55 protein-coding genes (1 of these 55 cut by a window edge) are annotated in these 54,769 nt (G+C 67.9%); 19 read left to right on the plus strand and 36 right to left on the minus strand.

Translation table 11 applies throughout. The features are described from left to right. Nucleotides 1–43: 43 nt before the first annotated feature. The 4 genes from C461_RS15700 to C461_RS15275 all read left to right on the plus strand — a co-directional run bounded on the left by C461_RS15700 (nucleotide 44) and on the right by C461_RS15275 (nucleotide 2,971). Nucleotides 44–1,438, plus strand: a complete 1,395-nt coding sequence (locus C461_RS15700) for a PKD domain-containing protein (protein ID WP_007998642.1) — start codon at nucleotides 44–46, stop codon at nucleotides 1,436–1,438. 5 nt (nucleotides 1,439–1,443) lie between these two features. Beyond that, a complete protein-coding gene (locus C461_RS03270) occupies nucleotides 1,444–2,307 on the plus strand; it encodes a hypothetical protein (RefSeq protein ID WP_007998644.1) in 864 nt (287 codons plus the stop codon). A gap of 144 nt (nucleotides 2,308–2,451) precedes the next feature. Next, entirely contained in the window at nucleotides 2,452–2,685 is a 234-nt protein-coding gene (locus C461_RS03275) for a hypothetical protein (protein WP_007998646.1), read from the plus strand. A gap of 154 nt (nucleotides 2,686–2,839) precedes the next feature. Continuing rightward, entirely contained in the window at nucleotides 2,840–2,971 is a 132-nt protein-coding gene (locus C461_RS15275; RefSeq protein WP_152418305.1) for a rubrerythrin-like domain-containing protein, read from the plus strand. Nucleotides 2,972–3,088: 117 nt separating this feature from the next. On the opposite strand, the gene C461_RS03280 is transcribed toward C461_RS15275, so the two are convergent. The 3 genes from C461_RS03280 to proS all read right to left on the minus strand — a co-directional run bounded on the left by C461_RS03280 (nucleotide 3,089) and on the right by proS (nucleotide 7,281). Then, the gene (locus tag C461_RS03280) at nucleotides 3,089–4,321 is read right to left on the minus strand and encodes a DUF7345 domain-containing protein (protein ID WP_007998648.1); all 1,233 of its coding nucleotides are present in this window, start codon (nucleotides 4,319–4,321) and stop codon (nucleotides 3,089–3,091) included. A 154-nt stretch (nucleotides 4,322–4,475) separates the two neighbouring features. Beyond that, nucleotides 4,476–5,684, minus strand: a complete 1,209-nt coding sequence (locus tag C461_RS15935; RefSeq protein ID WP_007998649.1) for a hypothetical protein — start codon at nucleotides 5,682–5,684, stop codon at nucleotides 4,476–4,478. 121 nt (nucleotides 5,685–5,805) lie between these two features. After that, nucleotides 5,806–7,281: a proline--tRNA ligase gene (gene proS / locus C461_RS03290; RefSeq protein WP_007998651.1), complete on the minus strand. Its 1,476-nt coding sequence runs from the start codon at nucleotides 7,279–7,281 to the stop codon at nucleotides 5,806–5,808. Between the two features lie 167 nt (nucleotides 7,282–7,448). On the opposite strand from proS, the gene C461_RS03295 reads away from it, so the two are divergent. Together C461_RS03295 and C461_RS03300 are read left to right on the plus strand one after the other, a co-directional pair. Continuing rightward, nucleotides 7,449–8,048 carry an NUDIX hydrolase gene (locus tag C461_RS03295; protein WP_007998653.1) on the plus strand — a complete coding sequence of 200 codons (600 nt, stop codon included), beginning with the start codon at nucleotides 7,449–7,451 and terminating at the stop codon, nucleotides 8,046–8,048. 211 nt (nucleotides 8,049–8,259) lie between these two features. Further along, nucleotides 8,260–8,730, plus strand: a complete 471-nt coding sequence (locus tag C461_RS03300; RefSeq protein ID WP_007998655.1) for a universal stress protein — start codon at nucleotides 8,260–8,262, stop codon at nucleotides 8,728–8,730. Between the two features lie 68 nt (nucleotides 8,731–8,798). On the opposite strand, the gene C461_RS03305 is transcribed toward C461_RS03300, so the two are convergent. The 4 genes from C461_RS03305 to C461_RS03320 form a co-directional block, all read right to left on the minus strand. Further along, a complete protein-coding gene (locus tag C461_RS03305) occupies nucleotides 8,799–9,341 on the minus strand; it encodes a DUF371 domain-containing protein (protein ID WP_007998656.1) in 543 nt (180 codons plus the stop codon). Between the two features lie 40 nt (nucleotides 9,342–9,381). Continuing rightward, nucleotides 9,382–10,212, minus strand: a complete 831-nt coding sequence (locus C461_RS03310; protein WP_007998657.1) for an amidohydrolase family protein — start codon at nucleotides 10,210–10,212, stop codon at nucleotides 9,382–9,384. 101 nt (nucleotides 10,213–10,313) lie between these two features. Further along, nucleotides 10,314–11,501 (minus strand): redox-regulated ATPase YchF, encoded by a 1,188-nt coding sequence (locus C461_RS03315; RefSeq protein ID WP_007998658.1) that lies wholly within the window; start codon nucleotides 11,499–11,501, stop codon nucleotides 10,314–10,316. Nucleotides 11,502–11,823: 322 nt separating this feature from the next. Continuing rightward, a complete protein-coding gene (locus C461_RS03320; protein WP_007998659.1) occupies nucleotides 11,824–12,933 on the minus strand; it encodes an OBG GTPase family GTP-binding protein in 1,110 nt (369 codons plus the stop codon). Between the two features lie 139 nt (nucleotides 12,934–13,072). On the opposite strand from C461_RS03320, the gene C461_RS03325 reads away from it, so the two are divergent. Next, on the plus strand, nucleotides 13,073–13,273 hold the full coding sequence (locus tag C461_RS03325; protein ID WP_007998660.1) for a VNG_1110C family protein: 201 nt from the start codon (nucleotides 13,073–13,075) through the stop codon (nucleotides 13,271–13,273). Nucleotides 13,274–13,405: 132 nt separating this feature from the next. Here the strand turns inward: C461_RS03325 and C461_RS03330 are convergent, their stop codons facing one another. Beyond that, on the minus strand, nucleotides 13,406–13,858 hold the full coding sequence (locus tag C461_RS03330; RefSeq protein WP_007998661.1) for a hypothetical protein: 453 nt from the start codon (nucleotides 13,856–13,858) through the stop codon (nucleotides 13,406–13,408). Between the two features lie 228 nt (nucleotides 13,859–14,086). On the opposite strand from C461_RS03330, the gene coxB reads away from it, so the two are divergent. After that, nucleotides 14,087–14,848 carry a cytochrome c oxidase subunit II gene (gene coxB / locus C461_RS03335; RefSeq protein WP_007998662.1) on the plus strand — a complete coding sequence of 254 codons (762 nt, stop codon included), beginning with the start codon at nucleotides 14,087–14,089 and terminating at the stop codon, nucleotides 14,846–14,848. After that, entirely contained in the window at nucleotides 14,845–17,343 is a 2,499-nt protein-coding gene (locus C461_RS03340) for a cbb3-type cytochrome c oxidase subunit I (RefSeq protein ID WP_007998663.1), read from the plus strand. Before coxB ends, C461_RS03340 begins: the two co-directional genes overlap by 4 nt. Nucleotides 17,344–17,415: 72 nt before the next feature. Here C461_RS03340 and C461_RS03345 read toward each other — a convergent pair whose 3' ends face one another. Continuing rightward, nucleotides 17,416–17,877 (minus strand): zinc ribbon domain-containing protein, encoded by a 462-nt coding sequence (locus tag C461_RS03345; RefSeq protein ID WP_007998664.1) that lies wholly within the window; start codon nucleotides 17,875–17,877, stop codon nucleotides 17,416–17,418. Between the two features lie 79 nt (nucleotides 17,878–17,956). On the opposite strand from C461_RS03345, the gene C461_RS15770 reads away from it, so the two are divergent. Both C461_RS15770 and C461_RS03350 read left to right on the plus strand, forming a co-directional pair. After that, the gene (locus tag C461_RS15770) at nucleotides 17,957–18,097 is read left to right on the plus strand and encodes a hypothetical protein (RefSeq protein WP_169316531.1); all 141 of its coding nucleotides are present in this window, start codon (nucleotides 17,957–17,959) and stop codon (nucleotides 18,095–18,097) included. A gap of 73 nt (nucleotides 18,098–18,170) precedes the next feature. Beyond that, entirely contained in the window at nucleotides 18,171–19,163 is a 993-nt protein-coding gene (locus C461_RS03350; protein WP_007998666.1) for an NAD-dependent epimerase/dehydratase family protein, read from the plus strand. A 25-nt stretch (nucleotides 19,164–19,188) separates the two neighbouring features. On the opposite strand, the gene C461_RS03355 is transcribed toward C461_RS03350, so the two are convergent. Continuing rightward, complete coding sequence (locus C461_RS03355; protein WP_007998668.1) at nucleotides 19,189–19,938, minus strand: GNAT family N-acetyltransferase; 750 nt, start codon at nucleotides 19,936–19,938, stop codon at nucleotides 19,189–19,191. A 205-nt stretch (nucleotides 19,939–20,143) separates the two neighbouring features. Then, nucleotides 20,144–20,419 carry a cytochrome C oxidase subunit IV family protein gene (locus C461_RS03360; RefSeq protein WP_007998669.1) on the minus strand — a complete coding sequence of 92 codons (276 nt, stop codon included), beginning with the start codon at nucleotides 20,417–20,419 and terminating at the stop codon, nucleotides 20,144–20,146. Between the two features lie 202 nt (nucleotides 20,420–20,621). Here C461_RS03360 and C461_RS03365 point away from each other — a divergent pair, with 202 nt between their 5' ends. Further along, the gene (locus tag C461_RS03365; RefSeq protein ID WP_007998671.1) at nucleotides 20,622–21,140 is read left to right on the plus strand and encodes a hypothetical protein; all 519 of its coding nucleotides are present in this window, start codon (nucleotides 20,622–20,624) and stop codon (nucleotides 21,138–21,140) included. 38 nt (nucleotides 21,141–21,178) lie between these two features. On the opposite strand, the gene C461_RS03370 is transcribed toward C461_RS03365, so the two are convergent. Together C461_RS03370 and C461_RS03375 are read right to left on the minus strand one after the other, a co-directional pair. Then, nucleotides 21,179–22,132: a VOC family protein gene (locus tag C461_RS03370; protein WP_007998673.1), complete on the minus strand. Its 954-nt coding sequence runs from the start codon at nucleotides 22,130–22,132 to the stop codon at nucleotides 21,179–21,181. A gap of 67 nt (nucleotides 22,133–22,199) precedes the next feature. Next, a complete protein-coding gene (locus tag C461_RS03375; RefSeq protein WP_049906262.1) occupies nucleotides 22,200–22,727 on the minus strand; it encodes a halocyanin domain-containing protein in 528 nt (175 codons plus the stop codon). A 146-nt stretch (nucleotides 22,728–22,873) separates the two neighbouring features. Between C461_RS03375 and C461_RS03380 the strand changes: the two genes are divergently transcribed. After that, nucleotides 22,874–23,461: a hypothetical protein gene (locus C461_RS03380; RefSeq protein ID WP_007998677.1), complete on the plus strand. Its 588-nt coding sequence runs from the start codon at nucleotides 22,874–22,876 to the stop codon at nucleotides 23,459–23,461. Between the two features lie 781 nt (nucleotides 23,462–24,242). Here the strand turns inward: C461_RS03380 and C461_RS03385 are convergent. The 3 genes from C461_RS03385 to C461_RS03395 all read right to left on the minus strand — a co-directional run bounded on the left by C461_RS03385 (nucleotide 24,243) and on the right by C461_RS03395 (nucleotide 28,817). After that, entirely contained in the window at nucleotides 24,243–26,207 is a 1,965-nt protein-coding gene (locus C461_RS03385) for an archaea-specific SMC-related protein (protein WP_049906263.1), read from the minus strand. A 76-nt stretch (nucleotides 26,208–26,283) separates the two neighbouring features. Next, nucleotides 26,284–26,895, minus strand: coding sequence for a rod-determining factor RdfA (rdfA, locus tag C461_RS03390; protein WP_007998680.1), 612 nt, complete (start codon nucleotides 26,893–26,895; stop codon nucleotides 26,284–26,286). 773 nt (nucleotides 26,896–27,668) lie between these two features. Beyond that, nucleotides 27,669–28,817 carry an acyl-CoA dehydrogenase family protein gene (locus tag C461_RS03395; protein WP_007998683.1) on the minus strand — a complete coding sequence of 383 codons (1,149 nt, stop codon included), beginning with the start codon at nucleotides 28,815–28,817 and terminating at the stop codon, nucleotides 27,669–27,671. 123 nt (nucleotides 28,818–28,940) lie between these two features. On the opposite strand from C461_RS03395, the gene C461_RS03400 reads away from it, so the two are divergent. Continuing rightward, nucleotides 28,941–29,738: an RIO1 family regulatory kinase/ATPase domain-containing protein gene (locus C461_RS03400; RefSeq protein WP_007998685.1), complete on the plus strand. Its 798-nt coding sequence runs from the start codon at nucleotides 28,941–28,943 to the stop codon at nucleotides 29,736–29,738. A gap of 70 nt (nucleotides 29,739–29,808) precedes the next feature. Here the strand turns inward: C461_RS03400 and C461_RS03405 are convergent, their stop codons facing one another. The 6 genes from C461_RS03405 to C461_RS03430 all read right to left on the minus strand — a co-directional run bounded on the left by C461_RS03405 (nucleotide 29,809) and on the right by C461_RS03430 (nucleotide 35,970). After that, complete coding sequence (locus C461_RS03405; RefSeq protein ID WP_007998686.1) at nucleotides 29,809–30,741, minus strand: DMT family transporter; 933 nt, start codon at nucleotides 30,739–30,741, stop codon at nucleotides 29,809–29,811. 67 nt (nucleotides 30,742–30,808) lie between these two features. Next, nucleotides 30,809–31,591: an ABC transporter ATP-binding protein gene (locus C461_RS03410; protein ID WP_007998689.1), complete on the minus strand. Its 783-nt coding sequence runs from the start codon at nucleotides 31,589–31,591 to the stop codon at nucleotides 30,809–30,811. Next, a complete protein-coding gene (locus C461_RS03415; protein ID WP_007998691.1) occupies nucleotides 31,588–32,445 on the minus strand; it encodes an ABC transporter ATP-binding protein in 858 nt (285 codons plus the stop codon). Before C461_RS03415 ends, C461_RS03410 begins: the two co-directional genes overlap by 4 nt. Beyond that, nucleotides 32,438–33,694, minus strand: a complete 1,257-nt coding sequence (locus C461_RS03420; protein ID WP_007998693.1) for a branched-chain amino acid ABC transporter permease — start codon at nucleotides 33,692–33,694, stop codon at nucleotides 32,438–32,440. Before C461_RS03420 ends, C461_RS03415 begins: the two co-directional genes overlap by 8 nt. After that, nucleotides 33,691–34,638, minus strand: coding sequence for a branched-chain amino acid ABC transporter permease (locus tag C461_RS03425; protein ID WP_007998695.1), 948 nt, complete (start codon nucleotides 34,636–34,638; stop codon nucleotides 33,691–33,693). The genes C461_RS03420 and C461_RS03425 overlap by 4 nt, the downstream gene beginning before the upstream one ends. Before the next feature lie 9 nt (nucleotides 34,639–34,647). Next, a complete protein-coding gene (locus tag C461_RS03430) occupies nucleotides 34,648–35,970 on the minus strand; it encodes an ABC transporter substrate-binding protein (RefSeq protein ID WP_049906265.1) in 1,323 nt (440 codons plus the stop codon). A 181-nt stretch (nucleotides 35,971–36,151) separates the two neighbouring features. Here C461_RS03430 and C461_RS03435 point away from each other — a divergent pair, with 181 nt between their 5' ends. Then, the gene (locus C461_RS03435; RefSeq protein WP_007998699.1) at nucleotides 36,152–37,024 is read left to right on the plus strand and encodes a proline dehydrogenase family protein; all 873 of its coding nucleotides are present in this window, start codon (nucleotides 36,152–36,154) and stop codon (nucleotides 37,022–37,024) included. Nucleotides 37,025–37,053: 29 nt separating this feature from the next. On the opposite strand, the gene C461_RS03440 is transcribed toward C461_RS03435, so the two are convergent. Then, nucleotides 37,054–37,791 carry a helix-turn-helix domain-containing protein gene (locus tag C461_RS03440; RefSeq protein ID WP_007998701.1) on the minus strand — a complete coding sequence of 246 codons (738 nt, stop codon included), beginning with the start codon at nucleotides 37,789–37,791 and terminating at the stop codon, nucleotides 37,054–37,056. Between the two features lie 89 nt (nucleotides 37,792–37,880). Here C461_RS03440 and C461_RS03445 point away from each other — a divergent pair, with 89 nt between their 5' ends. Then, on the plus strand, nucleotides 37,881–39,401 hold the full coding sequence (locus tag C461_RS03445) for an aldehyde dehydrogenase family protein (protein WP_007998703.1): 1,521 nt from the start codon (nucleotides 37,881–37,883) through the stop codon (nucleotides 39,399–39,401). Between the two features lie 6 nt (nucleotides 39,402–39,407). On the opposite strand, the gene C461_RS03450 is transcribed toward C461_RS03445, so the two are convergent. The 11 genes from C461_RS03450 to C461_RS03500 all read right to left on the minus strand — a co-directional run bounded on the left by C461_RS03450 (nucleotide 39,408) and on the right by C461_RS03500 (nucleotide 49,807). Then, on the minus strand, nucleotides 39,408–40,394 hold the full coding sequence (locus tag C461_RS03450; protein ID WP_049906267.1) for a transcriptional regulator TbsP domain-containing protein: 987 nt from the start codon (nucleotides 40,392–40,394) through the stop codon (nucleotides 39,408–39,410). 122 nt (nucleotides 40,395–40,516) lie between these two features. Beyond that, nucleotides 40,517–40,846, minus strand: a complete 330-nt coding sequence (locus tag C461_RS03455; RefSeq protein ID WP_007998705.1) for a CGCGG family putative rSAM-modified RiPP protein — start codon at nucleotides 40,844–40,846, stop codon at nucleotides 40,517–40,519. A 77-nt stretch (nucleotides 40,847–40,923) separates the two neighbouring features. Next, complete coding sequence (locus tag C461_RS03460; RefSeq protein WP_007998706.1) at nucleotides 40,924–41,673, minus strand: helix-turn-helix domain-containing protein; 750 nt, start codon at nucleotides 41,671–41,673, stop codon at nucleotides 40,924–40,926. 106 nt (nucleotides 41,674–41,779) lie between these two features. Continuing rightward, nucleotides 41,780–42,313 (minus strand): halocyanin domain-containing protein, encoded by a 534-nt coding sequence (locus tag C461_RS03465; protein WP_007998707.1) that lies wholly within the window; start codon nucleotides 42,311–42,313, stop codon nucleotides 41,780–41,782. A 217-nt stretch (nucleotides 42,314–42,530) separates the two neighbouring features. Then, complete coding sequence (locus C461_RS03470; protein ID WP_007998708.1) at nucleotides 42,531–43,502, minus strand: ABC transporter permease; 972 nt, start codon at nucleotides 43,500–43,502, stop codon at nucleotides 42,531–42,533. Continuing rightward, nucleotides 43,499–44,317, minus strand: a complete 819-nt coding sequence (locus tag C461_RS03475; RefSeq protein WP_007998709.1) for an ABC transporter ATP-binding protein — start codon at nucleotides 44,315–44,317, stop codon at nucleotides 43,499–43,501. Before C461_RS03475 ends, C461_RS03470 begins: the two co-directional genes overlap by 4 nt. Further along, on the minus strand, nucleotides 44,314–45,858 hold the full coding sequence (gene nosD / locus C461_RS03480) for a nitrous oxide reductase family maturation protein NosD (protein ID WP_049906269.1): 1,545 nt from the start codon (nucleotides 45,856–45,858) through the stop codon (nucleotides 44,314–44,316). The genes C461_RS03475 and nosD overlap by 4 nt, the downstream gene beginning before the upstream one ends. Then, the gene (locus tag C461_RS03485; protein WP_007998712.1) at nucleotides 45,848–46,636 is read right to left on the minus strand and encodes a hypothetical protein; all 789 of its coding nucleotides are present in this window, start codon (nucleotides 46,634–46,636) and stop codon (nucleotides 45,848–45,850) included. The genes nosD and C461_RS03485 overlap by 11 nt, the downstream gene beginning before the upstream one ends. 4 nt (nucleotides 46,637–46,640) lie before the next feature. Beyond that, on the minus strand, nucleotides 46,641–48,554 hold the full coding sequence (nosZ, locus tag C461_RS03490) for a TAT-dependent nitrous-oxide reductase (protein WP_007998714.1): 1,914 nt from the start codon (nucleotides 48,552–48,554) through the stop codon (nucleotides 46,641–46,643). Continuing rightward, nucleotides 48,551–48,913: a BlaI/MecI/CopY family transcriptional regulator gene (locus tag C461_RS03495; protein ID WP_007998716.1), complete on the minus strand. Its 363-nt coding sequence runs from the start codon at nucleotides 48,911–48,913 to the stop codon at nucleotides 48,551–48,553. The genes nosZ and C461_RS03495 overlap by 4 nt, the downstream gene beginning before the upstream one ends. A gap of 90 nt (nucleotides 48,914–49,003) precedes the next feature. Then, entirely contained in the window at nucleotides 49,004–49,807 is an 804-nt protein-coding gene (locus tag C461_RS03500; protein WP_007998717.1) for a helix-turn-helix domain-containing protein, read from the minus strand. Nucleotides 49,808–49,994: 187 nt separating this feature from the next. Between C461_RS03500 and C461_RS03505 the strand changes: the two genes are divergently transcribed. Further along, nucleotides 49,995–50,810: an aldo/keto reductase gene (locus tag C461_RS03505; protein ID WP_007998719.1), complete on the plus strand. Its 816-nt coding sequence runs from the start codon at nucleotides 49,995–49,997 to the stop codon at nucleotides 50,808–50,810. Nucleotides 50,811–50,859: 49 nt separating this feature from the next. Here C461_RS03505 and C461_RS03510 read toward each other — a convergent pair whose 3' ends face one another. Then, nucleotides 50,860–51,945, minus strand: coding sequence for a phosphotransferase family protein (locus C461_RS03510; protein ID WP_007998721.1), 1,086 nt, complete (start codon nucleotides 51,943–51,945; stop codon nucleotides 50,860–50,862). A gap of 167 nt (nucleotides 51,946–52,112) precedes the next feature. Between C461_RS03510 and C461_RS03515 the strand changes: the two genes are divergently transcribed. Both C461_RS03515 and C461_RS15775 read left to right on the plus strand, forming a co-directional pair. Next, nucleotides 52,113–54,227, plus strand: a complete 2,115-nt coding sequence (locus C461_RS03515; RefSeq protein ID WP_049906334.1) for a hypothetical protein — start codon at nucleotides 52,113–52,115, stop codon at nucleotides 54,225–54,227. A 68-nt stretch (nucleotides 54,228–54,295) separates the two neighbouring features. Beyond that, on the plus strand, nucleotides 54,296–54,445 hold the full coding sequence (locus tag C461_RS15775; protein WP_007998724.1) for a DUF7557 family protein: 150 nt from the start codon (nucleotides 54,296–54,298) through the stop codon (nucleotides 54,443–54,445). Nucleotides 54,446–54,511: 66 nt separating this feature from the next. On the opposite strand, the gene C461_RS03520 is transcribed toward C461_RS15775, so the two are convergent. Then, nucleotides 54,512–54,769 carry the 3' portion of a DUF5799 family protein gene (locus C461_RS03520; protein WP_007998726.1) on the minus strand. The gene runs 210 nt beyond the window's last position, so 258 of the gene's 468 nt are visible here — the last part of the coding sequence; its start codon lies off the right edge, out of view; its stop codon occupies nucleotides 54,512–54,514.

Genomic DNA, 54,769 nt, shown 5'->3' on the forward strand with positions numbered 1-54,769 from the left:
GCGCCATCAGAGATGTGTATAAGAGACAGCACCCACACAAACGATGAACGACACAGCACACGGATATCTCAGACAGACGATCACGGCGCTCATCGCGCTCTCGCTCGTCCTCTCGGTCTTCGGACCGGTGGGGACGGTGGCGGCGGATCCGAGCGTCTCGGTCGAACAGACACCCGACAGCACGACGGTCGCACCGGGCGAGACGGTGACGCTGACGACGGAGTTCGACGTGGCGGAACTGAACGCGCCACAGCTGACCGTCGGGCTTCCAGACGGCTGGGAGATCACGGAACAAACAGCCGAGGGACCGGCGGCGTACAACGATGAAGACACGTGGCAGTGGCTCGCGGGCGATGACGACGGCGTCACCGTGAGCTACACGGTCGAGTACACCGTCAGCGTCCCCGAGGACGCCTCGCCGGGAGAGTACTCGATCTCCGCGGACGGATCGGCGCTGAGTCCGACCGACTCCGCATCGACGGCGGACTCCGACTCGACGTCCGTCACCGTCGAGGAGCCGGACCAGAATGAGGGCCCATCGGCGTCCTTCACCGCGAGTCCGTCCTCGCCCGACGCCGGTGAGTCGGTCTCCTTCGACGCCTCGGCGTCGACCGACGCGGACGGCTCGATCGCGAGCTACGAGTGGGACTTCGGTGACGGCGAGACTGCCTCCGGCGAGTCGGTCACCCACGCGTACGACTCGGCCGGCGACTACGACGTGACGCTGACTGTCACCGACGACGACGGCGCGACCGACACGGCCACGCAGACGGTCTCCGTCGGCGAACCCGCGGATCCCGACCCCGATCCCGACCTGTCGACCGCCGTCTCGCTGTCGCCCAGCGAGGACCTCGTTGCCGTGAACGGTACGTCGACGTTCGACGTGGTGGTCGAGGACGCCGACGGCGGCGTCGGTGCCTACAGCCTCGCCCTCTCCGTCGAGGACGGCGAGACCGCCACCATCGAGGACGTCTCGGTCGACGACGGCGCGCTCTCGGACGTCCAGATCTCCGCCGACGGGAGCTCCGCGACGGCAGACGTCGCGCTCCTCGACACCGAGCAGAACGGTTCCGTCACCGTCGCGACCGTCACGGTCGCGGGTTCGGCGGACGGCGAGACGGCTGTCGACCTCGACGTGTCGAGCCTCGGTACCGAGTCCGGCGACGCGTACAACGTCACCGCCGCGAACGGCGCGACGCTCACCGTCTCCGAACTCGTGGTCGGCGGCGCCGACCAGCCCGCGCAGGACCTCGACGGCGACGGCGTCTACGAGGACGTCAACGGCGACGGCGAGGTCGACGAGCTCGACGTCCAGCTGCTGTTCGCCGAGCGCAACAGCGCGGTCGTCCAGGACTCGCCGGACGCGTTCGACTTCAACGGCGACGGCGAGTTCGACATCCTGGACATACAGGCGCTCTTCTACGAGGAGGTCGCCTGAGCGAGATGACCGTTCTCGGTACTCGGTCCGGCGCCCGCGCTGCGGTGTGCACGCTCGCGTTCGCAACCCTGTTCGCTTCGACCATCGGGGTCGCGGCCGCCGCCGGCACCACGGACATCGGGGTGGCGACGGAGCGCGACGCCCTCGCGCCGGGGGACACGACGACCGTCGAGGTCGTCGTCGAGGACGCCGACGGCGGCGTCGGCGCGCTCAACGCCACGGTCACGCTCTCGAACCCGGACACCGCCTCGGTCGAGAACGTGACGATCCACGGCGACCCCGGTCTCGAACGCGTCACCGAGCGCGCCGACGGCGTCGAACTGAGTGCCGCGCTCGCCGATACCGACGACGCCGGGAGCGTCACCGTCGCCACGGTGGTGCTCCGCGCGGAACGGGCCGGGCAGACTTCCGTCGACGTGGACGTGAGAGCGCTCGGCGATGAAGACGGCGCGGCGTACTCCGTCGGCCACGTCGACCGGCCGACGATCGCGGTGGACGAGGTCTCCGGATCCTCGTCGGACGCCCCGACCTCGTCGACGTCGACGAGCGACGAAACGGCGTCGGAACCGGCGGACGACGAAGCGGCGTCGGGATCGGCAGACGACGAAGCGGCGTCGGGATCGGCAGACGACGAAGCGGCGACGGAGTCGCCGAACGACGCGTCGGCCGACAGCAGCGAGACCCAAGACGCCGGTGATAACGACGAGCAGACGAGCGGAGACGACCGGGATGGGTCCGACGGATCGGCTTCGGCCGCGCCGCTCGTGGAGACCTCCGGGAGCCCGATGACGGCGCTTCTCACCCCGACGGGTGCAATCGGCTCCGTCGTCGTCCTCCTCGGTGCGTTCGTCCTGCGCCGGCTGCGGTAGCGATCGCCGCTGTAACCGCCGTCCCGTCCGCGCCCCCCGAGGGGGTGGGCGGGGGGAGGTTACGGAACGGCTCGGCGGTCCGTCACGGCTGTCAGCTCGTACGGACTGGCTAACTAACCGGGATACGATTTTTGTCCGCTACTAATGGCACAACTCACGAGGCTCATCGCGTTCGGGGTCTTTTGCACCGCGCTGACGTCGCTGCTGTTGTTCTGGGTCCTGTTCGCCGAGATGTGGATCCACGGCCGGACGACGACGCAGATCGCGACGAACCGATACGGTGAGTTCTGGCTCGAGTTCGCCGTGTGGTCGCTCGCCGTGATCTTCGCGCCCGTGCTCGTGTACGAAGTCGACGCCGTACTGTTTGGGGACTCGTGACATGCGACGTTCTGACCGGTTGAGCGGCCGTCACGCGCTGGTCGGCGGCTCGGACCGCCGCTGATCGTCCGTCAAGTCACGTCGTGGACTGGAATTATATTCTGTTATCAATATTAGGGGGCCACCTATGTCGTTTGGCACCATATGCCTCAATATGCGACCAGACTGCGATTACGATGGGATAGAACTGTACGAATGTTTCAAATGCGGTGCGTTAGTCACGGCCGCCGGGACCTGTGAGTGCGGGGGAGCGCTCCGACACGTCGGTCGATCGCGGGACCTCTGACCGGGCGGTCGGCCCGTTGTCCGGGCGCCCCTCAGGCCGCGGTACCGTTATTCGTCGTTATTCGTCGTTATTCGTCGTTATTCGTCGTTATTCGTCGTTATTCGTCGTTATTCGTCGTCATTCGTCGTCATCCGTCGTCTCGTCCGCCTTCGCGTCGTATCCGGGGAGCGAGAGCACGTTTTCGCGGCCCAGCCTGAACCCGTCGAGCTCGTCGTCATCGCGGAGTCCCGTGACGACCTGACTCGTCTTGGCGGCCGTCCAGTCGAGTTCGTCGGCGACTCGCTTCTGTTTCATCCGTCCGCCGTTCGCCTCGATGAGCCGGAGCACCTGCTCTTCGTTGCTCAACAGCTCGTCGTCGACCGGCGCGGTAGGGGATTCGTCGGCCGCGTCGCTCTCGCCCGCGCCGTCGGTCGGCGCCGCCGAAGAATCCGACCCGTCTGCGGCGTCGGGGTCTCCCGCGGTATCGGATTTCGACTCGGCGTCGGCGTCCCCCCCTGCGGCGCTCGAATCGTCCGCTGCCCCGGTGGCCGTACCCGCCGCTGTCGCGCCGGTCGCGCCCGCTTCCGTCGCGCCGGCCGTCTCCTCGCCCGTTGCGCCGGACGCCGTCCCCGCCCGCCGGCGACGTCGGTAGACGATCGCGGCGCCGGCGACGACGAGGAGCCCGACGGCGCCGAGCAGGACCGACCCGACGCCGACCCCTTCGGGCCCGACCGTCACCCGCGGCTGCCCGTCCGTGAACTCCACCGGGCCGTCCCAGACGACGGCCCGTTCGCGCGTCTCCGTCGGCGACGGCGAGACGTCGGCGAGTTCGTACCCGTCGGGCCACGACAGAATGAGCGACGACGCCTCGTCGAGGAACAGCCCGTCGATGGCGTCGCCGACGACGAGCCGATCGTCGTCGACGGCCGCGAATCCCGCCCATCGGAACCGGTAGGTGAGAACGCCGTACGACTGCGGTAGCTCGCGCCGCTCGGCGGTGATCGTGGTGTTCGAAATCTCCATCTCACGTCCGGTCGCGTTCTCGGCGACGTCGGCCGTGGAGACCATTCGCTGGCGGAACCGGTCCGTGTACGCCTCCGGATCGTTTTCGACGTCCGTCCGAAGCTCCGTGAACGCCTGCTCTTCGTCCTCGGTCGCGAGACGGACGCGGTACTGCATCTCCCAGACGGCGTCTCCGTCCGGCTCGACGGACACCTCTATCAGGACGTCGTCGGGGTCGACGTCCATCTGTTCGAAGCCGCCGTCCGGGACGCCGGCGGGACCGGAGGCGCTCGCGCCTGTCGCGGCCGCTCCGACGCCGGCGGCGATGAGGGCTACGGTGACGACGAAAACGAAGACCGTTCGCTGCACGGACGGAGACTCATGACGGCCGGATAAATCCCTTCCCATCTCAGCAGGGGATCGACCGGCTCGATCGGTTCGCGGTGTCGGTTTGCGTTCGATTGCGCGGACCGTCGAGCACGGCGATGGCCGACGACGCGTCCCGCGTGTCCATCGTCACTGGTCACCAGTCGGCGGATCCGGACAGCGCTTGTCGGATCCGTGCCGACGTGTCACCGACTGCGTCCGTCACCGCCGACCAACCGGTCGTCGCTTCCTCGGAGGTAAGACGACGGAGCGCGTCAGTCGCTCGGTCGGCACCGCCGCGGTTGCTGTCGGTGGCTCCGCGGTTATCGCTCGCTGACGGGCCACCGGTTTCGGAGGCGGTATCGGCGCCCGTCGAATTGTCGGCGCCCGTCGAGTTGCCGGCGGCCGTCGTACCGTTGCCAGGCGCGGACTCGGTGGCGGCCGTCGACTTGTCGGAACCGCCGTTGTCGGCACCCCCGGCGGAGCCGCTCGCACCGCGATCGGTTCCGTTCCGAGCGTCAGCCGCGCCCCGGTCGTCCGGATCGGACCGATTTGCCGGCTCCGAACCGTTGGGTCCGTCGCCGACCGCGTTCCCGGCTCCGATCGTCGCGTTGTCGGGATCGACCGCGGCGGTCCCGGTCCGGTTCTCGTCGCTGCTCGCGTTCGTCGACGGGCCGCCGGCGCTCCCGCGATCGCGTCCGTTACCCGGGGTGGCGTTCGGTGGTCCCCGGCGGTCGGACGCGAGCGGTCCCCCGACGTCGTCGCCGGTGACGCCGCGGGCAATGGCGGCGACCTCGGGGCCGCTCGCCTCGCTCGCCCGCTCTCGCACCGCATTGAGGCGGTCGTCGTCGAGACCGCGTTCGGCCCTGGCCTGCTCGGGGAGCTCGCGGACGACCTCGGCGCTCCGATTCGACTCGCGTTCGACGCTCTCGGCTCGGGCGCTCGTCTCCGCCATCCGGGCGGCGAAGGCTCCCTGGCTCAGCTCGCCGGCGTCGCGCCGCTCGCGAAGCTCCCGTTGGCGCCGTTCGATCTCGGCGAGGCGCTGTTCGCTTCGATTGAGCCGTTCGGCGACGAACGCGGCCCGCTCCTCGTCGGTCATCGTTCGGTTGAGTCCGACCTCGAACGCCCGCGAGTCGACCTCGCCCGCGATCTCGGCGTTCTGGACCCCGACCACGCCGGATAACCGCTCGCCCGGACTGATGTCCGTCGTCTCGTTCCCCTCCCGCGTCTCGTTGCGCTCGTCAGCGTCGGCCGCCGCCCCGGTGTCGTCTTGGGCGACGGCCGTCCCGACGGGGCCGGCCGCAGCGATTCCGGCCACCCCCACGAGCACGACGACGGTGACGAGCAGCGCGATCCCCTTGTTCATCACGACGACGATACGCGACGGATCCGTATATACCCGGATCTCCGTTAAGCCGGATCAACGCGGATTAAAACGGGAGACGGCGCCGCGTTCCGGACGGCGACCGCAGTCAGTCGTTCAGCGGTCAGTACGACTTGGCGAAGTACGCCGTTCGCTCGGCGTCCTCCCCGCAGATCGCGCAGGTCTCGTCGTGGTCGCCGTCGACGAGGGGGTCGTCGTCCTCGAAGGGGACCATCACGATCTCGGCGGCCATCGGCTCTTTGATCGGCTCCTCGCACGCCTCGTCACCGCACCACGGGGTCTTCACGTAGCCGCCGTGCTGGCCGAGGGTACCGAGGATACCGGCGCGGTCGTCGGCCTCCCGCACCGCGCCGTCGCGAGTCTCCTCGGCGGCCGCGTACAGCTTCGCGTAGATCTCATCGAAGTGGTCGCGGACCGTGTCGTCGACGCCCTCGCGGTCCTCGACGACGCTCTCGCCGTCGGGGCGGTGGACGAGGGTGAGCTCGTCGTCCTCGACCTCGTGGGGGCCGATCTCGATCCGGAGCGGGACGCCGTTGAGCTCGTGTTCGTTGAACTTGAAGCCGGGATTGCGCTCGTCGCGGTCGTCGAGTTCGACGCGGACGCCGGCCTCGTCGAGGTCGTCGGCGACCCCCTCGGCGTAGGCCAGCACGTCCTCTTTGGTGTCCTCCTGCCAGATCGGGACGATGACGACCTGCTCGGGGGCGACGCCGGGCGGGAGCACGAGCCCCTGCTCGTCGGAGTGGGTCATGATCAGCGCGCCGAGCGCGCGCCAGGAGAGCCCCCACGAGGTCGTGTGGGCGACGCGGTCCTCCTCGTCTTCGTCCGAGTACGTGATGTCGAACGCTTCCGCGAACGACTGCCCGAGGTGGTGAGAGGTCCCGGCCTGCACCGACTTCCCGTCGGGCATCAGCGCCTCGACGGTCGTCGTGGTGTCCGCGCCGGGGAACTTGTCGTGATCGGGTTTCTGTCCCTTCAGCACGGGGATCGCCAGCAGATCCTCGTAGACGGATTCGTACTGGTCGAGGCGGGTGAGCGTCTCGTTCCACGCGCCCTCGTGGGTGGCGTGGGCCGTGTGGCCCTCCTGCCAGAGGAACTCCTTCGTGCGGAAGAACGGCTTCGTCTCCGTCGCCTCCCAGCGCACGACGGAGCACCACTGGTTCACGCGCAGCGGGAGGTCGCGGTGGCTCCGGACCCACTGGCTGATGTACGGCGTGATGATCGACTCGGAAGTGGGGCGGACGGCGAGCCGCTCTTCGAGCTCCTTCGTGCCGGCCTCGGTCACCCACGCGACTTCGGGGTCGAACCCCTCGACGATGTCCTTCTCGCGTTCGAGGTACGATTCGGGGATGAAGAGGGGGAAGTAGGCGTTCTGGACGCCCGTGTTCTTGAACTTCGCGTCGAGGAACCCCTGAAGGCGCTCCCAGACGGCGTACGCGCGCGGCCGGGTGACGATGAACCCGCTCATGCCCTCGGGGCCGTAGTCGGCCAGCCCCGCCTTCTGTACGACCTCGGCGTACCACTCGCCGGTGTTGTGCGACTTCGACTCGGTGATGCCGAGCTCTTGGTCGTCGTCGGTCATTGTCTGTGAGAGCGTGGGTCGCGGGCTTAAAACGTCCGAAGCCGCGCGAGTCGACCGGTCGCGGTCACCGACGCCGTCTCGCATCTTGGCCGATCGGCGAGGGCGGTCGTTTCAGGTCGCCGTAATTCGGAGAAACGTTAACCCCGTCCGGACGCCTACCACCGGGCATGGACCTGTCGGGGCTGCGTCGGTACACGCCCAAGGAGGTGACGCGAGCGCGGCGCGAGGCGGCGGTGCTAGCGCCCGTCATCGCCCGCGGCGGCGAGCCCCACCTGCTGTTCACGAAGCGGGCCGCTCACCTCGGCGAGCATCCCGGACAGATGAGCTTTCCCGGTGGGGGCCGCGAGCCGATCGATCGGACCCTGACCGACACGGCGCTCCGCGAGGCCGACGAGGAGGTCGGCATGCGACCGAACGAGGTCGACGTCCTCGGCCGGCTCGACGACACGCGGACGACGAGCGAGTATCGGATCCGACCGTTCGTCGGGGTCGCGCCCGACCGCGAGTACGTGCCCGACGAGTCGGAGGTCGCGGAGGTCGCGATCCTCCCGGTGAGCGGGTTGACCGACCCCGCGAACTACGAGTCCGAGCGCCGCGATCACCCGACGTACGGCCGCCACCGAATCCACTATTTCCACGTCGACGGCTACACCGTCTGGGGCGCGACCGGTCGGATGGTCGTCCAGCTGTTGGAACGGACGACCGACTGGCGCGCGCCCGAGGAGGTCGATCGGGTCGTCGGGGCGGACGCGGAGCTGCCTATTTAATAACTCGCTGGCGCGGCGGCCGCTTTCGAAGCTTCAGGGGATGGCTTATAACCAGTTGCTGAGCGATCACGGGTCCTGTTGAGATTCGGGTGTCTCGACAATACCTACGTGTTGAATACGACGCACGTATCTTGCACCCATCACTCTCAGAATAAGTGTCAAGTTTAAGAAATCACACAATAGTTACCATCACTGGTTGTGAACTAGTGGTATGGCACTCGAAACCATACTCCTAGCAGTCGGCAGGAGCGACGAGGACAGGCTCGACCGACTCGCGGAGACAGCGGCCGACATCGCTGGTTCCGCAGGTGCGATCGTCGCACTGGGCCACGTCTTCACAGAAGGCGAGTATGCACAGGCCACCGAGAGCCTCGATTTCGACCCTGACAGCGAGGTCACGCCGGACGTCATCGCCCGGCGGTACCTCACGATTCGCGAACTAAGCGACGCGATGGAGGAAGCCGGCGTCGAGTACACCGAATACGGCCGTCTGGCCGACGGGGACGACGTCGGCGAGGCAATCGTCGATCTGGCCGGGGACGTCGGCGCAGATCTCATCGTCATCGGCGGCCGGCGGCGCTCGCCGGCCGGAAAGGCCATCTTCGGGTCGACAGTCCAGGAAGTCCTGCTGAACGCCCCCTGCCCGGTGACGTTCGTCCGCGAGGAATCCGATCAGAACTGACGCAGAGTATCTTCGCGTTGGGCCGCCGCCGCGCGCTCCGTTCCCGTTAGTTTATAAGTGACACCGCTTCACTCGGCGGGGTCAACTTCCAGCCGCAGCGCCGTCGGCGCTCCCTCGGCGAGCGCGGCGACGAGGTCGCGGTCGAGGTCGGCGGCCGCGCCGTCGCCCTCGACGAAGATCGTCCGCTCGTCGTCGGTGTAGTCGCTGGTCCGTCCGACCATGGAACGGTCGTCGACGAGCGCGAGGCCGGGATCGCCGCGGCCGACGATCGCGTCGACGTGGGCGGGATCGTCGAGGGAGACGTCGGCCGCGCCCGGCTCTCCGACGGCGATCGTCGCCGTGATCGTCGCGTTCGCGTCTCGACACGCTTCCCGAAATTCCGGGGAGAAGTCGCGGGGCGTCCGGTCGGCTTCGACGCCGACGATACAGTCGCCCGCGGGCGTGAGCCAGTCGTCGGTCGTGAACTCGACGGTGCTCGCGTGCTCGGCGGTGACGTGCTCGTGACCGGTCGCGCGGACGACCTCGACGAGGGCGTCGTCGGCTCCGGGACGGGTGGCGGCGTCGCCGTCGCTGTCGTCGCTGTCGTCGCCGTCGATCTCGGCGTCGCTCATGGTCGTCCGGTCGGCGACGGCGAGCCAAGTGCGCGTCGGTTCAGACGTCCGCGCCCTCGGCGAGTGCGGGGATCAGCCGCGCGGGGTTCTTCGCGAACACCCGGCGCATCAGGTCCTCGGAGACGTCGAGGGTAAGCACCTCCATCACGCCGACGTTCGGGTGGACGTCCGGCGCGCCGGAGCCGAAGAGGACGCGATCGGGGTGTTCCAAGACGCCGCGTTCGAGAATCTCCCGGTAGCGAACCGCGCTCGTGTCGACGTACAGCCGGTCGTACTCGCCGAGCAGGTCGAGCGTTCGCCGCATCAGTTCGGCGTCGAGGGGGTACCCGCCGAAGCTGGCGAGCACGATGGGGAGGTCGTAGTCGAGCAGTTCGCGCTCGACCGCCTCGGGCGGGAACTCCCTGCCGGCGTGGACGATGAGCGGCAGATCGGCGTCCTCCAGTCTGACGAGCACGTCCTCGTTCGGAAGCCCGTCGGCGTGCGGAACGAGCGTGAAGCCGTGGAAGCGGTCGTCGTAGGAGTACTGCTCGACGTCGTCGGGGCGCGCGTGGTGGTCCTCGCGCTCGGCACGGAGGTTTCGAACGACGGAGAGCGGGCCGGTGCCCGGATCGCGGGGGCCGTTGAGCCGGGCGAACGCGACGAACGGCCGGTCGATGGAGAGGCGCGCGACCGCGTTGTTCGCCCGGAGGTAGCTCTGTCCGGGCGCGCGCGGGCCGGGACTCGCGACGGCGCGGACGACGCCCGCCTGGAGCATCTCGCGTTCCAGTCGCTCGGGGGAGATGTCCCGGCCGTGGGTGGCGACGGAGGACTCGTCGGGGTCGAGGGTCGCGCGGGTGTCGACGATCCGAAAGTCGTGTTCGAGCCCCAGCATCTACCGGCCGGTCTCGGGCGATCCGCATGTGCCTGTCGGTCCCACGCGCGGGTGCGGGCAGGTGCTCGTTGCGGGGTCGTCGTCCGGGTCGAACTCGACGCTCACGGCCCCGCGGTCGAGACGATCTTGATCACGTCGCCCTCGCTCAGCTCGTGGCTCTCGCCGATCCGTCGCGACGAGCGCGCGTCGACCGCGTGGAGGTACCCCTCGCCGATGTCGGTGTGGACCGCGTACGCCAGATCGGGCGGCGTCGACCCGGAGGGAAGGAGGAACGCGTCCGGCAGGACGTTCCCGGTCCCGTCGGTCCACTTCGAGGCGTCCTGGACCGGGAACACCGTGATCCGATCGAGCAGGTCGTAGACGGCCGCGTTCAGCGCGGTCTGGACGCCCGTGCCGCCGTACTCGTCCATCACGCCGCGGATCGCGTCGAGCCCGGCGCGTTGGCCGTCCGAGACCTCGCCGACGATCTCGAAGTCGTCGTCGCCGGGATCGTAGTCGAGGACGCCCGCCTCCGCCGCGCGGCGCAGGGCCAGTTCCCCGTCGGCCGTCGCCGGGATCACGGGTTTGTCGGTCCCCTCGCGGAGTCGGTCGACGGCGCCATCGGGGGCGGCGTCGACCTTGTTCGCGACGACGACGATCGGCTTGGTGCGTCGGCGGATCGCCCGCGCGAGCGCCTCGCGGTCGTCGGCGGTCCACGCCTTCGGGTCGTCGGGGTACTCCAGTTCGCGGAGGACGGTCGCCACGTCGTGTTCGGTCGCGCCGAACCCGGTCAACAGGTCCGTGATCGACTCGTCGAGATCGAAGTCGGGCGACCGCGACTTGCGCTCGACGCTCTCCCAGTTGCGGTCGACGATCCCCGCGAGCCACAGGTCCATCTCCTCCTCGATGAAGTCCACGTCGTCGAGGGGGTCGTGCGCGCCGACCGCGACGGGCTCACCCTCGGCGTTCGTCGCGCCCGAGGCGTCGACGACGTTGAGCACGACGTCGGCGTTCGTCAGCTCGTCGAGGAACTGATTCCCGAGCCCCTTCCCCTCGTGAGCGCCCGGAACCAACCCGGCCACGTCGAGGAGTTCGACCGGGACGTAGCGCTTCCCGTCGCGGCAGTTCTCGTTGCCGCAGCGCTCCTCGCGATCGAGGCACGGACACTCGGTCCGGACGTGCGTCACGCCTCGGTTGGCGTCGATGGTCGTGAACGGGTAGTTCGCCACGTCGACGTCGGCCATCGTCGCGGCAGTATAAAAGGTGGACTTCCCGGCGTTCGGCTTCCCCGCCAGCGCGACCGTGATCATGGTCGTGGGTCACGGCCGCGCGAAAAGCGCCTTTCGGTCGGTCCCGACGGCGCGGGTGGTATCACTGACACGAGAACGAGGGAGTCGTCGATCAAAAGGAGCTCACAGACAAAATCTCACCGACAAAAAAACTCACAGACAAAATCTGCGGTCGGCGCGCGCCTGCGAGCGCCCGCCGGGCGCGAGTCGCGCGTGCGAGGGAGTCGGTGGTCCGGAGCAACGCGGAGGACCACCGACGAGGCTGGGGAGGCGCGAGGTGCGGTGCGGTTGCGGCCGGGGTGAGGAGTAGACGTGTTCAGCACGCCAGCAGCGATTTATAAGCCTATTTCCGTGCGACGATCCGGAGCACGTCCTCGTCGGCGAGTTCGTGCCCCTTGCCGACCTGCTGGTCGTCGTGTTTCGCGCTCGGGCCGGAGACGCGGGCGAACTTGAACCGCTCCTCGAACTCGCCGCCGATCTTTTTGCAGGCGTCGCCGACGGTGTCGCCCTCGAAGAGGACCAGCGGCTCCTCGTAGTCGACGCCGCGACCGGGCTTGTCCATATAGATGCGGATGAGTCCGAGCTCCTCCCAAAGACGCTCTTTGAGCCCGTCTAACCCGAGCTCCTTCTCGGCGGAGATGAAGATGACGTCGTCCGGATCGAGGCCGCGTTCGCGCAGTTCTGCCTGCACAGTCGGGAGGTAGTCCTTGTCGATGAGGTCCGCCTTGTTGACGGTGACCATCGACGGGAGGTACTCGCGGTTGTCCATCACGGCGTCGACCAGCTCGTCGATCGTGAGGTCGTGGGGGATCGTCACCTTCGCGTTGACGTAGCCGTACTCGCGGAGCACCTGCTTGACGGTGTCCTCGGCGAGGCTCACGTCGTCGCTCATCGTCACCCCGATGCCGTCTTTGTGCGTCTTCCGGATGTTGATGTTCGGCGGCTCGGTGTCCAGCCGGATGTTCGTGTTGTACAGCTCCTCGCTCAGCCGGTCGTACTGCTCGATCTCGAACACCGACAGGACATACACGACGAGGTCGGCCGTTCGGACGACCGAAAGCACCTCCTTCCCGCCCCCGCGCCCGCCGGCGGCGCCCTCGATCAGCCCCGGAACGTCGAGGATCTGGATGTTCGCGCCACGGTACATCAGCATCCCCGGGTTGACGTCGAGCGTCGTGAACTCGTACGACCCGACCTCGCTGTCGGCGTTGGTGAGGGCGTTGATAAGCGTCGATTTTCCGACGCTCGGGAACCCGACGAGCGCGACGGTGGCGTCGCCGTGCTTCTCGACGGCGTATCCGTGTCCGCCGCCCGCGGAGGACTGGTTCTCCAGTTTCTCTTTCTTCTCGGCGAGCTTCGCCTTCAGCCGCCCGATGTGGGCCTCGGTGGCCTTGTTGTAGGGCGTGTTAGCGATCTCCTCGCGGAGGTCGTCTATCTCTTCCTCCAGTCCCATTGGCGTACAATCGGCCGCTCGGCTCGTTAAAGGTGTTCTTTCCGACCGACTTCGGCTCTCACGCCGTCGTCACGCCCACCCGTTCTGTTGACACTTCGACACGGTTATATTCGAGACGCGTGATCGATTCGAATGTTGAATGCCCGACCCGTCGAGCCTCCGTGACAGCACGCAGATCGTCCTCCCGCGTCACGCCCTTGACGGACTCAGGGACTGTCTCGACGATCGATTCACCATCACCGTCGTCGAGACGGACGGGTACTACCGGATCATCGGTAGTCCGGTCGAGATCAAGGCCGCGAGTAACTACTTAGCCCGGAACGGCGTCGCCGTCGCGTAGCCTGTTTCCCGGCACGCAGAGCGCCGTCTCGCAGCACGAGCGAGCGAGTGGATGTTGCTCTCGATGTAACTCTCAAGCGGTCCGAACGGCGACCAGCTGGTTCGAAAAAGCGATCGGCCGCCGAGTACGCGACTACCCGATGACGCCGACGAGCAACTGCACCGCGATGAGCAGCAAGAACAACAGCCCGGTCGCGAACGACCCGGCCATGACGCCGTGAGCGTTCCCGAGCCCGCGTCCGCGAGCGGCGAAGTACGCGCCGAGGAAGACGAACCCGGCGATGAGCAGCGCGACTGCGGCGTACGAAAGCGTGAGCAACGTCCCCGAAAGGCCCTCCGAAAGCCCGAAGCTGCCGACAGCGAGCACGGCCGTGCCGACGACGCCGAGCGTGATTCCGATGAACGCGACGGCCCAGACGACCGGCTGCTGGGAGATTTCGCGCAGGCTGTCGGTGACGACCGTGTACGTGTCGGCCGACTCCTGCCCGGGTGCGGTGCGTTGCGCGCCGATCTGTGCGACGGCGACGAAGGTGGCCACGACGAGCAGCCCCATGAGTGCCGTGCTCAAAAGCGTGAGTGAGACCATGATGGGTTCGTTGTTAGGGCGTCCGTTCGCGTATACAAATAGCCTTCGTATACGCCTGCGTTCGCCCCACCGTTCCCGTGGAGTAGGGGCGTCTGGGAGCGTCGTCGTCGAGGCTCAGCGGGCGCCGGCGGCGTCGGTCGTCAACCGGTGTGTGGGTCGCTTCTCGACTCGCTGCACAAGAGCTAAGTGCGCCTTCGCTAAGGAGCATACAAGAGCAGAGTGACGAACATGATAGATTCACTTATCCTGCAACAGGGGAGCGACTGGCGCGCGCAGGCGGAGGTCTTCGACGAGATTTTCTTCGTCTTTCTCGCGCTGGGAACGCTCGTCGGAACCATCGTCGTGTCGTACACGCTATGGAACGTGTACAAGTACCGCGATGACGGTAGCGAGCCGAAAGACAGTTTCGACGCACCGGTCGTCGGCGAGCTCCCCACGGGACAGGGCGGTCCGAAAGCAAAGAAGCTCTTCCTCTCGTTCGGGTTGAGCGCGATCGTCGTCATCAGTCTCGTCGTGTACGCGTACGGGCTCCTCCTCTACGTCGAAGAAGGACCGGAAACCGACGAAGAGGGCGACATCGAGATCCTCGTCGAGGGATACCAGTTCGGCTGGGAGTACGAGTACCCGAACGGCCACACCGAGACGGGCGAGATGATCGTCCCGGCCGACCAGCGCATCGATATTCAAGTAACCTCACGGGACGTGTGGCATAACTTCGGCTCATCAGAGTTACGGATAAAGTCGGACGCCATCCCCGGAGACACTAACTCCAACTGGTTCTCCGTGAGTTCCGAAGAGGTCGAAGCACAGGGCGGTGAAGCGACGTTCCTCGTGGAGTGTTTCGAACTCTGCGGCTCCGGTCACTCGGCGATGAAGGGTCAAATCACGGTTATCCCTGAAGACGAGTGGGAAGAGTGGTACGAGGACACCGAAGGGGAGTCCAACTCCTCTCGCATTGATGCACCTGCTCCCGGAGGTGTCTCCGCATGAGTGAGCTCCCGCCGACGACCTCGGTGAAGCGGTGGCTCGTCACGACGAACCACAAGGACATCGGGATCCTGTACACGATCACCGCGCTGTTCTTCCTGCTTTTCGGCGGTGTACTCGCACTGCTTATCCGCGTGCAGCTGTGGGACCCGGCGAGTCAGGTGCTCTCCGGGCTAGCGTACAACGAGGCCGTCACCGCTCACGGGCTCATTATGGTGTTCTGGTTCCTCTCGCCGTTCGGATTCGGCTTCGCGAACTACTTCGTCCCGCTGCAGATCGGTGCAGACGACCTCGCGTTCCCCCGCTTGAACGCGCTCTCGTACTGGATGTACCTGTTCTCCGGCGTCCTGCTGGGGATCAGCTTCTTCCAAGGCGGCACCCTGAGCGCCGGGTGGACGATGTACGCGCCGCTCAACGTCCCGATGTACACGCCGAGTATCGGGTCGACCGGCGCGGTGCTCGCGCTGTTCATGTTCGTCGTCGGCGTCACGGCGTCGACGGTGAACTTCCTCACGTCGATCCACCACTCGCGTGCGGAGGGCATGGGTATCATGGACATGCCGATGTTCACGTGGTCCATGCTCGCGACCGTGTGGATGATGCTGTTCGCGTTCGCGGCGCTGCTCGCGGTCGGGCTCATCCTCGCCGCTGACCGTGTGCTCGGGAGCGTGTACTTCTCGGCGACCGAAGGCGGCTCGCTGCTGTGGGGCCACCTGTTCTGGTTCTTCGGTCACCCCGAGGTGTACATCGTGTTCTTCCCGGCGCTCGGTGTGATGTTGGAGCTGTTCCAGACGTTCTCCGGCCGCCGGCTCGTCGGCCGGAAGTGGGTCATCATCTCCATCTGTCTGATCTCCGTTCAGTCGTTCCTCGTGTGGATGCACCACATGTTCCTGACGACGATCAACCTGGAGATCAAGACGCTGATGATGGCCACCACCATCGGGATCTCGCTGCCGTTCGACCTGCTGGTGTTCTCGCTGATCTACACGCTGATCAAGGGACGCATCCAGTTCACGACGCCGTTCCTCTTCGCGTTCGGTGCGCTACTGCTGTTCATCGTCGGCGGTATCACCGGCGTATTCCTCGGTGCCATCGTCCTCGACTACGAGTTCCGCGGCACCTACTGGGTGGTGGCGCACTTCCATTACGTGATGTTCGGGGGCGCAACCGCGCTGTTCGGCGGCGCGTACTACTGGTTCCCGAAGATGACCGGAAAGATGTACGACGAATTCCTGGGGAAGGTGCACTTCGTGCTGTTCTTCCTCGGGTTCAACGCGGTGTACTTCTCGATGTTCCTCGCGTGGGAGACCCCGCGCCGCGTCTTCGAGTACAACCCCGCGTTCCAGAGCATGCACCAGGTGGGGACAGTGGGGGCGTTCGTCCTCGGGTTCTCGTTCTTCATCATGTTCTACAACTTCGCGAAGTCGTACGTCTCCGGTCCCGAAGCCGGGGACAACCCGTGGGACTACTCGCGGACTGCGGAGTGGGCGGTCTCGTCGCCGCCGCCGCTGGAGAACTGGCCGAACCGCCCGTCGTACGCCTCCGGGAAGCTCGAGTTCGTGAAAGACTACGTCCCGGACGGTGGCCCGGCGGTCAAGGCCGACGAGAACGGGAACGCCGCCACCGACGGCGGTGACAGTCACGCCGACCACATCCGCTCGTACCCGTACTGGGACAAACACCCGAGCCACGCGAGCATCTGGCCGTTCGCGCTCTCGCTGGCGACCGGGATCATGCTGCTCGGACTGTCCGGATTCAACGACGCGATCGAGTTTACGATCGGCGAGACCCTCGCGACGACGAGCGTCACGGTCGCCAACCCGGTGTACCTGGTTCTCACCGTGCTCGGACTGCTCGCGCTCATCTGGACCGGCGTGAAGTGGGGGCTCGAAGACTTCTACGCGCCGCCCAGCGAGTTCGGCGAGCGGTGGCCCTTCGAGGGCGTCGAGAAGGTGAAACTGGGGATGTGGTTCTTCCTCGCGTCCGACGTGATCGTCTTCGGGGCGTTCATCTCGGCGGCGGTGTTCATCCGGTACAACGCCGGGTGGATGACGTGGGAGCCGCTGACGGAGTCGCTACCCGGCCTCATCAACACCTTCGTGCTGCTCACGTCCTCGTTCACCGTGATCCTCGCGCTCGTGGCGGCCCACCGGAACAGCCGACAGGGTCTGCTCGCGTCGCTGGGGACGACGATCCTCCTCGGATTCACGTTCCTCGGGATCAAGATGTGGGAGTGGCACCACGAGGTGTTCGACAGGGGAGTCACGCTGTCGCAGAACGCACACGGCGAGCCGATTCAGGCGTCGGTCTACTACGTGACCACCGGCCTCCACGGGGTCCACGTGGTCGGCGGGCTCCTGATCGCCATGTTCCTGTTCTACCGGGCGTACCAGGGACACTACCTGGACGACGAGCGGCCGATCGAGTACTTCGGCCTCTACTGGCACTTCGTCGACATCGTCTGGGTGTTCATCTTCCCGCTGTTCTACCTCTTCTGAGGGAGGACGGCGGCCCGAACCGTTTCTGAATCGACGTACACCGGTTTCACGGCGTTCGCCGTCGCTATCCGATCAGTCGTTCGACCGCTCGTCGTCGAGCGGCGCTGCACACCACTGACAGAAGTCGAGTCCGGGGTCGACGTCGCGGCCGCAGTCGGGACACGTGGGTGTGCTCTCCTCGATACCGCTCGTGGCGGCCCGATCCGGGCCGCCGTTCGGCGGCGGCGACGTTCGCCCCGCTCCCGCCGCCTGTCGGTCGTACTCGCGATTGGTCCGGACGGCGATGGCGTAGGCGTCGACGACACTCGCCGCGACGATGAACAGCACCGGGGCGATGTCGGAGAGCGGCGGTCGCTCGCCGGCGAAGAGCTGGTCGACCGCCGCGTCCGGGACGATGAAGACGACGGTTGCGGTGATCACCACGTACCACCCGAACGCGCGCGCCCACCGTCTGAGATACGCGTGGCCGAGTCCGGACACCACGAGCGCCAACAACGCGGCGAGCCACGGTCGGCGTCGGCTGCGATTGCTCATGTCGCGGGCTACGGACTCCGGCACCGAGTAACTGCCCCTCGCTCGCAGCGCTTATGTCTCCGAAACGCCGAGCACGGGTATGCTCCCTGTCCCGACGACGGAACTCCTCACCGGTCTCCGGATCGCGCTTCTCGCCGTCGCGTACTGGGGCGGTGGGTTCCTCGTCGCGTACCTCCTGTACAAGCGCTGGCGCGGCGACGGTCCTCGAAGCGACGAGTGACCGGCTGTCGCTCGGCGGCGGTCCGTCGTTGCGATTCGATCACGCTTTTGCTCGCGCTGTGCCCAGATCAGGTATGACCGACACGGCGCTCGTCATCGGCGGCACGCGGTTCATCGGCCGACACACCGTCTCTGAGTTGCTCGCAAACGACTACGAGGTCGCGATGGTAAATCGGGGGAACCACGAGAACCCCTTCGCTGCTAACGACCGCGTCACTCACGTCGCGGGCGACAGGACGGACCGGCAGACCCTCCGCGCCGCGAAGCGATCGGTCGATCCGGACGTCGTGATCGACTGCGTGGCGTATCACCCGGCGGACGTCGAAGCGGCGACGGACGTGTTCGCGGACGTCGACGGTTACGTGTACATCTCGTCGGGGTCGAGCTACGGCGCCGAGGAGATTCCGAAACGCGAAGACGAGACGCCCCTGTGTGGGTGTACGCCCGAGCAGGCGACCGACGACAGCCAAGACACCTACGGGAACCGGAAGGCCGAGGGCGACCGCGCGGTGTTCGCGGCGGCCGAGGCGGGCGTCAACGCGGTGGCGGTTCGCCCGTGTATCGTGTACGGTCCGCACGATTACACGGAGCGGCTCGATTACTGGATCGACCGTGTGCTCTCGTACGACCGCGTCGTCGTCCCCGGAGACGGACAGAACGTCTGGCAGCGCGCGTACGTCGAAGACGTCGCGAGCGCGCTCCGGATAGCTGCCGAGCGCGGCGAGCCCGGCGCAGCCTACAACGTCGGCGATCGACGGGCGCTCACGCTGGCGGAGACCGTGGAGACCATCGCCGACGCGGCCGACACCGACTGCGAGGTCGTCCCCGCGAGTGCCGACGCGCTCGCGGCCGGCGATCTGACGCCCGACGAGTTCGTCCTCTACCGGGAGTATCCGCACCTCCTCGACACCTGCGCGCTCGCCGACCTCGGATGGGAGTCGACGCCCGTCGACGAGGCGATGGAGCGAACGGTGGCGGACCATCGCAACTCGGACCGTGACGGGAGCGAGTGGGATCCGGGGCGCGAGGCGGAAGAACGCGTCCTAGGCGTGAAAGAAACACTGTAGGCGGGCACGAGAGTGCGTGCGAGGGTCAGTAGGCGGCGTCCCAGCGCGACGGTCGTCGCCGATTCCCGCAGTCGCCACACACCATTCGATCCATCGTATCGATAGCGATCTCTGTCCCCTCACAGTTCCCGCAGAAGTAGCCGTAGCGCTGCTCGCGGTCCTGGTCGCTGTACGCGACGTAAAACGGCGCCTCAGATCCCCGCTCGGCCTCGTCGAAGGCGACGTAGACCGTGTCACCGGCGTCGGTCTCGACGATCCCCTCGGAGATGCCGGTGAGGCGACTGATCTGCTTCCGGTACGCCAGTTCGTCGAACGTCTCCTCGCCGATCTCGACGGGGCGCTCTCCGACCAACTCGTATCCCTCGGCCTCGTAGAAGGCGGTACCGGCCTCGTTGGCGACCAAGACGCGCGCCTCGATCCGATCGACGTCGGCCGCGCGAAGCTCCGCTTCGACGTGCGCCAAGAGCGCGGAGCCGATCCCCGACCCGCGGTGGTCCGGGTGGACGTGGAGCCAGTCGATCTCGCCGATCCGCTCGCGTCGCCCGACGACGTAGCTCTCGGCGAATCCGATCACGGTCCCGTCGACGACGGCGACGGGACACACCGTGTCCTCGTCCTCAATGTCCGCCTCGAGGTCGTCGGGGTCGTACCACTCGTCGGCCGCCCCGTCGAGCAGCGTCTCGTCGACGGCGTGTCCGTATGAGGCGATCAGCGACTCGCGCGCGACCGACCGGATCGCGTCGATGTCGTCGACAGTTGCAGCGCGGAGTTTCATGGTCGGATGTTCGCCCGCGATTATAAAAAACACGACCGAACGTGTCAAATATTCGGTTGTTTCACCGCAACACAGCGTCGGAAGCGGTCGCGGATGGCGCTACGCGCAGCGCGAGCGGGGCGAAACGCGAGCCCACGGAGCGAGAGGAGAGATCACAGGACGGAAGTCAACCGTCTCGATAGGAACCGGAACGGAGACGGGTCGATTACGAGATGGAGTAGGTCGCCGCGGCCATCAGCAGCATGGTCAACGCGAGCGCGAGCGCCATCACGTAGGTTAGCGAGCGGTTCTCCCACCGGAGGTGCTGGAAGTACGCGACGATGAGTCCGGTCTTGACCACGGAGATGACCATCGTCCCGGCGAACGCCTGGCGGTACGTGAAGCCGAACAGTTCGACCTCGAAGAGAACGAAGTTCAGCGCCGCCGCCAGCAGGAGCCCGATGTAGATCGCCGAGTATAGTTTCACGGAGTCGGACGACATTGCTGAGTGAACGTTCGCGTGCGTGCTTAAAGAACTAACCATCCGGGAAACCGGATCGCGCCTCGCGACGACGTCGGTGTGACGTCGCCGGTCAGTGAGACGTCGTCGCGGAGCCGCCTCGAGATCGACGCTCGCACCCCGAAACGCCTATCAGCGTCAGCGACCGACTTCGCGACGGTCGCATCTCTGACCGGACCCAACCGTGGACCCGCTTGAACCGACGGACGATCTGCTCGAATCGCTGTACGTCGTCAACAAGGCCGCCAAACGGCTCGCCGACGAGGCGACGGCCGCCTACGAGCGCGGCGACGTCACCGAGAGCAACGTCAACTCGGCGCGAAAAGACGCCTTGTACCGGACGAAAACGGCGGTTCTGAGCCGGATCGTCGCGGCCGATCCGTCGCGCGTCACCGGCGAGTATCACACCGTCCACGGCGATACGTGGCTTCTCGTCACCGTCGACGGCTGGGAGTTCCACCAACCGCCGTACGCCTTCGGGAGCGACCTCACCGACGCGATCGAGATCTCCAACACCGTCGATACCCCCCGAGACATCCCGTACGTCCGAGAGGCGACCGCCGAGCGATCCGATCGGTCGCTGGAGGCGGCGCTCGCTCACCTCGCGGAACGCGGCGTCGACGCGAATGACCACCTCGACCGTCCGACGATAAGCGGCGAGCGAGACCAAGTCGTCGACGTGCGGTGGGCCGCTCTGCGGTGACGAGACGAGAGATCGGTTCCGATCGGTGCCCCGCTCGGCTACTCCGCGGTCGGCGTCACCGTGTCGAGGGAGGGAAGCCCGGCTTCGATCTCCGCCCGTCGGCCTTCCAGCCACTTCGGTAGCACCAGTGTCTCGCCCAGCGAGGACCGCGGCTCGTCGACGTCGTACCCGGGCTCCGCCGTGGCGAACTCGAAGAGGACGCCACCGGGGGTCCGGGCGTACACCGACCGGAACCACTTGCGGTCGATCACCTGACTCGGGCGAAGCCCGCGCGCCTGGAGGAGCTCGCGCCAGGCCTCCTGTTCGGCGTCGGTAACGCGGTACGCGACGTGGTGTACCGTTCCGGCACCGGGGGTTCCCTGCGGCGTCTCGGGATCGGACACCACGTCCACGACGTAGCCGACGTCTCCGTCCGTTTCGAAGCGACGGCGGTGCGCCGCCTCGTCGCGGTCCGTCTCCTCGTACCCCATCGCCGCCAGCAGGTCGACCGTCGCGTCGGCGTCTGGAAGCGCGAGTTCGACCGCGAAGAACCCCCGGACGGCGTGCGTTTCGGGCACCGGACCGGCGGGCGGCTCGCCGGCGGACGCGTCCTCGCGCGCGACGAGTTCGAGCGGGAGGCCGTCCGGGTCAGCGAAGGCGACGACCTCGTCGCCGAACCGTTCGATCCGCTCGACGTCGACGCCCCGATCGGTCAGCCGATCGGTCCAGTAGTCGACCGAATCCACGGGGATGGCGAACGACACGGTCGAGGCCTGTCCGGCGCCGACGCGGCCGGGTCGCGCCCCGACGTACGGAAAGAACGTCACGCTGGTCCCCGGGGTGCCGGCGTCGTCGGCGTAAAACAAATGGTAGACGCCGACGTCGTCCTGGTTCACGCTGCGTTTCACGAGGCGGAGTCCGAGCGTCTCGGTGTAGAAGGCGTGGTTCGCGGTCGGGTCGCTCGCGATGGCGGTCACGTGGTGGATACCGGGCGTGTCGAGGTCGGCCGTCATGCCACGTGCTACGCCTCGCGGCTACTTGTACTCGCGCGAACACCGGTGAAACCGGCTGACAGCGGTGTTACTCGAGGACTTCGATACCGCCGAGCATCCCGTTCGCCTCGTGGGGCGAACAGAGGTACAGCTCGATCCCGGCCGCGTCGAACGTCTGCTCGAACGTCTCCGAGTCGCTGTCGACGGGGTCGCCGCTGGAGAACTCCGACGCGGAGCCCTCCGCGGACTCGACGTTGTGCGCGCCGCCCTCGCCGGTCCACTCCCAGACGACGGTCGTTCCGGCGTCGATACGGATCGCGGCCGGATCGAACGCGAATCCGACGTCGCCCGCGCCGACGGCGACGGTGACCTCGTCCTCGCCCGTGTAATCCGCGATCGTGCCGTCGTACCCGCTGGCGTCGGCGAGGTACTCGTCGATCTCGTCCGGCACGTCGTCGGCGGGCTGGCCGGGTTCGCTGCCGCCGTCTCCGTCCGAGCCGCCGTCGTCGCTCGAGCCGTCACCGCCGTCGCCGCCGGCGCACCCGGCGAGCGTTCCGAGCGTCAACGCGGCTCCAGTTCCAGCGATATACCGCCGTCTGGATAGTCTGTGAGACATCACTCTTCAGTAGGGGCCCGAGCCTTACAAACCCCTTGACGAACGGCGCGTCGTGGGAATCGTCCGCCCGCAGTCCTGCCGCGTTCGTCCGGGCACCGCCCCGCGGTCCGGCGACTTTATTCGCTGTCGCAACCGTTCTCCGTCGTATGCGGGAAGACGAGTTGGCGACGCGAGTCGTCGACCACTACGCCGCCGCCCACGAGGACGCCGACGTCCGGCTGGAGGAGCCGTACGACGCGGAGGGTCGCCGCGGCGTCGTCGACGTGTACGTCCGGCTGCGAACGCCCTACCGAGTCGACCACGTCATCGAACTCAAAGGCGACGCGGCCGTTCGCGGCGCGACGGGAGCCAACGAGGTCCTCCGGCAGTATCGGCGGATGGAGCGCTACTTCCACGCCGACTCGACGCACGCGATCCGGCCGAAGCTTGGCCGGACAGAGCCGGGCGCACGCTTCCTGTTGTGTTTCGCCCCGACCCCGACCTGCGTGTACCACGTCGCGACCCACCGCTCGCTGTACGGCTCCGTGGACCCCGCGGGACGGGTCGACGACGTGCCGGCGATTCGGACGGTCGCGTTCCTCACGGGACTCGACGGCGACCCGGCCGACCTCGGTATGGTCTCGGTCAACGGCGACGCGCCGTTCGGGTCGACGGCCTTTTTAAATGCAGTTCCGGCGGAGTCGCGGCTGGCCGAGAGCCTCCGCCGCGTCGACGACGACCTCGTCGAGTTCTGATCGAACGACCCGTACGCCTCGCGCGGCTTCGCGTCGTGTTCGTGCCGTTTTCGCGCCGTTCCTGTGCCGTTCTCGCGCCAATCCCGTGCCGTTCCCGTGCCGTTCCCGCGTCATCGGGGCCGACGTGAGATGACTGCGGCGCTGTTTGAGGGGCTCTGTTCAACTGAGTAGCCCGAAGCAGAGTTCAGACAGCACGCCGCCATCCATCCGAAACCAGACAATATCAGATAGAAATTCATAGTATATATTTTATATATCGTTACGTGCGAGCGATCGGATGCGATCTTGTACGCATTAGCTGTAGTATAGTAGTTTGGTGCATGAGTATCTACTGTATGCGCATTTTTAGTCTGCTATCGAGATTTTTCCGCCTCAAATAGTTAGTCCGCTCAGTTATATCGAACGAGACGCTATCGGCGTGCTGTGCGACGCGGTGTTCGATCGATATCGACCGTCGCGACTGACAGTGGCGTTCAAAATCCGCCGCGAAAGCCAAATAACGCGGATATTCCGATATCGGGCAGGGAGTCGCCGTCAACTCGTGTCGCGAGCGGCCGAGTCAGCTGTGGCCGATACGCTCTCGTGTCCGGGACTGGAATAACTATAATATAATAAATAGTAGTCGAGAAGTTCTAGTTTTCGTACTACTTATTGCACCGCCGATCCGGCGGCCGGATCGGTGCCCGCTATCGATACCGCACGGGCGGTGTTCGGGAACGGATGCGACGCTGACTCCGTCCCCCGTGTCGGTCGGAACGCCCCTGCGCGCCCCGCGCTCGCCTCAGATGGACTCGACGGTGGCGTGGTCCTCGGCGAGTGCGGCCGCGTCCTCGGGCAGCAGCGCGACGACGAGGTATCCCGCGTACTCCTGGAGGTACTCGACCAACGCGGCGATGCGGTCGGAATCGATCGCTTCGAGCGAGTCCAGGAGAATGAACGGGAGCGTCTCGTGCACCTCGTGGACGAGGTAGCCGGCGAGCGCGAACACGAGGCCGGTCACCTCGCGTTCGCTCTCGGACAGGTGGTCGACCGTGTCGCGGTACGCGCTCCCGTCGTCGCCCGACCGGACGACGTGCAGATCGAAGCGCGTCTGCGAGACCTTTCGGCGCCCCTCGCGGACCTCCGTCTCGCGGCGCTCGATCCAGATCCGGTCGATGTTGTCGTACCCGAGCACGTCCAACACCGCCGCCATGTGTTCGTTGAACGCCTCCACCGCGTCCGCCTCGATCTGGTCCACGCGGGTCCGGAGGTCGGTCAGGTCGTCGGCGATCGTCTCGCGCCGCGCGCGGAGCGTTTCGCGCTCGTCGAGTTTCGACTCCGTCTCGGCGATTTCGTCCTCGACGTCCGCCAACTCCGACTCCAGTCGGTCCACCTTCAGCTCCAGTTCGTTCGCCTCGCGGTGGCGTTCGATCACGTCGTCGTACTCGCCGGCGCCGACGTCCTCCGTCGCGGCCTCGCGCTCGGCGACGCGGTCCTCCGCGGCGTCGAGGTCGGCTTCGAGCGTCTCGATCCGCGCTTCGACCGCTTCGATGTCCGACTCCACGCTGTCGAGGCGGCGCTCGGTGCGCTCGCGCTCTCGCCGCCGCTGTTGGATCGTCGACCGTCGGGCGGTGAGGTCGTCGATCTGGTCGCGAATCTCGTTTCGCTCTTCGAGCGTGTCCGCGCGGAGGTCCCGGAGCTTCGCGACGGTGTCGTCGATCCGACTCCGATCGACCTCCGAGCCGCAGGTCCAACAGACGGTCTGGTCGTCGCCGAGCAGTTTGTCGGTGACGGCGTCGGAGCCGGCGTCAGCGGAGGCCTCGGACCCGCCCGTCTCGTCTCCGAACGTCACGTCGAGTCCGTCGCCCGCCAGCATCTCCTCGTTGAAGCTGATAACGCTCCCGAGCTCGTTCAGCGTCTCGTCGATCGACCGCTTCCGCTGGCGGAGCTCTTCGATACGACCGGCGATCCGCTCCGGGTCCTCGTCGAGCGGTTCGAACTCGTCGACCGTCGCTGCCAACTCGTCGCGCTCCGTCCGGAGTTCGGCCAGCGTCGACTCCTCGGTCTCGAGCTCGAAGGTCAGATCCTCGACCTCGGCGCGCGCCTCTCTGACCGCTTGGAACGCCGCCTCCAGCTCCTCCTTGCGAGACCGGCTCTCCTCGAGGTCGGCATCGAGGTCGTCGATAGCCGCCTGCGCGTCCGCGAGGTCCTCGCGAGCGGCTTCGAGGTCCGATTCGATCTCCGTTCGCTCCGCCTCCAGCTCCGGGAGCGTCGACTCGAGGGTGTCGAGCGACGCGATGCGCTCGTCGACGTCGTCTTTCTCGGCTTCCAGCTCCCGGATGTCCGCCTCGATCTGGTCCGTGTCCACCGGCCGCATGATGATCTCTCGGAGGTCGTCTCCTCGCGCGACGGCGAGTCGCGCCTCGTTGTCCTCCAGCAGGAACGCGAACAGGTCGGCGATCTCCGGGTCCGCGAGGTACGGGTCACCGCCGAAGGCGACGCTCCCCCCGCGCCGCGTCAAGGTGCGCGTGTACGTCTCGCCGCCGAGTTCCAACTCCACGCGCCCCTCCTCGGCGTTGCCCTTCAGCGACGGGCGGGTGCTTCCGAGGCCGGCCATGATCGCCTGTAGAAACGACGTCCGGTTGGTCGCGTTACGGCCGCTGAGAACGGTTACGCCTGGGGGGATGTCGACTTCCGTCTCGTCGATCCCGCCGATATTGCTCGCGCGCACCGTGACTGTTGACGCCGAAAGGCCCGTCGTTTCCATAGTAAGTGGTTAACACGCGAGTAAACCAATAATTGTATCGCTTCTCGGGGTTCCCGGTGGACACCGACCGAGACCGCTACTCGTCGCCGCAGTCGCAGCCGCCCGTCCGGAGCAGATCTCCGACCGCGTAGTCTGCGCCGCAGTCGGCGCAGATCGCGCGCACGTCGACCAGTAGCTCGTAGTCGTGGTCGGTGAGTTCGCCCGCATCGACGAGCGTCTCGACGGTGGACTCCGTGACCGCGGCGGTGCGGCCTTGCAGGCGCTCGAGGGTCTCGACCTTCCGTTCGACGCGGTTCGCCGAGCGGTCCGGCAGCTCCGCCTCGCGGTAGCTCGTAAGGTACGTGTGGATCGCCTGATGGGTGACGAAGTCGTCGAGGACCGCGTCGATGTCGACGCCCGCCTGCTCCAGCTCGCGCCGCTTCCGGACCCGGTCCGCGCTCCCGGTCTCTTCGCCGGTCAGCGTCGCGTACGCGCTTTCCACGTCGCTCTCGACGGTCGACTGTCCGGCCGATTCGATCGCCGCCTCCAGCACGCGCCGATTGAACGCGTCGGCGAGGTCGCGGAGGCTCGTCCGCTCCCCGTCGACGCCGGTCCACTGGCGCTCCAGTCGGTCGCCCATACCCGTGAGATCGTACGCCTCGATCACTCGTGCGACCTTGCTGTTCGGCCGCGACGACGTGGTAGTCATAGTCGGAGCGATGCGTTCCACCGTTACAAAGTTAGCGGTGTAACGGGACTGTCTTCAGCCGACACATCGACGGGCCGCGTATCACAGCGTGACAGAAGCATAAAAATTCTGGTACTACAATAGTATCATATTTTTATTTATATATAGAAACGCTGAGAAGCCGACCCAGGTTGTCGGCGACGATCGACGGCGACTGATGGGGATCGACGGCGACCAACGGCGACCGACGGCGACCGACGGCGATCGTCGTCTACGGGCGATCGAGTTAGTGACAACCCCGGTAGTGGCGGCCGTATCGGTCTCGCTCGCTTATAAATAGCCGTTCTCCCGAGGGGTAGCGGCGACGGGCGACCACGGGGAGCGGTGATGATGGCGACGAAGAGAACGGCGAGGGCGGAGCGGGCGTTGCGAACCGCGTCCACCGCGTTCGCATCCCGATCCCTGCCGCCCTCGTCGTGGTCCTCTCCGCCGTCGTCGTTCTCGTCACCCTCGCTCTCGGTTGCGACCCACAGTCGCGGGCGCATCGTCACGATCACAGCCTCCCGATCGGCCCAATGTATCATATTTCAGTATAGTATACATTTCTGTATCGTATTCCGCCATCACCTCACCCCTCGCCGATCGATCCCACACAGTTGACAGATCGGTGAATAGTGTGTCGGCTTCGATCTATCGCCGCAAAAACCGTCGTCTCCCGAGCGCGTCACAGCGGTGACCGGTTCCCGAACGGCGACGGCGACACACCGCATCCGTTCGACACGTGACGAGCGCCTTTATAAGCCGAGTTCGCGGCCGAGCACGACGTGTTGGATCTCGCTCGTCCCTTCACCGATCTCCATCAGCTTCGCGTCGCGGTAGAATCGCTGGGGCGCGAAGTCGGTGGTGTAGCCGTAGCCGCCGAGCGTCTGGACGGCTTCTTCGGCGACCTTCCGGGCCGCCTCGCTGGCGTCGAGCTTCGCCAGCGCGGACGCCCGGGTGACCGGCTCACCGGCGTCGTAGGCCGTCGCGGCCTTGTGCGTGAGCAGGCGGGCGCGCTCCGTCTGTCGGTGCATGTGGACGATCTTGTCGCGGATCGCGTCGAACTTCGCGATCGGCTTTCCGAACTGCTCGCGCTCTCCGGCGTACTCTTTGGCGACCTCGTAGGCGCCCTGCGCGAGCCCGACCGAGAGCGCCGCGATGGAGATCCGTCCGCCGTCGAGCGTCTTCATCGTCTGTGTCCACCCGTCGCCCTCGTCTCCGAGCAGGCGATCCGCCGGAAGGCGTACGTCGTCGAGCTGGATCTCACAGGTCGGCGAGCTGTTGAGTCCCATCTTGTCCCAGACGGTGGTGATCTCGAACCCGTCGTCGTTCTCGGGGTCGACGATGAACGTCGAAATCCCGTCGTATCCCGCCTCGCGGTCCGTGACCGCCTTCACCAGCACCGAGTTGGCGACGTTCGCGTTCGTGATGAACTGCTTGGTACCGTTCAGCACGTACTCGCCGGCGTCGGCGTCGAACTCGGCGGTCGTGTCCATGTGGGAGGCGTCGGAGCCGCTCCCCGGTTCGGTGAGCGCCCACGCGCCGATCCCACCGCCCGAGGCGAGCGGGCGGAGCCACTCCTCTTTCTGCTCGGGGGTGCCGAACAGTTCGATCGGCTTCGCCCCGAGGGAGGTGTGGGCGGCGTACGAGAGGCCGATCCCGCCGGAGACGCGACCCAGCTCCTCGGTGACGAGGGCGTACATGAGCTGGTCGCCGCCGAGCCCGCCGTACTCCTCGCCGATCGGGACGCCCATCACGTCGAGGTCGTGCAGCTCGGCGAAAATCTCTTCGGGGAATCGGTGTTCGTCCTCGATCTCTTGGGCGATCGGCCGGATCTCCGCCTCGCAAAAGCCTCGGACGGTGTCGCGTATCATCCGGTGTTCGGCGGGTAGCTCGAAGTCCATGGGCAAGAATTGCGACCCCCGGGCATAAACGATGCGAACGACCGTGAGGGATATTCTGCCCCGGCGGTAGCCGCCCTCTCGCGAGGAGTCCACTTATCAGTCACCGCCGCGTTCGATTCCGGTATGGAACTGCGTCGGCTCGTTCGCGGTCGCGTCGATTGGCCCGACATCGAGCGGGTCGTCCGCGAGCTGGCGGACCGCTACGACCGGGAGACGATGCGGGTCCGCTTCCTCGACGCCGACAACTGGCTGTCAACGCCGATGGTGATCGACGACGACCTGTTCGTGAAGGTGATCACGCGTCAGAACACGCTCGTCCACACGCTGTTCACCACCGGTCGGAACCTCGGCGCCCTCTCGGCCGGCACGGAGGGCTTTTTCGAGCGCCACGAAACTCCCTTCGAGATGGCTCGCCACGAGCTGGAGGCGACCGAGCGGGTTCGCGAGCTCGGCGTCAACGCGCCCGAGCCCATCGAGGCGCTGGAGGTCGGCGACCTCGGCGTCCTCGTGCTGGAGTACCTCCCCGAGTTCCGGACGCTCGACGAGCTTCCCCGCGAAGACGTGGCGGCGTTCGCCCCGACGCTCTTCGCCACCCTCCGGACGGTCCACGACGCCGGGCTCGCACACGGCGACCTCCGCGCGGAGAACGTGCTCGTCTGCGACGGCGACCTGTACGTCATCGACGCGACGAACGTGAGCGAGGACGGCCGCGCGTCGGCGCGGTCGTACGACCTCGCGAGCGCGCTCGCGGCCCTCGAACCGCTCGTCGGTGCCGGCGTCACGATCGAGGCCGCGCTGGCGAGCTACTCGGCCGACGAGCTGGTCGCCGCGCGCCGCTTCCTCGACTTCGTCGCGATCCGCCCGGATCACGAGTTCGACGCCGCCGGGTTGAAGGGCGAATTGGAAAAACGGGCGACGTAGGCGACCGGCCGCGCGCCGTCGACCGCACCCGATCCAGCCCTCGCGGGCTCGGTGCGCGGGCTCGGAGCGATCACTCCACAGTCGGGTCAGACGACTCCTCCGGCCCCGCCCGCTCGCGGCTGACCATCCAGATCCCGACGGCCATCAGCGCGCCGCCGGCGACGAAGCCCGGGCCGAGCGCCTCGCCGAGCAGCGCGGCGCCGAGCGCCGCCCCGACCGCGGGCTGTGCGAAAAAGAAGACGGCGACGGTCCCCGCGGACACGTACTCCAGCCCCTTGTACCAGAGGTACCAGGCGGCCGCCGTCGACGCCAGGCCGAGGTACGCGACGGCGACCGTCGACTCGACGGTCACCGGGATGTCGGCCGGCGAGCGGCCGAGGTACCACAGCTCTCCGGCGGCGAGGACACCGAGCATCGGGACGCTCGCCAGCGAGGAGTAGGTCGCCGCGCGGAGCGCGCCGTAGCGCCTGACGGCGCGCAGCCCCCAGACGGTGTAGCCGGCCCACGCGACGCTGGCGACGAGCAGCAGCGCCACGCCGAGGAGGTTTCCGGCGGCGATCGACGACAGGTCGTACTGGCCCGCGAGGACGACCGCGGTCCCGACTCCGGCGACGGCCGTCCCGCCCGCCTTCGCGGCCGTGACGCGCTCGCCGAGCACCGCGGCGCCCAAACACACCGTGAAGACGGGCGTCATCACGGTCAGAAGCGATCCCTGGCTGGCGTTCGTCAGCTCCGTGCCGACGAACTGGGTCGCGACCGTCAGCGTCACCCAGCCGCCGAGCGCGGCGAACGCCGGCCACTCGGCGCGCGTCGGCGTCGGTCCGCCGCGCCCGGCGACGACGACCCAGAGCGCGCCCGCGCCGAGCGCGACGCGGAGGAAGCCGAGCGTCACCGGCGGGACCAGCGTAAATCCCCACTTGCTGACGACGTACATCCCGCCCCACAGCGCCGCGGCTGCGAGGGGTGCGATCGCGAACGCGTACCGTCCGATGGCGTCGGTCATGCGATGCCGGTTGGAGTGTAAAACCGAGAGCAGGAAGCGCGCCCGCGTCTCCGGGCGCGGGGGGACGTCACCCCCCGAGATACAGCTGTGAGACCTCCTCGTCGTTCAACAGCGCCTCGGGGGTCCCCTCGAACCTGACGGTGCCCTGATCGAGGACGTATCCGCGATCGGAGATGCCGAGCCCCTTCGTCACGTTCTGCTCGACCATCAGGATCGCCGTGTCCATGTCGTTGACCTCCTGGACGTCCGCGAACACGTCGTCCGCGGTGTTGGGCGCGAGCCCCGCGGACGGCTCGTCGATGAGGAGCACGTCGGGCTCCATCACGAGCGCTCGGGCGAACGCCAACACTTGACGCTGGCCGCCCGAGAGCGTCCGCGCCTTCGCGCCCCGCTTCTCGTCGATGATCGGGAAGCGGTCGTACAGCGTCTCGATAACCTCGTCGAGGCCGCCGTCGCGGGCGACCCCGCCCATCCGGAGGTTCTCCTCTATCGTCAGCGACCCGAACACGTTGTCGGTCTGGGGGACGTAGCCGATCCCCTCACGGACGATCTCTTCGGGCGCCATCCCGCCGATGTCGCGGCCGTGGTACTCGACGCTCCCGGTCCACGGCGTCAACATGCCGAACGCCGTCTTGAGGACGGTCGACTTGCCGGCGCCGTTCGGACCGACGAGACAGACGATCTCCCCCGGATCGAGGTGGAGCGTGAGGTCGTCGAGCACCTGCACCTCGCCGTACCCGCTGTCGACGCCCGACAGCGCAAGGACCGCGTCGTCGGCGTCGCCGGCGTCGGTCGGAGTGGTGTCGTCGTCCCGTACGGTGGCGGTCGGGGCGGTGGCGTCGTCGCTCATGCCCCACCTCCGAGATACGCGTCGATGACGCGGTCGTCGCTGCGGACCGCCTCGGGCGTTCCCTCGGTGAGGACGCTTCCCTGATCGAGGACGACGATCGGGTCCGCGAGATCCATCACGAACTCCATGTCGTGTTCGATCAGCACGAACGTCGTACCCCGTTCGTTGAGTCGACGGATCTGCGTCTTCAGCTTCTTCGCGAGCGTCGGGTTCACCCCCGCCACCGGCTCGTCGAGCAGCAGCACTTCCGGCTCGGCGAGCATCGCGCGCGCCAGCTCCACGAGCTTCATTTGCCCACCGGAGATGTCGGTGGCGGGCTGGGTCGCGAGGTGGTCGATCTCGAAGTCCGCCAGTATCCGCTCGGCGTCGGCGAGGTTCGCCGACTCGCTGTCTCCGACGGTCCCCGGGGACGTGAACAGATTCAAGAACGACTCGCCGGGCTGGTTTCGCGGCCCGACCAACATCGCCTCGCGGACGGTCATCCCCTCTAGCTTCCGCGGGGTCTGGAACGTCCGGACGAGCCCGTGTTCGGCGACCTCGTACGGCTCCATGCCGGTCACGTCGGTCCCGTTCACCGTGACGGTGCCGCCGTCGGGTTCGTAGAACCCGGAGATCAGGTTGAATATCGTCGACTTGCCGGCGCCGTTCGGCCCGATGAGCCCCGTGATCGTCCCCCGCTCGACCTCGAAGGTCGCGTGGTCCGTCGCGGTGAGCCCGCCGAACGATTTCTGGAGGTCGTCGACGCGGAGGACGGCGTCGTCTTTGCCCGCGACCGCACCGATCTGCGGGCCTCCCGTCGCGTCCGATTCGCCCGATTCCGTCCGTTCCGTCGTTGCGTTCGCTGAATCACTCATCGTCGTCGCCTCCGTTCGGTCCGTTCCCGTCGCGGTCGTCGCTGCGGTTCTCGGCGTTCTCGCTGCGGTTCTCCAGGTCGTCGCTGCGCTTCCGTTCGCGCACGCCGCTCGCCGGACGATCGGGAGTGCCCGAGCCGTCGACGGCGCTCGGCCAGATGAGCTCCCGCTGCGGCGGGAGGATCCCCTGCGGCCGGTACCGCATCACGACGACGATCAGGATACCGATCAACAGCAGGCGAAGCGGGGCCGGGTCGATCGGCACCGCGAAGTCGTTCAGGAACCGGGTGCCCTCGCGGATCGTGACGATGACGATCCCGCCGAACAGCGCCCCCCGGTTGGAGCCGCTCCCGCCGAGGATCACCGCGACCCACACGTAGAACGTCGTGATCGGGTCGAGGTCGCCGGGACCCACGTAGAGGTTGAGGTGCGTGTAGAACACGCCCGCCAGCGCCATGATCAGGCTCCCGAGGACGAACGACTGCATCTTGAACGAGTACGTGTTCTTCCCCAGCGCCCGCGCGAGGTCCTCGTCCGAGCGGATCGTTCGGAGCACCCGCCCCCACGGCGACCGGTGTGCGCGCCGCAGGACGAAGTACGTCGCCCCGGCGAACCCGAGCACCAAGAGGACGTTCAGGCTCGCGCGCCAGAACGGCGCTTCGAGGAAGATCGGCGACCCGGGAACCACTTCGAGCCGGAGCCCAGGCATCGCCTGCGGGAACGTCGAGAGCACCGGCCACCCCGCGAAGAAGCTGGGAATGCCCCGCAGTCCCGCGCTCCCGTTCGTCAGCCAGCGCTCGTTGAGGACGACCAGCCGGACGACCTCGGCGAGCCCCAGCGACGCGATCGCGAGGTAGTCCGCGCGCAGGCGCAGCGTGGGGATACCGATCAGAACCGCCAACACGAACGCGACGGAGAGTCCGACGATCAGCCCGACGAGCGGGTTGAAGCCGCCCGCGATCGGCGAGCTGTCGGCGGTCATCAGCGCCGCGCCGTACGCGCCGACGCCGAAGAAGGCGGCGACGCTGAAGTTGATCAGCCCGGTGAACCCCCACTGGGAGTTCAGCCCGAACGACAACAGCGCGTACATCCCCGCCAGTCCGACGAGGAACAGGAAGTACGTCGGGCCGAGCGCGCCGGCCAGCAGTGCGACGAAGAGGAGCAGCAGGAAGGCGACGCTGACGCCGAGCACCCAGGCTTCGGGACGGGTCAGGTCCCCTAGCGTGCCCCTCGGATCGGTGAGAAAGCTCATGTCGCTCCCTCCCCGGCGATCCCGTTCGGCCGGACCAACAGCACCGCGACCATGATCACGAACGCGATCGCGTTCGCGTACTCGATACCGATCGGGATTCCGAAGCCGTCGGGGACGAGCGGCAACACCTCACCCAGACGGGAGAGCAACGGTGTCAACTGGTTTATCATGCCGATGAGGAAGCCGCCCGCCATCGCACCGTAGACGGAGCCGATCCCGCCGAGGATCACCGCGGCGAAGATCACCAACAGGAGGTTGAACCCCATCCGCGGCGAGAGTTGGTTGAACAGCCCGAGAAACACGCCGCCCGCGCCGGCGAGTCCGGCGCCGATGACCCACGTCCAGAGCTTCACGCGCTTCGTCCGGATCCCGCTCACCCGCGCGAGATCCGGGTTGTCGGCCATCGCGCGCATCTTCCGCCCGAGGTCGGTGTACTGCAACAGCACGTGCAGCCCGACGACGAGAACCGCCGCCGACGCGACGATCGCGACGTCGTGACGCGTCACCCGGATACCGTACGGGATCAGCCACTCGATCGGGCGGAGCGGCTCCACGCCGAAGCGCGTGAAGTCGGCGCCAAAGCGGATCTGGATCACCGCGCGGTAGATGAACGCGATCCCGATCGACGTGATCAACAGACCGATCGAATCGATGTCGAGCGGCTCGTAGATGAGCTTCTCGGTGCCGACCGCGACCACGGCGGCGACCGCGATCCCGACGATCAGCGCGAGGAAGAACCCGTACGGCAGCCCCAACACCGCCCCGCCGAGCCCGCCGACGGCGCCGAACGTCACGAGCGCCGAGTACGCGCCGATGGTCATCGTATCGCCGTGCGCGAAGTTGGCGAAGTCCGCGATGCTGTACACGAGCGACAGGCCGATACTGCCGAGGACGATGATGCTGCTGAATACGAGCCCGTTAGCCAGATATCCGAGGACGGTCATCGATCGAGGTTAGCCTTCGATGAAGCCGACGCCCTCGTAGTCGTGGTCCTGTACCTCGAGGATCTGCAGGAATCCGACCGGATCGCCGTCCTCGTTGAAGTCGATGGGACCGCTGACTCCCTGATAGTCGACGTCGTCGGGACCGCCGCCGTCGGCGAGGATCTGACTGGCGGCCTCGAACGTGGTCGCCTCCTCGCCTTCGGGACCGGAGACCCGTCGGACGGTCTCTTGGAGCGCCGCTCCGGTGAACTCGTCGGCCGCCTGGATCGCGAGCGCGGCGTTCATGACGCAGTCGTACGCGTACGCCGACCACGACGTCGGCTGTTGGCCGTACTCGGCCTCGAAATCCGAGGCGAACGTCTGGTAGTTCTCCTCTTCGACCGGCGCCGAGGGGACGACGATCTTCATTCCGTCCATGCTCCCCTCGGGGGTGTTCTCCAACACGTTGTCGCCGGAGACGGAGTCGGCGCCGTAGAACTGCGCTTCGTACCCCGCCGAGAAGGCCTCGTTGACCATCGTCGCGAACTCCGCCTGATAGGTGACGAACAGCCACGCGTCCGCCCCGGACTCGTTCATCTCGGAGATGACTCCCGAGTACGACTGCTGCTCCTGGTCGTGCGGGTTGTTGTACGCGATGTCGCCGTCCCACGCCTCGACGAACGCGTCGGTGAGGCTCTGACCGTAGTCGTTGTTGACGTACGTGATCGCGACCTCGTCGTAGCCGTCGTCGTCGATGAGGTTGGCGAGCGCGAGTGACTGGGTCCGACCGGACGGCGACATTCGGAGCAGCCCCGGGAAGTTCGTGAGGTTCAGCCCCGTGGAGTTCTGACTCAGCTGGACCACGTCGGTGTCCTGCACCACGCTCTCGTAGATCGCGAGCGAGACGCCGGAGCCCACCGCGCCGATGAGGAACGGGACCCCGTCTTGGTTGACGAGCTTCTGGGCGGCGGCGATCCCGCCCTGGTTTTCGCTCTCGGAGTCTTCGACGATCAGTTCGAGGTCGCGGTCGTTGATCCCCACCTCGTTGACGCGCTGTAAGGCGAGTTCGACGCCGCGCTGGTTCCGCTCGCCGAACGCCGACAGCGACCCGGTCAGCGAATCGACCATGCCGATCTCGTAGGCGTCGGTGGAGTCGTCGCCGCTGTCGTCGTCGCCGCTCGATCCGTCCCCGCTACCGTCGTCTCCGCTGCCGTCGTCTCCACTGCCGTCGTCTCCGCTTTCGTTTCCGTCGTCGGTCGTGCTGAGACAGCCCGACAGCGCGAGGACCCCCGCACCGCCCGTTAGTTTGAGCAACGTTCGCCGGTCCGCCATATCCATGGTATTTCGTGACATGTGTGACCTGTAGTCGCAATGGGTGTATGAGTATCTCAAACCCTGCCCGTCCATGGTCGGTTCGGGCGTATATCCCCCACAGCTGTCGCAATATTTGCGAATTAGGCTTTATTCCATATTCTCTGGATCAAAACATATGGTCGGGTGCCCTTATATGGCGGTCCGGATCTGCGGTGTTCGTATGCTACCGCCTATCGCGAGCAATTTCGTCGCCGGTGAGACGCCGGAGGCCGCCCTCGCGCACGTCGAGGCCCTGAACGACCGCGGCGTCGCCGGCATCCTGAATCTCCTCGGCGAGCACTACGCGGAGCGCCCGCCGGCCGACGCGGACGCGGACGCGTACGTCGACCTCGTCGAGGCCGTCGCCGCTCGCGGCGTCGACGCCTGCGTCTCGGTGAAGTCGAGCCAGATAGGCCTCGACGTCGGCGACGACGTCTTCGAGGAGAACCTCGCGCGGATCGTCGAGGCAGCGAACGGGCCCGCGGCGACTGGCCCAGACGGGACGGGAACCTTCGTCTGGATCGACATGGAGGACCACGAGACCACCGACGTGACGCTCGACGCATTCGAGCGACACGCCGTCGCGACCGACGGCAACGTCGGCGTCTGCGTGCAGGCGAACCTCAAGCGCACGCGCGACGACCTCGAACGGCTCGCGGCGCTGCCGGGGAAGGTTCGGCTGGTGAAAGGCGCCTACGACGAGCCGGCGTCGATCGCGTACACCGAAAAGGCTCGCGTCGACGAGTCGTACCGCGACTGTCTCGCGTACATGTTCGAGGCGTTCGACGACGGGATCGCCGTCGGCAGCCACGACCCCGCCATGATCGAGTACGCGGCGGAGCTGCACGCCGAGCACGGGACCCCCTACGAGGTCCAGATGCTGACCGGCGTCCGGGAGTCGGCGCAGTTCGACCTCGCGAGCGACCCGACCGTCGACGCCGAGGTGTACCAGTACATCCCGTACGGCTCCAAGTGGTTCTCGTACTTCTACCGGCGGATCCGCGAGCGGAAGTCGAACGCGCTGTTCGCGCTGCGGGCGGTCGTCGGTCGCTGAACCGCGGTCTACGGTTCCTGAACCGCAGTCTACGGGTCCAACAGCTTCGACTCCGCCTTCCGGAGGTGTTCGAGCAGCGTCGTCTTCGAGACGTCCAGATCGGCGGCGAGTTCGCGGGTCGACGTCTCGCGGGGCCACTCGTAGTAGCCCGCCTCGCGGGCGTGCTCGTACACCTCCCGCTGGGTCGTGGTGAGCGTGTCGAGGCGCTGCTCGCGGGCGGTCTGTCCCGCGTAGCCGGTCGCGGACATCGATTCGATGCTCACCTCGGCGCCGGCGGTCGCCTGCACCGCATCGAGCGAGTCGCGGATATCCGTGCGCTCGCCGACGAAACACACCTGCCACTCCTCGCGACCGTCTTCGATCCGGACGGGCGCGCTGTGAACGAACCCGTATTCCAACAGCGTCGGACACACCATGTCCCCGGGGTCGTACTCCAAGAAGAACTCGCGGACGACGTTGCCGGGGGCGTCGCGGGCGCGGCCGAACCGCTCTTGCAGTTCGAGAAGGTCTCCCGCGCGGTCGGACTCCCGGATCGCGTCCAGCAGCGCCTCGACCTCCTCGTTCGTGTCCGCGAACGCGGTGAAGAGGCCGTTCACCGAGTTCGGCGCGCTCCCCTCCGTCTTCGGTGTGTTGTAGATGGCGTGCGCGAGCACGCCGCCGTCGGTTCGGTTGGTCGCTTCGATCGCCCAGCAGTCCGGGTGCCACAGATCCAGCGTCAGTCGAGTACCGGACCAACGTTCCCCCCCACTCGCGTCGGACGTTGCCATTACGTCTTCGTCTGTGGCACCGCATCACAAAGACTCTGCCGACCATGGTCGGGTGGGATATTTGGCCGCGGGGGTGAAAACACGGATCTATGGCAGACGCCTACAAACATTACATCGACGGCGAGTGGGTCTCCGGCGACGGCGAGGACACCTTCGAGAGCGTGAGCCCCGCGACGGGCGAGACGCTCGGCGAGTTCGAACAGGGGACGCCGTCCGACGTCGACCGCGCGGTCGCCGCCGCGGACGAGGCGTTCGAGGAGTGGCGAGAGCTCTCTCGCATCCAGCGCGCCGAGTACCTCTGGGACGTGTACCACGAACTGCGCGAGCGCACCGACGAGCTCGGAGCGATCGTCTCCGAGGAGTGCGGCAAGGAGATAAGCGAAGGGAAAGCGGACGTGGTCGAGGCCGCCCACATGGTCGAGTGGGCCGCCGGCGACGCCCGCCACCCGAAAGGCGACATCGTCCCCTCCGAGATCCCGGCGAAGGACGCGTACATGCGGCGGAACCCGCGCGGCGTCATCGGGTGTATCACCCCGTGGAACTTCCCGGTCGCCATCCCCTACTGGCACATGGCCATCGCGCTGGTCGAGGGCAACACCGTCGTGTTCAAGCCCGCAGAACAGACGCCGTGGTGCGCGCAGATCGTCGCGGAGATGTTCGACGACGCCGGGATCCCCGACGGCGTCTTCAACATGGTCCAGGGCTTCGGCGACGCGGGCAACGCGATCGTCGAGAACGACGACGTCGGAACCATCCTGTTCACCGGCTCCGCCGAGGTCGGCCACCTGATCCAGGACAAACTCGGCGGCGTCGCCGGCAAGCGCGTCGCCTGCGAGATGGGCGGGAAAAACGCCATCGTCGTGACCGAGCACGCTGACCTCGACGTCGCGGTCCACTCGGCCGTGATGTCCTCGTTTAAGACGACCGGCCAGCGCTGCGTCTCCTCCGAGCGCATCATCGTCCACACCGACGTGTACGACGAATTTAAACAACGGTTCGTCGACATCGCCGAGGACGTCGCCGTCGGCGACCCCCTCGACGAGGACACGTTCATGGGGCCGCTCATCGAGCCGGAGCACTTCGAGAAGGTCTCGAAGTACAACCAGCTCGCCCGCGACGAGGGCGTGAACGTGCTCGTCGACCGGACCGAACTCGACGACGAGGAGATCCCGGACGGCCACGAGGACGGCAACTGGATCGGCCCGTTCGTCTACGAGGCCGACCCCGACGCCGACCTCCGGTGTACCCACGAAGAGGTGTTCGGCCCGCACGTCGCGCTCTTAGAGTACGACGGCGACATCGAGCGCGCGGTCGAGATCCAAAACGACACGGCCTACGGACTCGCCGGGGCCGTCATCTCGGAGAACTACCGGCAGATCAACTACTACCGCGACCGCGCGGAGGTCGGGCTGGCGTACGGCAACCTCCCCTGTATCGGTGCCGAGGTCCAGCTTCCGTTCGGCGGCGTGAAGAAGTCCGGCAACGGCTACCCCTCCGCGCGGGAGGCCATCGAGGCCGTCACCGACCGCACCGCGTGGACCCTGAACAACTCCAAGGAGATCGAGATGGCACAGGGGCTCTCGGCCGACATCAAGACGACCGACGAGTAGCAGCGCTCACTCGCGACCGTCTCGAACCGCGGCGACGACCGCGTCCGCTCCCTCTGCGTCGGCGAGCGCGCCGCGGGCGACGAGCCGCTCCCGGGGGCGCCCCACCGGCTGCGGCACCGATTCGGTCGCGAGCAGGCCGCGGTCTCGGAGGTCCTTTTTTATCCGCGTGAACGTCGCTCGGCTCCCCAGTCCCGCGTCCTCGCAGGCGCGCCGCAGCGCGTGATCGAGCGCCCCGCGGCGGACGCCGACGGCGTACGCCCGAACTCGTGGGCCGACGGCCTCGCCCTCGGACGGTTCGGGATCGACATCGAGCGTCCGGATAACGTCCGCGGCGACGGCCTCGTCGCACCGCTCTCGGAACGCGCCGTACACCCGACTGCGACTCGGCGTTCGCAGCCGGCGCTCGTCGGCCTCGGCGACGCTCCGAGCGTACCGCTCGCGGAGCGACGGCTCGGCGCCGAGACGGACCCACCCCCGGCCGTCTCCCTCGCGGGACGGACGCTCGTGCTCGTCACCGTCGCGTTCGGCGGGGACGCATTCCTCGCGCTCGACGAGCACGCATCCCGTCGATCGCCCGGCGAGAACGGCGTTCGGTTGCGGCTCGACGCCGGTCAGGAGCCGACAGACGCCCGCCTCGACGAGCGCCGCCAGCCGGCTCGCCGAGTGGAACCGCGCGGTGACCGCGTCGACGGCGTCATCGTTCGCGAGGACCGTGAGCGTCGGCAGATCGGACGGCGACGCGAGCGAGTCGGGGCCGACGGTGCGGTCGGCGGTTCCGTCGCCGTCGGCAGTATCGGCGCCGCCGTCTGCACCCCCGTCGGCCGCGGCTCGCAGCGCGGCGAGGTCGGGGTCGACGAGGCTCGGCGCCGTCGCCCGGTACGCCTCGACGACGGCCGTCAACAGCGCGGGGGTCGGATCGACGAGCAGGGGGTCGTCGAACTCGCGGATCGACGCCGCCCCGCCCGCGAGCGGCAGCGCCGGATCGGTCGACATGCTCGGATCCTGCGACGCGGAGAACGTAAGCGTGACGGGCGTAGATCGGTCGCGGACCGGGTTCGGGCACGGGTCGGCCGCGCGGTCCACGTGCGGGTGCTCACGACGGCCGGTCGCCGGGCTCAGACCTGCACGCGTGTCACGTGACCGCCGCAGCCGCACTGCTCGACGTACTCGGGGTCGAGCCCGTCGTCCGCCGCCTCGATCGCCTCGTACAGGAACGTCTCGGGGTGGCCGAGGCTCCCGTGCGTGACGAGGTTGACGTGGTTGCCGGGCGTCGTGTGATCGATAGCCGCGAGCGCGTCACGGACCGTGAGCGCGCGGTCGTCGGCGTGCCGGGGCGTTTCGAGGTTCGCCGACCAGGAGGTGTCGTGGACCTCGTCGGTGATCGGTGCGGTGGGTTCGTCGGGGTCGTGGTCGCGGTCGTGGCCGCGATCGTCGGTCGTGTGCATGGTGAGTTGGGTGAGAGGTGGGTCAGTGGACGGCTGGCTGTTAGATGGCTGCTGGATGGACGGCCGACGTCGAGCGCCTACAGATCGTCCGGCACCGCGCCTCCGTCGGTGGTCGCGGTCACGCGCTCGCGGCGCCCGGACGAACCGTCGGACGCCGCCACGGGCCCGTCCCCGCCCGCCGGGTCCGCGTCGAGTGGCCGCGGGAGCCGTTCGACGAACTCGCCCACGACCGCGCGCTCGACGCGCTGGAGCAGCTCGCTGCACGTCGATTTCGCGATCCCGACGTGGTCGGCGACGGCCGTCAGCGTGGCGCGGCGCGGCACGTCGTAGTAGCCGAGTTCGACCGCGGCGAGCAGGATCTCTCGCTGGCGGTCCGTCAACAGGCGCTCGGGATCGACGCGCTGGCGGACGCACTCGACGTCGAACTCCAGACCGAGGTCGCCGAGGTGCCGGCCGAGGGCCGCGACGCGCTCGTGCTCACCGGTGACCTCGACGCGCGCCACGCCGTTTCCGACGTCGAGCGGCATCTCGATGGGGAGCCCCGAGCGCTTCGCGGCGAGCAGCAGCAGCGGCGCGTCGGTCTCGATGCGAACGGTCGCGACGCCGGCCCCGCGCGCCATCACCGACACAGACGCGAGCGCGTCGTGCTCGTCCATCGCGGTGAGGACGGCGTCGGTGTCGCGGGCGGTGATCTGCACGAGCGCGAATCCGGCTCCCTCGCCGGGAACGGCCGTGAGAATCCGGAACCCGGCATCGGGGAACGCTCGCGAGACGTCGGCTATCCACGGTCCCTCCGGCAAGTCGACGAGGAGGCGTGCCTGTGGCATGGGTCTCAGTCGGGGTGGATCCGCTCGGTCACCGAGCAGGTCTGCCCGGTGGTCGAGCGGGGGTGGGTCACGCGCGCTGACGGTGCGACGGTCGACGGCATCGAGATCACTCCACGTAGACGGCGCCTTTCATCCCGACCGCCTCGTGGGGAGTGCACACGTAGGTGTGGACGCCGGACTCCTCGACGGTGTGCTCGAAGGTGTGGCCCTCCTCGCCGACCGTCTCGCTCTCGAAGTCGCCCGCCGTCGAAGAGACGTTGTGATCCCCGCCTTCGCCGGTCCACTCCCAGACGACCGTCGTCCCGGGGGAGACGGCCACCGCCGCCGGTCCGAACGAGAGGCCGTCGGCCGCGCCGACGGCGACGGTCACCTCGTCGGCGCCGGTCCGGTCGACCGTCCCCTCGTAGTTGCCGACGTCGTCGAACCAGCCGTCGTACTCGGGCTCCTCCGAGAGGAACTCCTGGTCGCCGCCGTCGGAACCGGCCGACCCGTCGTCGCCGCCGTCCGATCCGTCGTCTCCGCCGGAGCCCCCGTCGCCGGTCTCGCCGCCGCTTCCTCCACAGCCGGCGAGCGCAGTGGTCACGCCGAGCGCCGCGGTCGTTCGGACGAACGTTCGTCGGTCGAGAGTGCGTCGTGTCATACGGTTCGACGTAGGTGCGTGGAAGGAATACCTTCGGCGAGAATTCCCGGACTGCGGGGCGGTGAACCGAACTGTTCGGGTCGGAGTATATAAATAGTGGACGGGTCAGCCGCGTTCGGAATCCCGCCGTCGCGTCGCTCGGGGCGAGCGTCGTCTCCAAAGCGCTGGACCCGGAAGAGCGGTGAGCGCCGACCGACCGGTCGAATCGCGCCCCCGGTCAGAGCCGACGGCGGCGGACGAGTCGCGCCGCGACGGCGACCGGGACGAGACACCACGCGGCCAGCGCGGCCGCGAGGGACGCCGTCGAGAGGGTGCTGCCGGCGAGCACGGCGGTGAAGCCACCGCCGGCGGTGGTTCCGAGCCCGCTCAACACGAGCACCCGGAACGCGCCCACCGGATTCGAAAGCACGAGTGCCGAAAGGACGACGTCGGGGAGCTCGAACGCGGCGATGACACCGAGCGCGAGCAGGTCGTGGATCAGGACGAACCAGACCCACACGAGCAGGGCCGCGCCGAGCGCGTGTGTCTTCTCGCGAGCGACGGTCGACAACAGCACCGCGATCGAGAGGAACGCCGCCCCGGCGGCGACGGCGCCGACGAGGAACCCGAGGAACGACGTCCACGCGCCGATCCCGAACTCGCGGACGAGCAGCGCGCCGCTGAATCCGAATCCGAGCACCGTCGCCCCCGCGAGCACCGCCAACCGACCGAGGTACGTCCCGGCGACGACCTCGCTACGGCGGACGGGCAGCGAGAACACGACCGCGAGCCAGCCCTCGTCCTCGCGGCCGACGACCGCGTCGTACCCGAGCGCGAGCGCCGCCAGCGGGACGAGGTAGGCAGCGAGGCTCGTCAGCGACGCCACGACGCGTTCGGCGCCTTCCGGCCCGACCGCGGACCCGCTGAACGTCATCATCACCGCGCCGAAGACGACGAACAGGCCGGTCAGCGCGAGCGCCCAGCGGCTCCGGACCGCGAGCCGGTATTCGGTCGCCGCGACGACGAGGACGTGACGGAGCGCCCCCCGAGCGCCCTCGGCGGTCACGGTCTCGGTCGCCCCGGAGACCGCCGTCGAGTCCGGGGTTTCGCCGTCGCCGTCCGGGTTCGGGTCCGGGTCTCCGGCATCGAACCCCACCGCGTTCGGATGGCCTCCGTCCGATCGCGTCTCGCTCGGCTCCGTCTCGTTCATGCGGTCACCTCCCCGCGGTCGACGCGCGAGTCCCTCGCCGGGTCGTCGGCGACCGCCTCTCGGAACACCGCTCGGAGGCCGCCGTGACCGCGGTCCCCCTCGATCCGGTCCCCGATGTCACGCTCCGCCTCGTCGCCCGGGCTCCCGACGCCGGCCGCGAGCTCCTCGACGGTGCCTGACGCGCGTACCCGACCCTCGTGGAGCACGGCCGCGTGGTCACAGAGCCGCTCGACCTCGGGGAGAACGTGCGAGCAAAACACCACCGTCGCGTCCGTCTCGGTGGCGATCTCCTCGACGATGGCGTGGAACTCGTCGACGCCGCGGGGATCGAGCCCCGCGGTCGGCTCGTCCAGAATCAGGACGGCGGGGTCCGGAAGAAGCACCGTCGCCAGACCGAGCCGTCGCTGCATCCCGTTCGAGTACCCCGAGACGCGCCGGTCGGCCTCGTCCGGTGTCAGTCCGACCCGCTCGACGGCGCGAGCGATCCGTCCGTCTCTCGGGAGCCCGCGGATCGCCGAGTGGACGGCGAGCACCTCTCGGCCGGTGAGCCCGTCGGGGAACCCGACGTGTTCGGGGAGGTAGCCGACCCGTTCGCGGATCCGCCGCCCGTCCTCGGTCACGTCGGAGCCGCCGACGGCGACCGTCCCCGCGTCCGGGCGGTCGTGACCGACGAGCAGCCGGAACAGGGTCGATTTCCCGGCCCCGTTCGTGCCCAGGATCCCGAACGTCGACCCGCTCGGGACCGAGAGCGAGAGTCCGTCGAGGGCGGTCACGTCTCCGTACGTCTTCCGAACGTCGCTCGCGTCTATTCTCATGATGAGGCCTCGGTGTCGGTTGCGCGGTTTCGGTCAGTCTCCGTCTCTGTCGTCTCGTCCGGCTCGTAGGCGCGCCAGTCGTGGTTCGGCTCGGTGAGGGGGCGGCGGTCGACGACGCCGGGCGCCTCGATGACGGGGAACGAGCTCTCGGCGAGTCGGACCGCCTCGAACGCCGGGCTGTTCGCGAACACCGCCGCCTGCGGCCGCTCGGCGACGACGTTCTCGACGAGGCCGACGGGGCGGTGTCGGATCTCGCTCACCCCGTCGCCGTCGCGGTCGGCGACCCGGGCGCCGGACCAGTAGTTGCCGCGGTCGGTGTCGTTCCACTCGATGAGCGTGTTCCGCGGCGTCTGGACCGCACGGCCGTTGCGGACGAAGCTGTTGCCCGCGACGACCTCGCTCTCGCTGTCGGCGGCGCTATGGATCCCGACCGCGTTCCGGTACAACAGGTTGTCGAGGACCCGGTTGTCCTGCGCGTTGTAGATGTACAGCCCGTCGCGGTTCGCGACGAGGTGATTCCCGGCGATCGTCGACTCCTCGATGTCTTTCGCGAGGATACCGTGACCGCTAGTGTCGTCGTTCCGTAGGGCGGTGTTGTTCCGGACCGTCAGTCCCTCGCTCACCATGAGGGCGTAGCCGACGCCGTTGTCGGCGGCCACGTTGTCGACGAGCCGGTTGTCGTCCGAGTACATGTAGTGGACGCCGTACCGGGTGTGTCGGATCGTGTTGTTCTCGGCGAGGACGTCCGTCGCCCACGAGAAGTAGATCCCGTCTCGGGTATTCGTGATCTCGCTGTCTCGGACGACGGTCCCGCTCGTCTCGAACAGGTGGATCCCGTTCCCGCGATCGGTCACCGGGTACACGTCCTCGCGGCCGTCGACGCGCACGTCCTCGATCACCGCGTCGTCGACGCCGTCGATCCAGATCCCGTAGGCCGTATCGGTGATCCGGACCGTCTCGATCCGGGCGTCCGCGCCGGCGACGAACACCCCGGCGTCCTCGGTGTCGAGGTCGCTGCCCGAGCCGCGGATCCAGACGCCGGAGACGGTGACGTTCTCGCCGCTCACCGTGAGCACGTGCCCCTCGCCGCCACCGTCGAGCACGGCGCCGTCGTCGCTCGCGAGGAGCGTGAGGCCGTCGACGCTCGCGTTCACCCGCTCCTCGAACCGGCCGTCGAGGACGACCGTGTCACCGGGGTCGGCGGCGTCGACCGCCGCCTGCGCCGACGCGAACGACTCGCCGTCGACGGTGGCGGTTCCCTCGCGCTCGGGCGCGGTCACCCCGGTCGCCGCGACGTCGGTCTCGACGTCGAGGCCGGGGGCGCCGGAATCGTTCACTGGGATTCCGGCACCGCTCCCGTTCGCGGAGCCGTCGGCGGCGGTCGCCGCGCCGCCTCCCGGCCCGACTGCACCGCCGCCCGCACCGGCGGCGAGCGGGAGCGCGAGCGCGACCACGGCGACGACGCAGGCGGCCGCGAGGAAGCCGGCTTCGAGGCGGCCGACCGCCGGGCCGCCCGACGGGCCGATCCGGTCACCCGACATGGTCGCCACCGTCTATCTCGGGGGTTCGGTCGGCGTCTCTGTCTCGCTCGGACTCGCCGCTTTGCCCCTCGCCGTCGCGGTTCGAGATGCGCTCGCGGATCGCTCCGGGGAGCGCGCGGGCCAAGTCGGGGAGCTCGTCTACGGTCGCGTCGATGTCCCGCGCGAGGTACGCGACGGCGAGCAGCGCGACCGCGAGAACGGTCATGTAGCCGCCCGGCCCGAACCACGCGAAGCCGCTGATGTTGGCCACCTCGTAGGGGCCCAAGAGCGGCGGCGTGAACGAGTCGATGCCGCGGAGCGGCGCGTCCGGGTCCAGCGAGTGGCCGGCCTGGTGGAGCCGGTACTGGATGACCGCGAACATGCCGACGAAGACGGCGATCGTTCCGACGAACTGCGCGGTGAGCCCGGCTTTGAGCTTGCGGACCGTCGGCGCGAACGCGACGAAGGCGCCGGTGAGCGCGAGTCCCGCGAACACCACCGGGCCGAGCAGCCACTCGGGGACGTCTATCGCCGCCTCGCTGACCTCGTAGTTCGGGTCGACGTACACCGGGTCGGGGTAGTAGAACCCGGCGTACTTGTTGAGCCCCTGTACCTCGGCGAAGTCGCCGCCCAGGCGCGGGTACGCGTACAGCTCGATGAGCAGCTCCTGACCGGGGTACTGCGGCGCCGTGAGCGTGATCCGCCACATCGGGACCAGCAGCGCGCCGACGAGCAGCACCGCGGCCGCCAGCGGGAGCGCGCGTCGGATCTCGGTCAACCGCGCGAGCGACGATGGCATGGGCTTATTCCTCCGGCTCGACGATGAGCCGCGAGCGCATCTCCAAGTGCAGCGCGCTACAGAAGTGCGCGCAGTAGATCCAGTAGACGCCCGGATCGTCGGCGGTGAACGTCACCTTCCGCGTCTCCTGCGGGGCGACGCGCATGTGGACGTCGTGTTCGGGGATCGCCACCGAGTGGAGCATGTCGCTCGTGGTCTCGATGTTCGTCACCTGCATCTCGATCGTGTCGCCTTCTGTGACGGTCATCTCCTGGAATCCGTACTTGTTCCGCGTCGAGTACATCTCGATCTCGACGCGGTCGTCGCCGACCCGTTCCATCGTCTCCTCGCCCTCGTCGGTGTACTCGAGGTCGAGGTCGTCGGGGTCGTACGTCTTCGCGGGATCGAGTTTCGAGCGATGGCAGATCGACGCGTCGTGCGGCTCCGCGTGTGCGGGCGAGTCCTTCACGTGTTCCATGCCGGCCTCGTCGTCGCCGATGTAGATCAGCTGGTCGTTCTCCGGGTGCTGCGGGCCGACCGGCAGGAACCGGTCTTTCGACAGCTTGTTGAGCGAGATGAGCCAGTCGCCGGCCGGGTCCTCCGTGTACGACTCCGAGGCGATCAGGTGACCGGGGTTGTAGTGGACGTCGATCTTCTCGATGACGGGGCTCTCGGACCCCGCGTCGGCCTCGACCGCCTCCTCGATGTCCCACTTGACGACCTGCGAGTCGATGAACAGCGACGTGTACGCGTGTCCGCGGCCGTCGTAGGCGGTGTGAAGCGGGCCGAGCCCGAGCTTCGGCTGGCCCACGATGGCGTCGGTCGGGTCGTCGACCTCGTCGATCTTATCGATCTGAATGACCGACGCGGTCGGGTCGAGCTTCCCGCTCGCGATCGCGTACTTGTTGTCAGGCGTGACGCTGATCCCGTGCGGGCTCTTCGGCGTCGGAATGTAGTGGACGACCGGGTCGTCGCCCTGATTGAGCGAACTGTCCTTCCGGCCGTCAACGACCGGCACCTCGTTGATCGTCTCGTAGTCGCCCGCCTCGACGGCCGCCTCGATCCGCGGGATGTCGAACGCTTTGACGTCGTCGCGGTCCGACCGGGTCATCCCCTTTTCGGTGACGGCGCCCTCGCTGTTGTAGCCGGTGGTGAAGAAGTACCGTCCCTCCTTGCTCCCGTCCCCGTTGTCCATGTTCCCGTCGACGAGGACCTCCCACTCGACGTTCATCGACTCGGGGTCGATCGCGGCGAGGACGGCGCCGTACTCGTCGGGGTCGTGTAAGTCGCCCGTCCCGTCGTTGGGGATCGGCGCGCGGAACTCGCCGACGCCGAAGATGAGGTCGGTGTCGGGCAGCTGCGCACAGGACCCGTGCGTCCCCTGCTGGTTCGGGATGTCGACGATCGCGTCGGTCTCGAAGTACGTCAGGTCGATCCGGGCCATCCGGCCGTTCGCCTTGTCGTTGACGTACGCGAACCGGCCGTCGTAGTCGCCGTCGGTCTGGCTGATCCGCGGGTGGTGCGTGTCGCCCCACGTGTAGCCGCCGGCCTCCTCCAGCATCTCGCGGCTCTCGTCGTCGTGACCGTATCCGCGCCCGCTGTCCCGCTGGAACACCGGAATACGAATGAGCTCGCGCATGGACGGGAGCCCGACGACGCGGATGTCCCCAGACTGACCGCCGCCGAGGAACGCGTAGTACTCGTCCATCTCGCCCGGGGGGATCGAGTGGTCGGGGGCGGCCGAGACGGTTCCCTCCTCCTCCTCGCTCAACAGACTGGTACAGCCGGCGAGCCCGCTGAGCCCGCCGACTGCGGCTCCGGCCTTCATGAAGTCCCGTCGACGAAGTCCGGGAAGCAGCGAATCGAAGCCGTCCGCCGCTCCGCTCTGCTGTTCGTCTGGTTCCTCGTCGCTCGTCGGCCGCTGTGTGTGTTGTGTCATTGGCGTTCGCCGAGTTCGTCGTTGTCACGCGCTGTTCGGACCGCGAGCCGCTCGACCGCCTGATCGCCGAGAACCGCCCGGAGTTCGGCGACGAACTCCGGGATCAGTCGCCGTCTGGCGGCCTCGACGTCGAACCGGTAGCGGTGACGCGTCGCGCCGCGATGGGGTTCGCATTCCCGCTCGACGAGTCCCTTCCGAACGAGTCGGTCGGCGGTCCGTTTGACCGTCGGGTAGGTGACGTCGTCGCCGCGGTCGCGGATCGCATCGAGCACGTCGCGGGTCGCGAGCGAGCCGTCCGCGCGCCGCAGGACGGCGAGGACGTCTCGTTCCCGCGGTCCGAGCTGTGTCCACTGGGTCATAGTCGTCGGAGCCGAACGGATCGGTTCGACCCCGCTGGTGATCACTACGGTCGAACCGCGCGGGTACTTTCCGGCGAACAGTTCGGGAGTTTAAATACGGTCCCCGTCGCCGAACAGCTGAGAAAAGAGCGTGTCGGTCACGATCCGGAGGTGCTCCGAGACCGTGGACTTCGCGAGATCGAGCTCCGCGGCGATCTCCGCGGCGGAAGCGCCGTCCGCGTTGAAGTACCCCTTCTGTGCGGCGACCGCCGCGACCTCCGCCTGCCGGTCGGTCACGCCCGACAGATCGACCGGAACGACGTCCGGACGGCGGTCGTCGTCGCTCTCGTCGCCCCGGTCCACGCAGAGGCGGCGGAGCCCGACGTCGAGTCCGGCCGCCTCGCACTCGTCGACGATCGCCGAGAGCTCCTCGTGGCCCGTCAGCACGAACGAGACGCGGATCTCGCCGTCCTCCATCTCGGTCCGGCGCGGCGAGACCGGGAAGTTCGCGAACGCCGCCGGGAGCCCGCCGCACGAGCAGCCCCGACAGACGCCCCGCGCGTCGTCCGCCGTCGACGCGCCGGCGCCGGCGGTCCCAGCCCCGGCCTCAACGGTCCCCGGCGCTGCGGCGTCGGCCCCGTCCGACACCGGGCCTGCCGACGGGTTCACGGCCAGCCCGCCGTCGGTCGCGGGCCGCTCGCAGGCGACGTCGTAGCGTCCGTGCGCCCGGCCTGCGAACTCGACGAGGTCCAACCCGTCGGGCGGGTCGGACGGCGGGTCGGCGGCGACGAACTCGACGCGGTCGTCGTCCGAGTCGACCCGGAGCTCCTCGACCGGGGTGCTCGACGAGAGCGCGGCCACGGGACAGCCGTCGCAGGCCGACACGGTCAGTTCCACGTGAATACCGTTGCTCATGGGTGTCCGTACGCGCCACCTGGTTCAAATACCGTCACGGGGATTCCCCGTTCTTGAAAACGGCGACGGCGGTTCGGTCCCGAGTTGCGCTCGTTTCTCTCGGTTTCGCGTGTCCCTCGACTTCGCGTTTCCCTCGATTCCTTCCGGCTCGCGGGGGGTTTTCACCTCGCGCCCGAAATCGACCGGTATGCCACCGTTACACCTCTCGCTCGGCCTCGGCACGTCCGGCCTCGACGATCACGCGACGTGCGCCGACACCGTCGCCGCCGCGCTGAAGGCGGGCTACCGCCACGTCGACACCGCCCAGATGTACGACAACGAGTCCGCCGTCGGCGAGGGGCTCGATCGGGTCCTCTCGGACGCGGCTCTCGACGTCGCTCGCGAGGACGTGGTCGTCGCCACCAAGGTCCATCCGGACAACCTCGCGCCCGACGACGTCCGCGAGACGGCCCGCGAGAGCCTCGATCGGCTGGGGCTCGACCGCGTCGACCTGCTGTACGTCCACTGGCCGATCCGGACGTACGACGCCGCCGAGACCCTCCCGGTCTTCGACGAACTCCGCGACGCGGGGCTCACCGACCACGTCGGCGTCTCGAACTTCACCCCGGAGCTGCTCCGCGAGGCCCGCGAGACGCTCGACGCGCCGATCGCCGCCCATCAGGTCGAGTGCCATCCCCGGTTCCGACAGCCCGAGTTGCGCGCGCTCGCGGCCGACTTCGACCATCACCTCGTCGGCTACTCGCCGCTGGGTCGCGGGACGCTCCTCGACGACCCCGCGCTCGTCGACGTTGCGGAGCGCAACGACACCACCCCGGCCGTCGTCGCGCTCGCGTGGGCGCTCGCCCGCGACGTGGTCCCCATCCCGAAGGCAACCGGCGATCACGTGACGGAGAACCTCAACGCGCTCGACTTGGACCTGCCCGCGTCGGACCTCGATCGGATCGACGCGCTCGATCCCGGTGAGCGGCAGATCGACCCCGACGACGCCGCGTGGAACCGGTAAGGCGCGCGGCACCGTCGCGTTCGTCGTCCCGCCCACAACCGCGTGCACACTACTCGCGCCACACCGCGTCGAGCCGCGCTTCAAGCTCCGCGTCGGCCCGCTCGACGAGCGACGCGGTCGGCTCGTCGAGGTACGTCGACCACTGATCGACGAATCCCGACCGACCGAGCATCCGCACCACCCGGTAGATCGAGCGGCGGTCGTCGAATCCCGGCGGGAGCCCCCCGGCGCGCTCGCGGTACCCCGCGTACAGCGCCTCGGCGAACCGCTCGGGGCCGACGGTGTCGAACCCGTTGAGGAGTTGGTCTTCCGCCCGAACGAGGTCGCGAGCGGGATCGCCGACGTGGGCTAGCTCCCAGTCGATCGGGACGACGCCGTCGGGACCCGCGTCTCCCTCCGGGCCATCCGCGCTCTCTTCGGTGACGAACAGGTTCGGCATGGCGACGTCGCCGTGGAGCAGCGCGGCCGGGGCGTCGCGGAGGCGGTCGCGATTCGATTCGACGCAGTCGATCACGGCGTCGTAGTGGGACGCGAGCCGATCGCTGGTACCGATCTCGCGGGTGCGTTCGATCGTCGCGAGGAGCACGTCCGGCCACGGGGCCGCCTCGATCGCGAGCGCGGTTCCACCGTCCGCCGTCGCGTCGAGCCCGACGGTCTCCCCGGCGGTCTCGAAACGCTCGGTGTGGAGCGTCGCGAGCGTCGCCCCCACCCGGCGAAGAAGCGCCGTTCGGATCGCGTCTCTAGGCCCGTCTCCGGTCACCTCGCCGGCGATGCTGTCGCTCACCGGCTCGCCGCCGAGCGATTCGTCGCCGACCGCCTCCCAGAGGTCCGAGAGCTCTCGCCCCGGTGCCGGCGCCGTGATCAGGTACGGCACCGCCGCGTCCGGGTCGGCGGCGAGGACCTCGGGAGCGGCGAGCGGCCGCTCGTCGGTCACGTACCGCAGTACCGCTCGCTCGCGGGCGATCCGTCTCCCGTCGCCGTCGATAGCGACCTTACAGAACACGCGCGCGCCGTCGGAAAAGACGACGCCGACCGTCTCGTTGGCGCCGTTCCAGGACGGTCCGACGCCGGTTACCCGCTCGACCGGCCGGCCGGAGAACGCGTCACTGAGAGCCGTCGCCAGCGCGTCATCCATGTCCACACTCCTCATCCGTGGGATGTTAAGACTGTTGTCATTGCTGTTAACTCGCGGAGATAATATCTCGCTCCTACAGCCATAATATCTAGTTAGCACGGCTGAGAGCGGTCTACCGTCGGAAAACACCGACACGCTCATACCTGTAGTAGATGTATCAGTTCACGTTGCAAGACGACTCACTCGGCGGCCGGATCGGATTCGCGGTGGACGGGACGACGCTCCGCGTCCGCGACGCCTTAGAGGGCGAGGAGCTCCTGCTGTATGCCGATCGCGAGCCCGACCCCCGACCGGCGCTCCCGGAGCTGTTCCCGTTCCCCGTGGACCGGGCCGTCAGCTTCGACGCCGAGTCGCTGTCGATCCCCGCCTACGCCTCGGTGTCCGTGCGCGAGGTGGGCGGGGAGTTCGTCGCGCAGCTCGACGACCCCATGGAGCTTCCGCGCGGGTCGTACTGCGTCGACGTCAACGGGGTGACGAAGGTGCTTATCCGGGTCACCGACGTGGAAATGGAGACGACGGGGGCGGCCGGGTCCGGCCCCGTCGAGCTGCGGTTCGATCGGCCGCGGACGGTGACGGTCGGCGCCCGGTCCCTACACAGTCGCCCTGAAGCGACGATCACCGTCCCAGACGACCCCACCGCGCTGGCTTCGGCCGTCTCGGTGCTCGGCTCGTCGATCAAGGAGTTCTCCCCGGAGCGCTCGTGGCCGACGCTCCGTGGGTACCCGCCCCGGATCGAACGCGGCTCCGCGCTCGATATTCCGAGCCCCCTCGTCGAGCCCGACACCGGCGTCGAGGTCGTCGTCAGACCCACGTACGCCGACGTGTACCGGCTCTCGACGCTCGCGTACTACCTCGGCGCACGGATGGTGACCGGTAACGCGCCCGCGATCCGGCTCGACACCGGCTACGTCGAATCCCTCCCGACCGACGGCGTCGCCTTGGAGGAGCGGTCCGAGGCGCTGTTGCGAACGTGGTTCTTCCTCGACACACTCGCCCGGACCGAGGGGTACGTCCCGTCTGACCGGTACGAGTACGAGCAGGTCGGCCCGGAGCTCCCGTTCTACCCGCCCAACCTCGCGGATCGGCCGATGAGCGAGCGGCTGATGGAGTACCTCGAAGTGGACCCCGAGACCGTCGCGCCGTACATGCCCGACTGGCCGACGAAAGCCGTCTTGCGGCCGGTTCCGGAGGCCGCGGAGCTGCTCCCTCACCTCGCACACGTGCTCGCGCCGGTCCGCGTCCGAGGGTCCGCCGATCCGGCCGTCGACGCGCCGGTCGCGCTGGCGACATCTCCGCGGTTCGCCCCGGAGCGCGGGGTCCCGAACCCCGACGACGACCCGCTCCCGGCCGGCACGTCCGTGTTGACGCCGACGGCCTACGAGAACCGACTCCGCCGCGCCACCACGTCCCGCGGCGAGGTGCGCGTGGTCGCCATAGTCGACGCCGCCGAGCGGGCCGCGGCCCTCCGTCGCGCGCTCTCTCAGCCGGCCGTCCCCGGAGGCGTCGGCTCGTGGGACGTCCTCGAACGTCCGGACAGCGAGACCGTCGAATCCGTGCTGTCCGATCCGGACGTCGACATCGCGTACTGCGAGCTTCCGATCGACGGCGGGCGCGTCGTCGCCGCCGACGGCTTCGTCTCCATCGACGGCCTCGACAACGCGCCGGAGATGGTCGTCTTCGCGGGAACGGACGACATCGAGATCGCACGCTCTGCGGTCGCAAACAGCGGACTGTCCGCAGCCGTCGCCGGAGGGATACAGCCTCCGGTGCAGATCCGAGGGCTTGTGGGGCTGTTGGCGGCGGGGATGCCGGTCGCGGCGAGCCTCTCGCTCTCGGAGTACAGCGAACAAACGGCGGTGCGTCTCGTCGGTGACCCGGGCACGACGCTCGCGTCGAACAACGGGATGGCGGTAACGGTGGGTACGGTCCGATCGAGAACTCCCGACGAGCACCAATTCGAGTACGAATCCGTTTTGTCACTCTCGGTGCCCATGGGATACGAGTATACGCTGCTCTTTCCGCGGGATAACAGACACAGCGAACTGATCGGTCGGACGCAGGTAGACGGTTCCGTGCTAAACTCTGCACAGGTTGTCGAGTTGTCGGAGCAGAGTGACTCGATTCTCCGGCTCAACGGCTCGTTCGTCTTTAGAAACGACGGACTCACCGAAGCGCAGGTGGAGGAATCCGCCCGTCGAGCGCTCGCGCGGAACGCCGAGACGGACGACCCGGCAAATGCGCGGTCGGACACTCAACCGGAACAGCCGCACGGAGACCGGTAAGGCTCAGAGACCGCTTGCCGGTGGACCCGTCGTGGATTTTTAATAGCCCTGCGGCCGAACCGCCACGTATGCCCCAGATTCATCTCGACGAGGAGACGGTCGAACGGCTCGACGCGCTCCGAATCGACGACGAAGAGTACGACGAGATCGTCAACGAGCTGATCAGCATCTACGAGGCCGAGGAGCTGACGCTGTTCCGCGGCAGCGACATGGAGTGAGGAGCGACCGGTATCGCCTCCGACACCACGCCGCCGGCAACGCGCCGGCGACGCCTCGCCCAGCGCTCACTCTTGGTACGCGATCCGGACCTGCTCCCACTTGCCGACGTCCTCCAGATGTGCTTGGAGTTCGTCGGCATACGCTTGCACGAGCCGTTCGGCGGCCTCCAGTTCTTCGGGGTCAACGCCGTCCCCGCCACCGCTTCCGCCGTCGAGGCCGAGCGCGCTCTTGATCGATCCGAGGATGCCGCCGGAGCCGCCCGCGCCGCCGGCGCTCCCCTGGCTCGGAGCGCCGCCCATCGCGGCGACCTGCGATCGGACGTT

The sequence above is a fragment of the Halorubrum aidingense JCM 13560 genome (assembly GCF_000336995.1).
GTDB classification, from domain to species: Archaea; Halobacteriota; Halobacteria; order Halobacteriales; family Haloferacaceae; genus Halorubrum; species Halorubrum aidingense.

What these genes read in the sequence shown, in the direction of transcription:
- C461_RS03395 (WP_007998683.1), bottom strand. Translation starts at nt 28,817, where the DNA reads ATGGACTTCGAGCTACCCGCCGAACACCGGATGATACGCGACACCGTC.
- C461_RS15775 (WP_007998724.1), top strand. Translation starts at nt 54,296, where the DNA reads ATGCCCCAGATTCATCTCGACGAGGAGACGGTCGAACGGCTCGACGCG.
- C461_RS03500 (WP_007998717.1), bottom strand. Translation starts at nt 49,807, where the DNA reads ATGAGCAACGGTATTCACGTGGAACTGACCGTGTCGGCCTGCGACGGC.
- C461_RS03360 (WP_007998669.1), bottom strand. Translation starts at nt 20,419, where the DNA reads ATGTCGTCCGACTCCGTGAAACTATACTCGGCGATCTACATCGGGCTC.
- C461_RS03305 (WP_007998656.1), bottom strand. Translation starts at nt 9,341, where the DNA reads ATGAGCGACGCCGAGATCGACGGCGACGACAGCGACGACAGCGACGGC.
- C461_RS03435 (WP_007998699.1), top strand. Translation starts at nt 36,152, where the DNA reads ATGCTACCGCCTATCGCGAGCAATTTCGTCGCCGGTGAGACGCCGGAG.
- C461_RS15275 (WP_152418305.1), top strand. Translation starts at nt 2,840, where the DNA reads ATGCGACCAGACTGCGATTACGATGGGATAGAACTGTACGAATGTTTC.
- C461_RS03470 (WP_007998708.1), bottom strand. Translation starts at nt 43,502, where the DNA reads ATGAACGAGACGGAGCCGAGCGAGACGCGATCGGACGGAGGCCATCCG.
- C461_RS03460 (WP_007998706.1), bottom strand. Translation starts at nt 41,673, where the DNA reads ATGCCACAGGCACGCCTCCTCGTCGACTTGCCGGAGGGACCGTGGATA.
- C461_RS03455 (WP_007998705.1), bottom strand. Translation starts at nt 40,846, where the DNA reads ATGCACACGACCGACGATCGCGGCCACGACCGCGACCACGACCCCGAC.
- C461_RS03330 (WP_007998661.1), bottom strand. Translation starts at nt 13,858, where the DNA reads ATGGTCTCACTCACGCTTTTGAGCACGGCACTCATGGGGCTGCTCGTC.
- C461_RS03350 (WP_007998666.1), top strand. Translation starts at nt 18,171, where the DNA reads ATGACCGACACGGCGCTCGTCATCGGCGGCACGCGGTTCATCGGCCGA.
- C461_RS03385 (WP_049906263.1), bottom strand. Translation starts at nt 26,207, where the DNA reads ATGGAAACGACGGGCCTTTCGGCGTCAACAGTCACGGTGCGCGCGAGC.
- C461_RS03400 (WP_007998685.1), top strand. Translation starts at nt 28,941, where the DNA reads ATGGAACTGCGTCGGCTCGTTCGCGGTCGCGTCGATTGGCCCGACATC.
- C461_RS03315 (WP_007998658.1), bottom strand. Translation starts at nt 11,501, where the DNA reads ATGATCACGGTCGCGCTGGCGGGGAAGCCGAACGCCGGGAAGTCCACC.
- C461_RS03410 (WP_007998689.1), bottom strand. Translation starts at nt 31,591, where the DNA reads ATGAGCGACGACGCCACCGCCCCGACCGCCACCGTACGGGACGACGAC.
- C461_RS03430 (WP_049906265.1), bottom strand. Translation starts at nt 35,970, where the DNA reads ATGTCACGAAATACCATGGATATGGCGGACCGGCGAACGTTGCTCAAA.
- C461_RS03300 (WP_007998655.1), top strand. Translation starts at nt 8,260, where the DNA reads ATGGCACTCGAAACCATACTCCTAGCAGTCGGCAGGAGCGACGAGGAC.
- C461_RS03445 (WP_007998703.1), top strand. Translation starts at nt 37,881, where the DNA reads ATGGCAGACGCCTACAAACATTACATCGACGGCGAGTGGGTCTCCGGC.
- C461_RS03340 (WP_007998663.1), top strand. Translation starts at nt 14,845, where the DNA reads ATGAGTGAGCTCCCGCCGACGACCTCGGTGAAGCGGTGGCTCGTCACG.
- C461_RS03510 (WP_007998721.1), bottom strand. Translation starts at nt 51,945, where the DNA reads ATGGATGACGCGCTGGCGACGGCTCTCAGTGACGCGTTCTCCGGCCGG.
- C461_RS03505 (WP_007998719.1), top strand. Translation starts at nt 49,995, where the DNA reads ATGCCACCGTTACACCTCTCGCTCGGCCTCGGCACGTCCGGCCTCGAC.
- nosD (WP_049906269.1), bottom strand. Translation starts at nt 45,858, where the DNA reads ATGTCGGGTGACCGGATCGGCCCGTCGGGCGGCCCGGCGGTCGGCCGC.
- C461_RS03310 (WP_007998657.1), bottom strand. Translation starts at nt 10,212, where the DNA reads ATGCTGGGGCTCGAACACGACTTTCGGATCGTCGACACCCGCGCGACC.
- C461_RS03275 (WP_007998646.1), top strand. Translation starts at nt 2,452, where the DNA reads ATGGCACAACTCACGAGGCTCATCGCGTTCGGGGTCTTTTGCACCGCG.
- C461_RS15770 (WP_169316531.1), top strand. Translation starts at nt 17,957, where the DNA reads ATGCTCCCTGTCCCGACGACGGAACTCCTCACCGGTCTCCGGATCGCG.
- C461_RS15700 (WP_007998642.1), top strand. Translation starts at nt 44, where the DNA reads ATGAACGACACAGCACACGGATATCTCAGACAGACGATCACGGCGCTC.
- C461_RS03465 (WP_007998707.1), bottom strand. Translation starts at nt 42,313, where the DNA reads ATGACACGACGCACTCTCGACCGACGAACGTTCGTCCGAACGACCGCG.
- C461_RS03270 (WP_007998644.1), top strand. Translation starts at nt 1,444, where the DNA reads ATGACCGTTCTCGGTACTCGGTCCGGCGCCCGCGCTGCGGTGTGCACG.
- C461_RS03425 (WP_007998695.1), bottom strand. Translation starts at nt 34,638, where the DNA reads ATGACCGTCCTCGGATATCTGGCTAACGGGCTCGTATTCAGCAGCATC.
- proS (WP_007998651.1), bottom strand. Translation starts at nt 7,281, where the DNA reads ATGACCGACGACGACCAAGAGCTCGGCATCACCGAGTCGAAGTCGCAC.
- C461_RS03345 (WP_007998664.1), bottom strand. Translation starts at nt 17,877, where the DNA reads ATGAGCAATCGCAGCCGACGCCGACCGTGGCTCGCCGCGTTGTTGGCG.
- nosZ (WP_007998714.1), bottom strand. Translation starts at nt 48,554, where the DNA reads ATGACACAACACACACAGCGGCCGACGAGCGACGAGGAACCAGACGAA.
- C461_RS03325 (WP_007998660.1), top strand. Translation starts at nt 13,073, where the DNA reads ATGCCCGACCCGTCGAGCCTCCGTGACAGCACGCAGATCGTCCTCCCG.
- C461_RS03440 (WP_007998701.1), bottom strand. Translation starts at nt 37,791, where the DNA reads ATGGCAACGTCCGACGCGAGTGGGGGGGAACGTTGGTCCGGTACTCGA.
- C461_RS03415 (WP_007998691.1), bottom strand. Translation starts at nt 32,445, where the DNA reads ATGAGTGATTCAGCGAACGCAACGACGGAACGGACGGAATCGGGCGAA.
- C461_RS03495 (WP_007998716.1), bottom strand. Translation starts at nt 48,913, where the DNA reads ATGACCCAGTGGACACAGCTCGGACCGCGGGAACGAGACGTCCTCGCC.
- C461_RS03375 (WP_049906262.1), bottom strand. Translation starts at nt 22,727, where the DNA reads ATGTCTCACAGACTATCCAGACGGCGGTATATCGCTGGAACTGGAGCC.
- C461_RS03380 (WP_007998677.1), top strand. Translation starts at nt 22,874, where the DNA reads ATGCGGGAAGACGAGTTGGCGACGCGAGTCGTCGACCACTACGCCGCC.
- C461_RS03295 (WP_007998653.1), top strand. Translation starts at nt 7,449, where the DNA reads ATGGACCTGTCGGGGCTGCGTCGGTACACGCCCAAGGAGGTGACGCGA.
- C461_RS03485 (WP_007998712.1), bottom strand. Translation starts at nt 46,636, where the DNA reads ATGCCATCGTCGCTCGCGCGGTTGACCGAGATCCGACGCGCGCTCCCG.
- C461_RS03420 (WP_007998693.1), bottom strand. Translation starts at nt 33,694, where the DNA reads ATGAGCTTTCTCACCGATCCGAGGGGCACGCTAGGGGACCTGACCCGT.
- C461_RS03475 (WP_007998709.1), bottom strand. Translation starts at nt 44,317, where the DNA reads ATGAGAATAGACGCGAGCGACGTTCGGAAGACGTACGGAGACGTGACC.
- C461_RS03370 (WP_007998673.1), bottom strand. Translation starts at nt 22,132, where the DNA reads ATGACGGCCGACCTCGACACGCCCGGTATCCACCACGTGACCGCCATC.
- C461_RS03405 (WP_007998686.1), bottom strand. Translation starts at nt 30,741, where the DNA reads ATGACCGACGCCATCGGACGGTACGCGTTCGCGATCGCACCCCTCGCA.
- C461_RS03450 (WP_049906267.1), bottom strand. Translation starts at nt 40,394, where the DNA reads ATGTCGACCGATCCGGCGCTGCCGCTCGCGGGCGGGGCGGCGTCGATC.
- C461_RS03355 (WP_007998668.1), bottom strand. Translation starts at nt 19,938, where the DNA reads ATGAAACTCCGCGCTGCAACTGTCGACGACATCGACGCGATCCGGTCG.
- rdfA (WP_007998680.1), bottom strand. Translation starts at nt 26,895, where the DNA reads ATGACTACCACGTCGTCGCGGCCGAACAGCAAGGTCGCACGAGTGATC.
- coxB (WP_007998662.1), top strand. Translation starts at nt 14,087, where the DNA reads ATGATAGATTCACTTATCCTGCAACAGGGGAGCGACTGGCGCGCGCAG.
- C461_RS15935 (WP_007998649.1), bottom strand. Translation starts at nt 5,684, where the DNA reads ATGAACAAGGGGATCGCGCTGCTCGTCACCGTCGTCGTGCTCGTGGGG.
- C461_RS03320 (WP_007998659.1), bottom strand. Translation starts at nt 12,933, where the DNA reads ATGGGACTGGAGGAAGAGATAGACGACCTCCGCGAGGAGATCGCTAAC.